General features: G+C 55.1%; 44 protein-coding genes (2 of these 44 cut by a window edge). 20 read left to right on the forward strand and 24 right to left on the reverse strand.

The features are described from left to right. From E1J53_RS04645 to E1J53_RS04660, 4 genes are all read right to left on the reverse strand, one after another. A protein-coding gene (locus E1J53_RS04645) for a TonB-dependent receptor (protein ID WP_134271787.1) crosses the window boundary here: on the reverse strand, positions 1-196 show its 5' end (the start). Its footprint begins 2,306 nt before the window's first position; 196 of the gene's 2,502 nt are visible here — the first part of the coding sequence; its start codon is at positions 194-196; its stop codon lies beyond the left edge, outside the window. Next, complete coding sequence (locus E1J53_RS04650) at positions 186-1,514, reverse strand: HTTM domain-containing protein (RefSeq protein WP_134271788.1); 1,329 nt, start codon at positions 1,512-1,514, stop codon at positions 186-188. Before E1J53_RS04650 ends, E1J53_RS04645 begins: the two co-directional genes overlap by 11 nt. Before the next feature lie 35 nt (positions 1,515-1,549). Next, positions 1,550-2,632 (reverse strand): imelysin family protein, encoded by a 1,083-nt coding sequence (locus E1J53_RS04655; protein ID WP_173021361.1) that lies wholly within the window; start codon positions 2,630-2,632, stop codon positions 1,550-1,552. Positions 2,633-2,731: 99 nt separating this feature from the next. Further along, positions 2,732-3,952, reverse strand: a complete 1,221-nt coding sequence (locus E1J53_RS04660; protein WP_134271790.1) for a DUF4856 domain-containing protein — start codon at positions 3,950-3,952, stop codon at positions 2,732-2,734. A gap of 222 nt (positions 3,953-4,174) precedes the next feature. On the opposite strand from E1J53_RS04660, the gene E1J53_RS04665 reads away from it, so the two are divergent. The 4 genes from E1J53_RS04665 (at position 4,175) to E1J53_RS04680 (ending at position 6,940) form a co-directional block, all read left to right on the forward strand. Continuing rightward, complete coding sequence (locus tag E1J53_RS04665; protein ID WP_134271791.1) at positions 4,175-4,951, forward strand: hypothetical protein; 777 nt, start codon at positions 4,175-4,177, stop codon at positions 4,949-4,951. 12 nt (positions 4,952-4,963) lie between these two features. After that, positions 4,964-5,383, forward strand: coding sequence for a hypothetical protein (locus E1J53_RS04670; protein WP_134271792.1), 420 nt, complete (start codon positions 4,964-4,966; stop codon positions 5,381-5,383). Positions 5,384-5,460: 77 nt separating this feature from the next. After that, positions 5,461-6,042 (forward strand): SRPBCC family protein, encoded by a 582-nt coding sequence (locus E1J53_RS04675; protein ID WP_134271793.1) that lies wholly within the window; start codon positions 5,461-5,463, stop codon positions 6,040-6,042. Between the two features lie 28 nt (positions 6,043-6,070). Then, entirely contained in the window at positions 6,071-6,940 is an 870-nt protein-coding gene (locus tag E1J53_RS04680) for an RluA family pseudouridine synthase (RefSeq protein WP_134271794.1), read from the forward strand. 32 nt (positions 6,941-6,972) lie between these two features. Here E1J53_RS04680 and E1J53_RS04685 read toward each other — a convergent pair whose 3' ends face one another. The 4 genes from E1J53_RS04685 to E1J53_RS04700 form a co-directional block, all read right to left on the reverse strand. Then, positions 6,973-8,031: a trans-acting enoyl reductase family protein gene (locus E1J53_RS04685; RefSeq protein WP_134271795.1), complete on the reverse strand. Its 1,059-nt coding sequence runs from the start codon at positions 8,029-8,031 to the stop codon at positions 6,973-6,975. A gap of 172 nt (positions 8,032-8,203) precedes the next feature. Then, the gene (locus E1J53_RS04690) at positions 8,204-8,758 is read right to left on the reverse strand and encodes a YqgE/AlgH family protein (protein ID WP_134271796.1); all 555 of its coding nucleotides are present in this window, start codon (positions 8,756-8,758) and stop codon (positions 8,204-8,206) included. A gap of 800 nt (positions 8,759-9,558) precedes the next feature. Further along, on the reverse strand, positions 9,559-10,371 hold the full coding sequence (locus E1J53_RS04695) for a hypothetical protein (protein ID WP_134271797.1): 813 nt from the start codon (positions 10,369-10,371) through the stop codon (positions 9,559-9,561). After that, a complete protein-coding gene (locus tag E1J53_RS04700) occupies positions 10,362-13,751 on the reverse strand; it encodes a hypothetical protein (protein ID WP_134271798.1) in 3,390 nt (1,129 codons plus the stop codon). Before E1J53_RS04700 ends, E1J53_RS04695 begins: the two co-directional genes overlap by 10 nt. Before the next feature lie 333 nt (positions 13,752-14,084). On the opposite strand from E1J53_RS04700, the gene E1J53_RS04705 reads away from it, so the two are divergent. The 3 genes from E1J53_RS04705 (at position 14,085) to E1J53_RS04715 (ending at position 18,867) form a co-directional block, all read left to right on the forward strand. Then, complete coding sequence (locus E1J53_RS04705; protein WP_134271799.1) at positions 14,085-16,466, forward strand: endonuclease MutS2; 2,382 nt, start codon at positions 14,085-14,087, stop codon at positions 16,464-16,466. A gap of 227 nt (positions 16,467-16,693) precedes the next feature. Continuing rightward, entirely contained in the window at positions 16,694-17,857 is a 1,164-nt protein-coding gene (locus E1J53_RS04710; protein ID WP_134271800.1) for a hypothetical protein, read from the forward strand. 137 nt (positions 17,858-17,994) lie between these two features. Continuing rightward, positions 17,995-18,867, forward strand: coding sequence for an alpha/beta fold hydrolase (locus E1J53_RS04715; RefSeq protein WP_134271801.1), 873 nt, complete (start codon positions 17,995-17,997; stop codon positions 18,865-18,867). 67 nt (positions 18,868-18,934) lie between these two features. Here the strand turns inward: E1J53_RS04715 and E1J53_RS04720 are convergent, their stop codons facing one another. The 3 genes from E1J53_RS04720 to E1J53_RS04730 form a co-directional block, all read right to left on the reverse strand. Further along, positions 18,935-19,621: a hypothetical protein gene (locus tag E1J53_RS04720; RefSeq protein WP_134271802.1), complete on the reverse strand. Its 687-nt coding sequence runs from the start codon at positions 19,619-19,621 to the stop codon at positions 18,935-18,937. Between the two features lie 10 nt (positions 19,622-19,631). Continuing rightward, positions 19,632-19,859 carry a hypothetical protein gene (locus E1J53_RS04725; protein ID WP_134271803.1) on the reverse strand — a complete coding sequence of 76 codons (228 nt, stop codon included), beginning with the start codon at positions 19,857-19,859 and terminating at the stop codon, positions 19,632-19,634. Between the two features lie 149 nt (positions 19,860-20,008). Beyond that, positions 20,009-20,164, reverse strand: coding sequence for a hypothetical protein (locus E1J53_RS04730; RefSeq protein ID WP_154640136.1), 156 nt, complete (start codon positions 20,162-20,164; stop codon positions 20,009-20,011). A gap of 105 nt (positions 20,165-20,269) precedes the next feature. Here E1J53_RS04730 and E1J53_RS04735 point away from each other — a divergent pair, with 105 nt between their 5' ends. Together E1J53_RS04735 and E1J53_RS04740 are read left to right on the forward strand one after the other, a co-directional pair. After that, positions 20,270-21,175 carry a nucleoside hydrolase gene (locus E1J53_RS04735; RefSeq protein WP_134271804.1) on the forward strand — a complete coding sequence of 302 codons (906 nt, stop codon included), beginning with the start codon at positions 20,270-20,272 and terminating at the stop codon, positions 21,173-21,175. A gap of 77 nt (positions 21,176-21,252) precedes the next feature. Further along, on the forward strand, positions 21,253-22,059 hold the full coding sequence (locus tag E1J53_RS04740; RefSeq protein ID WP_134271805.1) for a hypothetical protein: 807 nt from the start codon (positions 21,253-21,255) through the stop codon (positions 22,057-22,059). Here the strand turns inward: E1J53_RS04740 and E1J53_RS04745 are convergent. Then, positions 22,056-23,078 (reverse strand): low specificity L-threonine aldolase, encoded by a 1,023-nt coding sequence (locus E1J53_RS04745; RefSeq protein WP_134271806.1) that lies wholly within the window; start codon positions 23,076-23,078, stop codon positions 22,056-22,058. The genes E1J53_RS04740 and E1J53_RS04745 overlap by 4 nt on opposite strands. Positions 23,079-23,115: 37 nt before the next feature. After that, entirely contained in the window at positions 23,116-23,697 is a 582-nt protein-coding gene (gene msrA, locus E1J53_RS04750; protein WP_134271807.1) for a peptide-methionine (S)-S-oxide reductase MsrA, read from the reverse strand. Positions 23,698-23,909: 212 nt separating this feature from the next. Between msrA and E1J53_RS04755 the strand changes: the two genes are divergently transcribed. After that, complete coding sequence (locus E1J53_RS04755) at positions 23,910-26,762, forward strand: Npt1/Npt2 family nucleotide transporter (RefSeq protein ID WP_173021362.1); 2,853 nt, start codon at positions 23,910-23,912, stop codon at positions 26,760-26,762. 11 nt (positions 26,763-26,773) lie between these two features. On the opposite strand, the gene E1J53_RS04760 is transcribed toward E1J53_RS04755, so the two are convergent. The 7 genes from E1J53_RS04760 to E1J53_RS04790 all read right to left on the reverse strand — a co-directional run bounded on the left by E1J53_RS04760 (position 26,774) and on the right by E1J53_RS04790 (position 40,547). Then, a complete protein-coding gene (locus tag E1J53_RS04760) occupies positions 26,774-27,670 on the reverse strand; it encodes a hydroxypyruvate isomerase family protein (protein WP_134271809.1) in 897 nt (298 codons plus the stop codon). A 183-nt stretch (positions 27,671-27,853) separates the two neighbouring features. Then, entirely contained in the window at positions 27,854-33,685 is a 5,832-nt protein-coding gene (locus E1J53_RS24530; protein ID WP_134271810.1) for a carboxypeptidase-like regulatory domain-containing protein, read from the reverse strand. Positions 33,686-33,743: 58 nt separating this feature from the next. Beyond that, positions 33,744-34,688, reverse strand: coding sequence for a MoxR family ATPase (locus tag E1J53_RS04770; RefSeq protein ID WP_134271811.1), 945 nt, complete (start codon positions 34,686-34,688; stop codon positions 33,744-33,746). Then, a complete protein-coding gene (locus E1J53_RS04775; RefSeq protein WP_134271812.1) occupies positions 34,685-35,779 on the reverse strand; it encodes a hypothetical protein in 1,095 nt (364 codons plus the stop codon). Before E1J53_RS04775 ends, E1J53_RS04770 begins: the two co-directional genes overlap by 4 nt. 364 nt (positions 35,780-36,143) lie before the next feature. Next, positions 36,144-38,813: a TonB-dependent receptor gene (locus tag E1J53_RS04780; protein ID WP_134271813.1), complete on the reverse strand. Its 2,670-nt coding sequence runs from the start codon at positions 38,811-38,813 to the stop codon at positions 36,144-36,146. Between the two features lie 101 nt (positions 38,814-38,914). After that, entirely contained in the window at positions 38,915-39,670 is a 756-nt protein-coding gene (locus E1J53_RS04785; protein ID WP_134271814.1) for a GLPGLI family protein, read from the reverse strand. A gap of 100 nt (positions 39,671-39,770) precedes the next feature. Continuing rightward, positions 39,771-40,547 carry a GLPGLI family protein gene (locus E1J53_RS04790; protein ID WP_134271815.1) on the reverse strand — a complete coding sequence of 259 codons (777 nt, stop codon included), beginning with the start codon at positions 40,545-40,547 and terminating at the stop codon, positions 39,771-39,773. A 306-nt stretch (positions 40,548-40,853) separates the two neighbouring features. Between E1J53_RS04790 and E1J53_RS04795 the strand changes: the two genes are divergently transcribed. From E1J53_RS04795 to E1J53_RS04815, 5 genes are all read left to right on the forward strand, one after another. Further along, on the forward strand, positions 40,854-42,245 hold the full coding sequence (locus E1J53_RS04795) for a sensor histidine kinase KdpD (protein ID WP_134271816.1): 1,392 nt from the start codon (positions 40,854-40,856) through the stop codon (positions 42,243-42,245). After that, entirely contained in the window at positions 42,232-42,999 is a 768-nt protein-coding gene (locus E1J53_RS04800; RefSeq protein ID WP_134271817.1) for a response regulator transcription factor, read from the forward strand. The genes E1J53_RS04795 and E1J53_RS04800 overlap by 14 nt, the downstream gene beginning before the upstream one ends. 438 nt (positions 43,000-43,437) lie before the next feature. Further along, on the forward strand, positions 43,438-43,686 hold the full coding sequence (locus E1J53_RS04805; protein ID WP_134271818.1) for a NifU family protein: 249 nt from the start codon (positions 43,438-43,440) through the stop codon (positions 43,684-43,686). 9 nt (positions 43,687-43,695) lie between these two features. Beyond that, positions 43,696-44,400 (forward strand): RsmE family RNA methyltransferase, encoded by a 705-nt coding sequence (locus tag E1J53_RS04810; RefSeq protein ID WP_134271819.1) that lies wholly within the window; start codon positions 43,696-43,698, stop codon positions 44,398-44,400. A gap of 54 nt (positions 44,401-44,454) precedes the next feature. Further along, the gene (locus E1J53_RS04815; protein ID WP_368671731.1) at positions 44,455-45,084 is read left to right on the forward strand and encodes a DUF4159 domain-containing protein; all 630 of its coding nucleotides are present in this window, start codon (positions 44,455-44,457) and stop codon (positions 45,082-45,084) included. A gap of 9 nt (positions 45,085-45,093) precedes the next feature. Here E1J53_RS04815 and E1J53_RS04820 read toward each other — a convergent pair whose 3' ends face one another. Continuing rightward, positions 45,094-46,125: a hypothetical protein gene (locus tag E1J53_RS04820; protein WP_134271821.1), complete on the reverse strand. Its 1,032-nt coding sequence runs from the start codon at positions 46,123-46,125 to the stop codon at positions 45,094-45,096. Between the two features lie 170 nt (positions 46,126-46,295). Between E1J53_RS04820 and E1J53_RS04825 the strand changes: the two genes are divergently transcribed. Together E1J53_RS04825 and E1J53_RS04830 are read left to right on the forward strand one after the other, a co-directional pair. After that, positions 46,296-48,773 (forward strand): hypothetical protein, encoded by a 2,478-nt coding sequence (locus tag E1J53_RS04825; RefSeq protein WP_134271822.1) that lies wholly within the window; start codon positions 46,296-46,298, stop codon positions 48,771-48,773. 77 nt (positions 48,774-48,850) lie between these two features. Next, on the forward strand, positions 48,851-51,433 hold the full coding sequence (locus E1J53_RS04830; protein WP_134271823.1) for a hypothetical protein: 2,583 nt from the start codon (positions 48,851-48,853) through the stop codon (positions 51,431-51,433). A gap of 5 nt (positions 51,434-51,438) precedes the next feature. Here the strand turns inward: E1J53_RS04830 and E1J53_RS04835 are convergent, their stop codons facing one another. After that, positions 51,439-52,551: a metallophosphoesterase gene (locus tag E1J53_RS04835; protein ID WP_154640137.1), complete on the reverse strand. Its 1,113-nt coding sequence runs from the start codon at positions 52,549-52,551 to the stop codon at positions 51,439-51,441. A 201-nt stretch (positions 52,552-52,752) separates the two neighbouring features. On the opposite strand from E1J53_RS04835, the gene E1J53_RS04840 reads away from it, so the two are divergent. The 3 genes from E1J53_RS04840 (at position 52,753) to E1J53_RS04850 (ending at position 55,785) form a co-directional block, all read left to right on the forward strand. After that, positions 52,753-53,181 (forward strand): 6-carboxytetrahydropterin synthase, encoded by a 429-nt coding sequence (locus E1J53_RS04840; protein WP_134271825.1) that lies wholly within the window; start codon positions 52,753-52,755, stop codon positions 53,179-53,181. Between the two features lie 3 nt (positions 53,182-53,184). Beyond that, positions 53,185-53,781: a GTP cyclohydrolase I FolE gene (folE, locus tag E1J53_RS04845; protein ID WP_134271826.1), complete on the forward strand. Its 597-nt coding sequence runs from the start codon at positions 53,185-53,187 to the stop codon at positions 53,779-53,781. Positions 53,782-54,117: 336 nt separating this feature from the next. Then, on the forward strand, positions 54,118-55,785 hold the full coding sequence (locus tag E1J53_RS04850) for a formate--tetrahydrofolate ligase (RefSeq protein WP_134272032.1): 1,668 nt from the start codon (positions 54,118-54,120) through the stop codon (positions 55,783-55,785). A 656-nt stretch (positions 55,786-56,441) separates the two neighbouring features. On the opposite strand, the gene E1J53_RS04855 is transcribed toward E1J53_RS04850, so the two are convergent. Both E1J53_RS04855 and E1J53_RS04860 read right to left on the reverse strand, forming a co-directional pair. Continuing rightward, positions 56,442-57,101, reverse strand: a complete 660-nt coding sequence (locus E1J53_RS04855) for a Crp/Fnr family transcriptional regulator (RefSeq protein ID WP_134271827.1) — start codon at positions 57,099-57,101, stop codon at positions 56,442-56,444. Between the two features lie 106 nt (positions 57,102-57,207). Further along, a protein-coding gene (locus E1J53_RS04860; RefSeq protein ID WP_134271828.1) for a dynamin family protein crosses the window boundary here: on the reverse strand, positions 57,208-57,671 show its final stretch. The gene runs 1,261 nt beyond the window's last position; the window shows 464 of its 1,725 coding nt (coding positions 1,262-1,725); the start codon falls outside the window, past its right edge; it ends in the stop codon at positions 57,208-57,210.

Genomic DNA, 57,671 nt, shown 5'->3' on the forward strand with positions numbered 1-57,671 from the left:
CGCTCCGGTCAGCAGCGTAAAGGGCGGCCGTTTCGTCCACGTACACCTCCGCCGTAGCCACGGGCGCGCCCTGGTCTCCGTCCGTCAGGCGCAGCAGGAGGGAGGATGGCTGGGGGGCGGATTGTCCGAACAGTGGGCCCGGAGGGCAGGTGCCAAGCACCACCGTGAGCGCAAGGGATAGCAGTTTATAAGCCATGGATCGGGTCGGTAAATTCAGTGAGCCACTCCGTGCGTGGGGTGTTTTGGGTAATCGTCGTCAGGTCCAGATCGGGCCGGACGTAGGGCCGGCTTCCCCGGCCGTTGAGGGCAACGTAGCTCTCTACGTACACCGCCGGAGGCGGCTGCCCCTCCCGTTGGTGGGTGCGGGACAAGAAATGGGCGAACTCCAGGATGAAGTCCGGCTGCGTACTCATTTGTTTTTCCTGAAAGCCGTTCAGGTACTGGCGGTTATCAACGCTGAACCGCCGTCCGGTTTCGGGGTCCTCAATGAGGAAGTTGGCGTAGCCGGCCTTTTCCATCAGCATCACCCGCCAGCTGAAGCGGTAGCCGCTCTCGGTCCAGAACAATTCTCCTGGGTAGGCCAGGTACCGCCAGGGAAACAGTAGGTGGAAAACCAGTACTGCCCCAACCACCCAGGGACCTACCTTTGAGAAGGTGCTACCGGAAGCCTTTGCTCTTTTGGGGGTGCTTTGCACCTGCGGTCCCTCGCCCAAACCTATTTTTTGTCCCAGCATTTTTATCCAGCTGATGATCTTCTGATGAACCGATTCGTCGAGGAAAATGGTGGCACTCACAATCATGACGTAGGGGAACATGCCGATCGGGAACAGGACCCGGGTCAGGACGTGGAAGACGACCACCAGGCCAAAGGCGAGCCAGCGGGTGGGGCGCCAGAGGAGCAAAAAGGGAATGGTCAGATCGTAGAGGGCGCCGCTCCAGGCGAAGGCGTAATGCACCCAGGTCCGTTGCAGCAGATCACCGAGCAGAGGGACATCATATTTGGCGGGAAGCCAGATGGCCAGGGGTTGGGCGTGCAGTAGCCAGTCGGAATTTAATTTTGCCAGTCCCGCGTAGAAGTACACCACACCCACAAATATTTTGAGGGCGTTGACGGCCCAGGCGGGCGTGGGCGGTTTGGATTTCCCGCGGGCGTCCAGCGAAAAATGATCGGCCGCCGGGAGCCAGATCATCACGAAGGCCAGCAGACTGATGAAGTAATAGTGATTGAGGTAGGTGGTCTTGTCCATCAGTTCCACGTAGGTGAAACTCAGGAAAAAGGTGAGTGTGGCCAGTCGGTACTGCCAACCGAGGGCAATGAGCAGTGCCGACAGCCCCACAACGATGAACAAGGCGTAGGTCCAGTTTCCCAGTGGTTTTACCCATGCGAAATACTGGTAAGAAAAGAAGAATTTAGGCTCCAGGTACAGCTGCTCAATCCATCCGTTCCACCAAAATCGAACGACACTCAGGCACATCATGAGGCCAAAACCCATCCGGAAAACGGCTAATTTCATGCGGAAGTGGCTGGTTGCTAGTTCCTGGTTGCTGGTTAGTCGCCGTCGGCGTCGACGAAATCGACGTTGATGTTGAGGGCCTGGAGCATGTCCACCTTGAGCAGGATGACGGCCTTCTGGAGTTCATCGTACAGCCGAAGCATCTCGGTATTGTCGTCGATGACCTGGTTGCGGAAGTCGTCGCCCACGTTGGCCAGTTGTTGCTCAATTTGGGTGAACTGATCGTTGATAACTCCGCTGAGCAGTTCGCCATCCCGCTCTACCTCCAGAGCATCGAGGTAGTCAATCAGGCCGATGCCGCCACCGAAGCGACCGTTGAAGAAATTACGGACGTTGGTAAAAGAGGCCGTAAACAGAGTCTTGGCAAAATCCCCGGAGTACGGTGCCTCGGCGTTGTCGGGTAGGGGTGCATTGCTGAAGACGCCCGCGGGGATGCCGACCTTACCCGCGCGAAGATGCTTTTCGTAGTAGAAGATGAAGTCGTTCACCATCCGGTCTACCGAGGCCGTCGCGCTGTTGCCGGAATTGCTGATGAACTGCTCGCGGAATCCGTTGTCGGTCCAGTCCGTCAGCACTTGCCCGGTGAGCGTATGGATGCGGGTGGCCAGCACGATGAGGTAGTTTCGGTAAGCTGCGGCGTTGCTGCCGTTGAGGAGCTCCTCCTCGCTGATGCCGTAGAGGAGGTAGTCCAGGGCGGGGAAGCCCTGTTCGTCTACGGCGCTGGGGAGGTCCAGATTATGGGTGCCCGTCGTGGCATTTTCCTCGATCTGAGCGACGTCAGAGGGATAGATGCTCAATTGTTCGAGGTAGCGGATTTCTTCGGCCTTGCCGATGATGAAGGGGGCCGCCGCCTGATAATCCACGTAGGCTTCCCGGTAGGCCTGGCGGAGGGATTCCAGGCTAGTGGCATCAGGGTTGGCGTTGAAGTCACTGGCCGCCGTGGCCAGCGTTTCGCTGCTGGCTTCCAGGGTGGTGTAGGCGGGGATGATGGCGCCGTCGGCCCAACTTTCCAGCATGGCCGCGCGGTCAAAATTGACGGTGTTGGGGCCACCACCGGGCTCCTCGTCGTCGCAGGCGAGGAAGAACAGCAGGGGAAGGAGATAAAGAAAACGATTCATAACCAATCGGGTGTGATACGGGAGAAAGGGATAGTTCATTATGCACAAAAAAGATATCCGCAAGCGAGGCTCGTTCTTCTCGCTTGCGGATCGAGGTTGTTAGCTACCGGCTTCGTCGAGCGAGAGGCCAAAGCGCGTAGTGATCTGATTGGCCATGCTTTCGAGCGTTCCGGGAGTTACTTCCCAGAGTCCGTTGGTGGGGGTGGTCAATTCTGCGAGCAGGGTAGCGACTTCTTCCCGGCTGAAGTAGGGTGCGTCCGTTCCCGGGCGACGGGTAAACTGCAGGCTGTAGATAAAGCCGTAGCCTTCACTGAGGTCGTGGAAGGCCGCGCCGTAGGCTGCGGGCGTAGCCTCGAGGTTAAACTTACCTTGCATCAGATAGTAAACTGCCCGAATGGCGATTACTTTGGAAACCTCTTCCCGGATAATGTCGGCCTGGGCGTCACGTTCTTCGTATTCGCCGGCCACGATGGCGGCGCGGCCACGCTTGAAGGCATCGAAAATACGCTGGGCGATCCCGGCGTAATCCTCGTCATTTTCTACCCGACCAAGGTATTTGTTCAGGAAGTCATCATCATTACCCAGGGTGTTCAGCGGGCTGGCGGCATCGGGAGAAAGGCCGAACAGGTAGCCATAGGCTTCGTCCCATTTGTGCTCCATGGTGGTGTAGGGCTTGCCGTCGGCCACCGTACCGGCATCGTTGTCGGCAACGTTGCTGGCTTCGTCCAGTACGGAAGTTCCCAGGTAGTTGTTCAACATCTGATCGGTCATGAGTGCTCCGATAAGGCCCTTGATGATCAGTTGATCGTACTCGAGACCCTGTGCATTGACGTAACGCACGGCGCTACCGTCGGCAATCTGACCGGCCTGCCCCGGCTCGGCGGCCACATTGGCGGCGGGGAAAACCTCGTATACTTGCCCGGAGATCCAGCCGTCGAATTCTGCGCGGATTTCTGCGGCGGTAGCCGTATTGGTGGAAAAGTAATCCCGGCTGGCCGCAGTTTTACCACGAACGGATTTAGTGGATTCGTTCAGGCTGGCCTGGGTGTAGGGGGCAACGTCTTCGCCGTTCGGCCCGGCGTTGGCGTACATCGCGGCTAAATCTGCCTCGGTTTTGGTGAAGTCCTTAAGGGCATCGCCAATTTCGTTCCCCATGGCGAGGCGGTCGGTCTGTCCGGTAAAGGAAACGGTAGACGTTCCTTCTCTTTCAAAGGCGTAAGTGGTGGGGACCTCCAGCATAATGGAGGGCTCTTCGTCGTCACAGGCGGTGATGAAAGTGACACAAAATAGTAGCAGGGCAAAGAGCTGGCTGAATTTCATTTTTTGGATTTTGGGTCCTTAAGTTTATTTGAATTAATTCCAGATAGCGCAAAGGTACCCTTGTCCTTCCTCCCCGGACAAGCTTTTGGGGTGTTATTTTTACTTTGTCTAAATAAATCATTTCTTAACCTGATTTTAATCATGGTCGTGAAATGCTCGCGATTGATCGATTAATGGTCCCTGATTCGCGGGAGCACCGTACTTTGGCGAAAAACTCGCCCTATGCGTCGTCTCTTTCTCTTCATGCTGGCCATTACGGCCTCTCTCTACACCACTTCCTGCCTCGTCATTGAGGATACCTTAAACCTCAACGCCGATGGTTCCGGCACCAAAGTGACCATGATCGACCTCAGTGATATGCTGAGTAACCCCATGATGGGTATGGCACTACAGGAAAATATGAAAGACGGGGAGAGCGAAGTAAAGGACTCCTCCTTTCTCCTCGTGGATGAACTCGCTCCTCTGAACCCCCAGTGGACGGCCGAAGAACTTGAGTTGGTCAGCCGGATCAAGGGGCGGATTTTCGTCGATGGTGAAGCCGGGGAAGGTATGGTGACGTCTACTTTCCGTTTTGACGACCTTTCCGAGATCGCTCGGGTTGGCGACATCATTGCGGCGGCCAATCAACCGGAAGAATCGGAGGGTGGTCCGCAGGGTATGGCCAGCGGCCTTTCCGGTGCCGGCGGAATTTTCAAAACCAGTTTCGACTTGAAGAAGGGCCTTTTATCCATGAACAGCTCCGTCCCCGAAGACTTCAAGAACCCACTGGTTAATGAAGAACTGGGAGAAGAAGCTATGGGGATGATGAAGATGATGTTTGAGGATGCGGCCTTTGTTTACACGATTAATCTACCCGGCAAGGTGAAAAAGGTCAAGGGCTTTGAGGGCCACGAGGTAGAAGGCCAAAGCATCGTTCAGGTCTTTGACCTGCTGGAAATGATCGAAAAACCGGAGATGATGACGCCCGCCCTCACCGGTGAGATAAAATTCAAGAAATAACCGATCAGCGTGATGTTGGAGGACCTATGGAATTCTGCCCGCAAGGGCCTTGGCGACCTCGCCGGATCGGTGGGGGAGGGTGCCCGGGAAAAATCACTGCAGGTGATTGAAGACTGGCTCCAGATTTTTCCTCAGCTGCAGGAATACGGCCTGGAGGTAACGAGTTTCGCGATGGGACTGGCGATTAGCCCCTCCATCAACGTGGAGTTGGTCGGCCGACACGAAGACTGGACCGACGAAGCCATCGCCGAACGCCTCCAGGCACACAAGGGAGAAACGGCCATCACCATGGTGTTTACCACCATCCGTACGGCCTACCGTCTGCACCGGCAGACCAAGGCTCCGCTCCGGGATCCCCTCATTCTTAAAATCATCGTCCGGATATCTCCGGAAGTGCGGGTGGTGCTGGGCGAGCCGGTGTTGGAAGATTAGAGAGGACTGAAGGATCGAATGATTGACGGAAGGAATGGCGGAAGGATTATCTTAGGGGTAGTCAAAAGAGTCTTGCAATGAAGATTTTGAAGTACGTTATTGTAGCCCTTGCTGTTTTGATTGCTGGCTTTTTCCTGCTGGGAGTTATCACTCCTCGGGTAAGCTATGATGCCGAAATCATGGTCGATAAGCCCCTGGCGGAAGCCTGGGCGGTGTCCCAGGACGAGGATAAGATGGCCGACTGGCTGGAAGGGTTCCAGAAAATTGAAGCGGTGAGTGGCACCCCCGGGACGGTCGGCGCCGTTTCCGATATTCACTTCAATACGGGTGGGGAAGCGGTCGTTATCCGGGAAACGATCAAGGAAGTTAAACCCAATGAATCGGTGTCCATGTACTTCGAAACGGAATTCATGGACATGGATTACCGACTCTCCATGACCCCCATGGGGGAGCAAACCAAAATCACCACTTCCACGACGGCAGAAGGAAACGGCGCCTTCGCCAAATCCGTGATGTCGCTGATCAGCAGTTCCCTCAAGGGCCAGGAGGACGGTAACCTGGCCAACCTTAAGCAGGTGATCGAGAGCAACACCACGGATTACTTTCCCGTGGAAGAGGCAACCATGGAGGCGACGGCTGAGGAAACTGAAGGAGAATAATTCAGGTGCACTCACTATACCCCCTGCTATGCAGCAAGAAATCAACGAACAACATACGGTTCCTCCTTTATCGGAGCGGGCGCGGCTGCAGGACTATGGCGTAGGAATTTTCGTTTCGGCGGCCACCAAGTCTGCCCTGAAAAAGGTCATAAAAAAGGGGTACGTTCGGGTTAACGGGAACGAAGCCACTACCGCAACTTTCCTGCAGGGTGGGGAGCGCATCACACTCACCATTCCCGCAGATACAACACCTAGGAGGATATTTAATTTTTCCCTCGGGGTGCTATATGAAGATGAGCACCTGGCGGTGATCAACAAGCCTCCCGGCATTCAGGTGACGGGCAACCGCTTCCGGACCATTGTTAATGCCTTACCGCAAAATCTTCAGTGGAGTAGCATGCCGGATGCCGTTAAGCCGCACCCGGCGCACCGCCTGGATTTCGGCACCACGGGTATCCTCCTGGTGGGAAAAACCAGCCGCTGCACCCGGGCGCTCAATCAGCTTTTCAAAGAAAAGCGGGTAGAGAAAACCTACTTCGCCGTCACCATCGGGGAAATGTCCGGGAACGGGACCATCAATACACCGGTAGACGACCGAGCATCGGTTTCCCACTATGCGGTGACGCATTCGGTGCCTTCCAGCAGGTTCGGTCAGTTGAATCTGGTCAGGTTGACCCCCGAAACGGGGCGTCGCCACCAGCTGCGGAAACACCTGTCCGGACTCGGTCACCCCATCCTCGGCGACCAGGACTACGGAACTGATGGCCTGATCCTGATGGGCAAGGGGATATACCTCCACGCACATGCGCTTCGCTTCGTGCACCCACACTCCCGGGAAGAAGTTTCGTTTACCTCACCACTCCCCGAGAAATTCAAAAAGATCTTCCACCTGGACTAACCCTGCCCACTACCCGATACTCACTACCCATTTCACTCTAACACCTCCCGTTCCTTTCCCGCGACTTCGAGGATAAAGTCGGCGCCGTACACACTGGCCGGGGTCTGGTAGCCGGTGCGAAAATGCTGGTTCAGTACCCGTTGGGTGATCATCAGTGCCGTGATGGCGGTCAGGGTGTAACCCTCCGGGGTTTTGAGGCGGGCCCGAACGGTTTGCTCGTTATTAGTGGCTTCCCCGTATACGTAGGCTTCCCCTTGCTCCCGGCGTTGATCACTGGGACCGGCGGGCCGGGCGGCAACTTGTCGGCGGAGGAGGTTTTTCACCAGCGACAGGCGGAGTAGCGGACCGATCCAACGGCTCCACTTCATGAATTTCTGCTGGGTGGGCGGAGCGGCGAAGTAAGTTTCAATGTTGCCGATGCCGGTGGTGTGGAAAGCGGTGAAAACGTCGCCCCAGGGGATGGTGACGGCCCGCAGGCTTTTCTGGGCGGTGAAGGGGAACTCCGCCGTTTTGTAGGCCGGGGGCACGGGGGTAATCTTTCCCTGCCGGCGCACGGCGCCGGGTTGCCCGAGGCTTTCCAGCATGGTCATGGCCGTTCCGTGGCTCACGCCACCGCCCTTCCAGGCGAAGGCCAGCTTCAGGTCCGTGGCGGTGGGCAGCTGCTGTTTGAGGAAGGCGGCCAGGCAATCGGTGGGAACTACGTCAAAACCCACCCCGGGCATCATCATGATGTGGCGTTCCTTGGCCTCCTGGTCAAGGCTTTGTGCCGCGGCAAAGGCCTCGATTTCCCCGGTAATGTCCAGGTAGTGCGTTTCGGTATGCAGGCAGGCCCGGTGCATGGCGGCGGCGGTGAATTTGAAGGGCCCCGCGGCGTGCAGTACTACGGGGTAGGGAGCCAGGAGTTCCCGTAACCCGGATTCATCCTCCAGACTGACGGCGCAGTAGTCGTATCCGTAGGGTTCCGCCAGTTCCCGGAGTTTGTCGGCATTTCTACCCGCCAGGAGGGGGCGTAATCCGTAATCGGCCACAAACCGGGTGATGAGTTCTCCGGTATAACCGTAGGCTCCGTAAAGGACAAAATCGGCGGACATAGCGTAAACAAGCTCTAAGTGGACAGAAGGTTGGCGGGCGGTGGCAACCGGTAATCTTTGCCCTACTGGTCAGCTCGGCACCTGCCTCCGGCCAAAATACGATTTATGACCGAGGCCAAGCGCATTGGCTGATTAACTACAATCCTATATCCTTAGACCTAAATCCTTAATCCTAATTATAATTAGGTTCCTCGTTCATGTCCGCGATCACGGAAAAGGCATTGCCCTTGTGGTCCATCACCTGCGACCACAATTTCTGCGGATCGCTTTTGAAGACGTAGTTGGCGTAGGTGGGGGCGGTTACCCAGCTACCGAGAGAGAGTTCTTCTTCCAGCTGGTTTTCGCTCCAGCCGCTGTAGCCGACAAAAAAGCGAATGTCGCGGGGTTTGATGAGTTCCTGACGGATCAGGAATCGCAGTTGATTGTAGTCACCGCCCCAGTAAACCCCCTTGGCTACCTCGTCGCTGCCCTCGAGCAGATCGCCCTTGGCGTGCAGGTAATGAACGGTATCGGTGCCAACGGGCCCTCCGTAATAGATCGGGGCGTCGAACTCGGGAAAATCGTCCACCAGTTCGTCCACGCGCATGTCTACCTCACGGTTCAGAATGAAACCGATGCTGCCTTCCTTGCCGTGGTCTACCAGTAGCACGGCGGTGCGCTTGAAATTTTGGTCCAGCATGAAGGGTTCAGCCAACAGGATGGTACCACTTTTGATCAGTTTACTCATGGCCCGGTGGGTTTGATTACGGGAGAAACGCTCATCACTCGCCTAAAGTTACCATTTTTGCTTTTCCTTAAGGCAATGCCGGGTTTGATGACCGGAGGCAGACAGTTTTGGGCGCGGGGCGCAGGTGCAAAGTGGTTGGGCTGAGGCTGAGGAGAAGGCGGAGGCTGAGGCTAAGACTGAGGAGAAGGATTAAGCGTAAACCCCGGAGTAGGCTTGCTCTGCAAGCTGGTCGTTTAATGTTAAATAAGTAAAGCCGGAGGGGACACACAAAGGAGCAACTCACTGCGTTCGTTGCACACTTCGTGGTCCGAGGGGAGACCCCAAACCTGGTCGAGACGTTCCACGTCGAGCCAATCCTGAAGCCGAAGTAGGCTAGCGCTGGGAAAGAAGGTTAAGAAGAAGAGACTGGAAAAGGTCTGCTCCGCAGGCCGGTCGTAGGAGCTAAGGCTCGAAACAATTCTCCGGAGTAGGTCTGCCCCCCGCCCAGTGGGAGATTGGTCGGGCAGGCGCAATCCGGTTGTTTGGTGAAAGGGAAATAAAGCCGGAGGGGACACACAAAGGAGCAACTCACTGCGTTCGTTGCACACTTCGTGGTCCGAGGGGAGGCCCCAAAACTGGTCGAGACGTTTCACGCCGTGCCAATCCCAGAACCGGATGTCTCCCCGGAAAAAGCCTGCTTCCTCCAGCTAAAGGGGCAAGGGCAAGCCGGGCTTCGATTTTTTTTTACGGGGTGCCGTTCTTGGTGAAATGCCCCCAGGGCTCCGCCGAAATCTTAAGATCAAATGATCGGGGAATGGCGATTAACTTTCGTCGTCGCCATAGTCATCATCATCTTCCTCATCAATCATGTCGGGGTCGTCACCGTCGGAATAATGTTGCAGCAACTTGCTCAGTGGGTCTTTCAACAGGGCGGCACCTACGCCTCCAATAAATAGGCCGACTGATCCAGCAGAGAGGATGGTATTCCACTGTTTCTTGTTCGTCCTGATTACTTCTTCTACCTTTCCGGCGTAGCGCTGTCGATAATCGTGATATTCTAGCCAGCCTTTCGCGAAATAAGGGTTGGCTTGTTGGCCGTTATGTACAATGGACCGCCACTCATGTCCGCTTAATCGATGGTTGGGATGAAGGCGGGAAAGTGCTTCGAAATCGGTATGGTCAAGGATGTCCTGGAAAAGTTGATTTCCGGCCGGAGAGCCTTCCTGTTGTAATAGTTGATGAAAGGTGGATGGTCTTGCCTCAATTAGCGCATCAAAAAAGATATCGATGGGATTTCTTTTGGTTATTTGTCCAAGGGCCTCATATGATCTCATCAGTTGATGCTCCTTCCGGGCCAGTAGGGCGGCTTTTTTAACCACCTGCTTGTCTTCGGCTATACGTTCTTCCCACTGTGAAAGCAGGGTGAGAAAGCCGTACAGAATGCGGTTGCGTTCAACGTTGTCGCGCCTCATGCCGCGGATGAATTGCTTTTCCTCCGCGCGGTACTGATTGGAAAGGAGAAGGAAATCATCCTGCATATCTGCCGGGAGATCTCCGCCGGAAAAGATGGCTGAAAAAGCCTCGTCAATATTGTCTTCAGCAACGTATTCCCGAATGGACTGGATTATCCGCAAGGGTTTTGATTTTGTGGGTCCATGATGCCGCAAGCTTCGTAGAAGTCCCGCAGATTTTTGGCGTCTCGTTCGTCCTCAGTGATCAGGGGCAGGTATTCCTCCATCTCTCGAGGGGAGAGGTATCCATTGTATCGTGGGGTGAGTTGCCACTGAACGCTATTCTGGCAGTCTGCCGCCATGTTGCTTAATTCTTCCAGGGGGAATTCAGTTCCCAGGTCACCGCTCAGTGCCGCTCGGAAAAGCCGTTGGGCAAGGGTGAAAGATTGCATTCTTTGTAAGACAGTCCGGTCTTTACTGTTCCCATTTTTTATCCCAAGTTGGACTTCTCTGGCCAGAATACCGCTGGCCTCGAGTGCCGGGAATTCCCAGGGTTGGTAGTTGGAGTCCGGGTCATTCAAAGGAATGTAGGCAATCTGTTCCATGAACCGCAACGGAGCTAAAGTATTTGGTGCCGGACGCAAAAATGATAAAGAGGCATCCACGGAATAAGGCATCTCGCGCACCCCGGACCAGGTGGCTACGTCGGTTCTAAGCAGGGTGTTGGGGTCATACACGGTCATCGGATTGGCCTCCATTCGATCACTGAAGTTGGTGAAACTCCCCTGACTGGCCAGGAAGGCGCTTTTTACTTCTGTCCACAGTTTTTCGTTATAAAACTCAGGATAGGCTTCGATGAAGTTGTAATCGGGGTCGGAAATCCGACCATCCTTGGCGTAATACCGGTAAAAGACAGGATAATAATTTTCAATCTGTGCTGCCAGTTTACCCGCAAACATGGTGTATCGCAAACTTTCCAAGGCATCCAGCCCCGATTGATTCGCAATGGTTACTATTGCCGAGTAGCGATACAAAAGATCCAGAATCTGGGCACTTTGTAAGGCCTCAGCCACTACGGGGTGGCCGGCTGCAAACTTGTCAACAAACCGGTCCAGGGCGATTACCTCGCACCCTACTTCCGTATCAATTAAGGCAGGGTGGGCTAAAATTTTCAATCCCGGTAATTCTTGCATGCTAAGCTTGATCATGGTGGCCGCCACGGGGCGGCCATCGGCGGCGTAGGCCAACGCCTGGTAGACAATATCTGCATCGTAACTACCGGCGTCGTGCTGGGTTCCGGAAGCGTCGGTAAGCTTGATCTCGATCCTTTTTCCCCGTCGCTCCCAGCTTATTTCCCGGATATCCACGTCGGTTTCCCCGGCGTTTTGGGCTTCTTGCCCAATGAGTACACCCCCGATGCGACGAAAGCCGCGCAAGGAAGTGAAGCTCCGGGCCCGGGAAGCAATCGAACTGGAACCCATTCGGGCATTGGGGCGTACGCGCCGTGGTTTAGGTTTTCTGTTGGTATTATTGGAGGCGGACGGACCTCCTCCCAGACTACCGCCGCCACCACCACCACCGCCAGAGGGACTTACCGCTTCTTCCAGGAAACTCGGATTGTAAGCCACTTCATTGCTAATGCTGCCACTTACCGTATTCAGTTCGGCCCCCGGGCTGCCGGGGAACAACGATTTGTAAGAGTTTGCGTTATCCGCTAATGCTGCCATGGGCTCTCCTTGGCGTACGGCCATATTACGTAAGCTGTTATTCATGGTCCGGAGGTTGTCCGGGTGACGATCAATCCGATCCAAAAAGGGAGGGTTCTCCGCGATGTGGGCATTGAGTGCACTGGGTTCTGGAACCAGGCCAGAGCGATTAACTTCATATTGCATGAAGCGTTTAGGAGTACTGGTCGCGGAAGTGAATTTTTCTCTTGCGGTGGAAATCTTGGGTTCCGTCACCAAATCCCGCGTGTACTGCTCCATGTTGAGTTCCACCCAACTCTTGACGGTGCCGGCGCTCATACGTTTTGCCAGTCGTTTAGAGAGTTCACTACCCAAATCATTGGAGGAACTACGGAAGACTTCATTTGCGAAACCGTCAATCGTTTCAGAAATTGCCATGCCAAATACTTCCTTGGGGCTGGCGGGCCGACTGAAGGAAGCAACCTCTGCCCGGTATTTAGATTTAAGATCACTCCAAACACCTTTGGGGTACTGTTTCGCCTGGTTGCTTAAATAATCCCGATAGCGTTGTCCAGCCGTGGTTTTTGGTTGTGGTTTTCCGTTTCCCTGAAGCGAATTGCGCTCAATGCTTTCGGTAAATAGGTCCGCCTGACTGCGATTGGTACTGGAGTGACCATGAAAATCTACGCTGCTTTCGTATACGGCAGCACGGGCGTTTTTGGCCTGGCTGGTTCGTCCACCCACCTTTTTGGCAGTTGGTGCATTCTGGTTGGCATGTGCCTGGTAAGACGATAAAATGTTGGTACGAACTGCATGGGCCCGCACCCGAAAATCAGCCAGCCGGTCAGTGGTTTGGAGGGCGGTACTTACGAGCTGTCGTGCGTAGGTTAATTCAAAGTCACGCGCCAGCGCATTAACGACTTCGTCGTCTTCTTCCGTCCATTCTTCCTCCGCAGGAATTTGGGCCACCATTGTTTTTTGCCAGTTGTCAATCTCATTACGTTCCGATTGGATCTGGAGATCTACCAACTGCCGCGCAGCATTACTTGCGGTGGTGCTCAGCGGTGTATGGGCTGCACCCAAAAAGGAAATCAACAGTAGGGCAATACCGATCCGGCGGAGGACTTTGTTGGAGCGATTGACCATTTTTACCATTCCCTCACTACCAATGATGCCTAGAATAGTGTTCCACCAACCGGAACTGCTCCCTTCATCGGGTTGATCACCGAGTTCATCCAGTACCCGGCGGTCAACATCCGCCAGGACGTAGCTTCTTTGTAGGTCTTCGTCCGCTTTCCGCAGGTTCTTTAGGTACGCTGCTTTGCGCCGTATGTCCATCGCGCTTAGTTCACTATCTGAGATATTACCCACTCGAGAACCTTCCATTCGAACTTCCTGAATTGCCCTGCCGATCCTATCCATCTTGTCAGAAGGAGGCATGGGGGTTAGGCTTCCCTCCTTATATCGGTCAAGTAACTTGTCGTAAATACCTTTGGCCGTATGCTTACCCTGTCGGTAGAAGACTACAATAAGGATAACCGCCAGGATGCCCATCATCCAAAGGAAACGCTCGCCTCTTATGGCATTTGACCATTCACTGAAATTGGTTAGCGCAACCAGTAAGCTGTCCACAAGTGTAGTGCTGTCAAACATTCTGGCCATCAGGTTCGTAACCTTAAAAGCTAAGCCGACGAGGAAGAACGTCCATGCGCCAACTAGGGTAGCGGATCGAAGAAAACTAAGGGCGCTGATCCAACCCAACCTGGCCATTTCCGGTAATTGATGTTTGAATTCTCTTCTCTTGAAGAACGGAATCAACAATTTACCAACTGCAAGCGAAGAGATAAAGCAGAGCAGAGCGATAATGAAGATGGACATTGGGAGTGAGTTCTAAGCAGTGAGGCGTTCTCAAAAAGTCGGCTAAGGTTCAGGTTGACGTAATCGCAGTAAACCTGAAGAATTAGTCCATCAAGTTAGTAGGGTTTACGGATACTTCAAAGCGCATAAAGCACGTATTTCTACGCTATTCAGCTGATTTTTAAAGGTGTATGGTGCGATTTGGATACTATGCATCGGGGATATTGTAAAATATATCATTCACGCATCCATCTCCATGACAGACCTATTTCCCTCATTTTCGCCTATTCATCCTCCCATCCCGGGAACCTTGGCCACCCCTTCCTTGTTTATGCCCCGTATTCTCCCGAGAACATGAATTTATTACCCAAAGACGCTTACGAAAAATTAGAGTTTGACAAGGTGCTGGCCTTGCTCAGGGAACGCTGTAGTGGCGATATGGGCCGTGCGATGGCCGCCGAACTCCGCCCCTCCACCAAGGTTAAGGAAATTAACCGCTGGCTGGACGAAGTCATGGAATTCAAGCAGGGCACCGACGACCGGAATATGTTTACGGTGGGGGCCTACGACGACGTCAGCGAGGAGTTGAGAATGCTGGAAATTGAGGGGTACGTCCTCAGTGAGTCCGGCCTGGCCAAGCTGAATGTCTTGCTGCTGCAGGCCAAGGAAATATTTAATTTCTTTGGCAGCGAAGGTCGGCAAAAGACCTACGAAGCCCTTTTTGCCCTCGTAAGGCAGCTGCACTACGAGCAGGAGTTGTCGGCGGCCATCGAGCGGGTGATCGATAAGGACGGAGTCATTCGTTCCGACGCATCGGACGAACTGGCCAGGATTCGCCGGCTCATCGGGAGTAAGCAACGGGAGGTAGAAAAGACTTTCCGTCAGGTAATTGAGAAGTACCGGCGGGCGGGTTATCTGTCGGATACGGTGGAGAGCTTTCGGAACGGCCGACGGGTGTTGTCCGTGCCCAGCGAACACAAACGCAAGATTCGGGGAATCATCCACGATGAGTCGGCCACCGGTAAGACGGCCTTCATCGAACCCGATGCCGTCATCGGCATCAATAATGATATTTTCGACTTCCAACAGGAAGAAAAGCGGGAGATATACCGCATCCTGCGGGAGCTTTCCGCCACGCTGCGGCCCTACGTTTCCCACATCACCGGCTACCGAGACCTGATTGCCTACCTGGATCTGGTGCAGGCCAAGGCCGTGCTGGCGCGACAGATGAAGGCCGAGCGCCCTAAGGTGGACCACCGGCCCACCATCGGGATCAAGGACGGGCGCCACCCCCTGCTCTTCCTGAAGAACAAGCAGTTCGGGCGTAAAACGGTCCCCTTTGACCTGAAGCTCACCGGAAAGAACCGGATTTTGATGCTTAGTGGGCCAAATGCGGGGGGTAAGTCCATTGCCATGAAATCCGTGGGCCTCCTGCAACTGATGGTCCAGTGTGGTATGCTGGTGAGCGTGGACGCAGAGTCGGAGATGGGGGTCTTCAAACAAGTCTTCGCCGATATTGGTGACCAGCAAAGCATCGAAGACGACCTTTCCACCTACAGCAGCCGACTCAAGAACGCCCGGGAATTCCTGGAAGCCGCCGATGATCGCACCCTCGTACTGATTGACGAGTTTGGTTCCGGCACCGACCCGGCCAGCGGGGGAGCGATCGCCGAGGGTATTCTGGATGGACTCAATTACCGCAAGGTATACGGGGTCATCACCACCCACTACTCTAACCTGAAAATCTACGCTTACAAGACCAAGGGCATTGTCAACGGCGGAATGCATTTTGATAAGGATACCCTCAGCCCGACCTACGAACTGAAAGTAGGCCGACCGGGGTCCAGCTACGCCTTCGAGATTGCGGGTAAGTCCGGTCTGCCCAAGCGGGTGCTGGAATACGCGCGGAAGCGGGCGGGAAAAAATGAGCGTGCCGTGGACCAACTGCTGGTTGACCTGCAGCGCGAAAAGCAGGAGAGTGAGGAGCAGATCCAAAACCTGGAGCAGAAGCAAAAGACCCTTGATGCCCTGACCCGCACCTACGAAGAGCTCCACCGGGAGATGGAAGTGCGGCGGAAACGCATGAAGTTGGAGGCCAAGGAACAGGCGCTCCAGGAGACGGCGAAGTACAATAAGGAGATGGAAAACCTGATCCGAAAACTTCGCGAAGAGAAGAAAATTGAAGAGGCCAAGGAGGAAGCCAAGCGTCTGCGGCAAAAGCGGGAGAAAATCGGTGACCAGGTCACCGAACTGCGGGAGAATATCTACTACGCCCCAAGCCACAAGGACGAGGAACCGATTCAGCCCGGAGATTTCGTGCGTCTCCGTGCGGGTGGTGCCACCGGAGAGGTAGAGAGCGTTAACAAGAAAAAGGCCGTCGTCATCGTCGGTGACCTGCGGCTTACCGTGAAACTACGGGACCTGGAAAAAACGAAGGATCAACTCACCCTACAGCGCAACAAGAGTGTGAGTAGTGACGTAGTTGGAGTGGCCACCTTCCAGAATAAGTTGGACGTCCGCGGCATGCGCTACGAGGAGGTACTGGCCACCACCGAGGCCTTCGTGGATCGTGCCCTGATGGCTAACGCCAGTCAGTTGCGGATCGTCCACGGCAAGGGATCCGGTACGCTTAAACGGGCGGTCCGGCAAAAGTTATCCGAGTACAACCACGACTTCACCCTCAGCCACCCGCCCCGGGAAATGGGAGGAGACGGCGTGACGATTGTGGAATTGTAGGGTAATTGTATTTTTACCAAAGTTGATGCTATCCACCTCCCGGTTGCGAATCAGTGGCCATTCAGCTCTGTTCATTTTTGTTCATGGGCTGGCAAATAATTCATGCACAATCACTTATGCAGTCCTCCCGAAGCCGTGTGGTAAATACCTTGATTTCCAGGATTGAAGTCAAATTGGGTTGGGGACGAAGTACTGAATGGAGTAGTAGGGATTTTGAAAAGCTCAGTTTGCTGATCTTGGAAGAAACCGGTGAGCGGTTGAGTGTTTCCACACTGAAGCGGACCTGGGGACGTACGACTGGCGATAATCAACCAAGCGTTACCACCCTGAACATTCTCGCCCAGTTTGTCGGATACGACCACTGGAGAACCGTTCCCCTTGAAGAAGAGGAAGCACCCACGAAGAGGCAAATCATTGGGCTTTCCCGAATACCCTTGCTCCTTGGCGGAGGAATTATTTTTTGCTTGATTATTGGTGTTCTTTTGGGGAGCGGCTTTGGCGTTTCCGAAATCCCCAAACCCGATATCGACCCCGATCAAATTGAATTTTCGGTCAGTAAAGTTGCCTACGGTATTCCCAATACGGTTGTTTTCCGGTATGACCTGGGGGGGCAGCAGGTGGACACCCTAGAGCTCCAGCAATCCTGGGACGATAGCAGAAGGAAGGTGCTCAGTATTACCGATAGTCTGGTAACCGCCACTTACCTGAGTCCCGGTTATTTCAACGCCAAATTAATTGCGGATGGAAGGGTAGTCAAGCGGTATAATCTGTATTTGCCCAGCGAGGGGTTTCAGGTATACGCTTTAGCGGACGGACAGGATGAATTCTATCGTCTTCCGGGAGAGTATTGGCATATTGACGACAATCGGTTTGATTTTTCCCCGTCTTACTTCGCCTACCGAGAGGAAGCCTCCGTCGTGTATACTGAATTATTGAATTTACTGCCGAGTCCTCCCGTATCTCGGGATACCTTTTCCTTTATGGCCCGAATCAAACTGTCCAAAGCCCGCGTAGAATCTCCTTGTCACGGTATCGGGATCGCCATTGTAGGAAGTGAAGACGTGTACCGCTTCCAATCAGGCCAACTTGGCTGTTCTGGATACTTCAGCATGTATTTGGGGGGAGAGGTTGTGAACGGAGAGACGGAGGATTTATCCTATTTGGCGTTTCCCGCTGATGTATGGGTAGACATTTCCATCCAAAAACGGGGAAAACAGCTGGTGGTGAATTACCATGATCAGCGCCGGACGCTGAGCCATGAACTTCCGGACATTGGAAAGATTGGAGGGGTTCGTCTTTACACCCAAGACCATATTTCCCTCAGGGTGCTGCGTTTCGAGGATAGTTCTGGCATCGTTGATTTATTGAAAAGAAGTCGGGCAGTACGATGAAATCGAGTCGAATAAATGGATATATGGTTGGATCAACTGACCGGACAAAGCCTCCATCTGCGGAAAAATGAGGAGTTTTCCGTTCCAATTGTCCACTAACCATAGCTTAACCAGCCAGATTCCCCTACTTTACCCGGATGGAAGAATACGTGGCGCCGGAACTGGAAGAATGGTACCGACAGGGACATGAGACCGAAATTCTGAACCATCGGGTTTTCTATCGACGAGAGGGTGCAGGAATCCCCTTACTCTGCATCCACGGCTTCCCTACTTCCTCCTGGGATTTCGCCCCTCTGTGGCGGGAATTGACCGCAACGCACGACGTAATTGCTGCCGATTTGCTGGGACTGGGACGGTCAGAAAAGCCCGGAACCATCACCGTGATGCTGCAGGCAGATGTTCTGGTAGGCTTGTGCGAATCGCTGGGAATCAAAGAGTTTCGGATCCTGGCCCACGATTTGGGGGACACGGTGGCCCAGGAATTACTGGCGCGCTTTGAGGAGGGAAGTCTGGGGATGACCATCCGCAGTTGCGTTTTTCTCAACGGTGGCATCTTTCCCGAAACCCACCGTCCGCGGCTGATTCAACAATTACTCCTGTCTCCACTGGGGCCATGGGTAGCCCAGCTGAGTACGGAACGAACCTTCCGTCGGAATATGAAAAACGTTTTCGGACGGCAAACCCCGCCGGGGGAAAGTTTTCTCCGGGGAAGCTGGCAACTACTGATCGAGAATAACGGACGACGAATGCTCCCCAAACTGATTCACTACATGAGGGAAAGAGTCACGCACCGGGAGCGATGGGTGGGGCCACTCCGGCGGCACATCGTGCCGCACTGTCTCATCAACGGGGTGCTCGATCCGGTTTCCGGAGGACACGCTGCGGATCGCTACGAGGAGCTCATTCCAGACGCAAAGGTTTTTCGACTGCCGGTGGGGCATTACCCCCACGTTGAGCGACCCGAAGCGGTAGGCCAACTCATTAAGGGTTTTCATGAGACAATAAGCTAACGAAACATAAAAAGGGCCCTGACAACGATTGCCAGAGCCCTTTTTACCGAATGGAGCGCTTAAAGGATTATCCTTCTTTTGTTTCGGTGGCTTCCACGCTCTTTTTCAGGGCCTCCAACCGGGCTTCCACCTTTTTGATGGCGGCCTCTCTTTTGGCAATGGCCTCTTCGGAAAGCTTACCTTCTTCTTTCTCCTTTTGGAGTTGCTCCTTAGCTTGGGCGAGGGCTACCTCGGCACGGCTCTGGGCGGCTTCACCTTCCCTTACCTTATCCTTGACGACCTCTTTTTTCTCCTGTACCTGCATTTTTGCGGCAGCGGCCCGTTCGGCTCCGAATTCACGGCCACTCAGCTCCCCCTTGTTTTTGCCGTAGGCATTTCCTTTCTGGCGGGCTTCTTCGGCTACTGCTTCAGCTTCCGACCTTGCTTCTTCGGCTTCTGACCTTGCTTCCTCGGCCTTGTCCTGTCCCTTTTGACGGGCTTCTTCGGCTTTGTCTTCTGCCTTCTGACGCTGTTCTTCCGCCTTGGCCTTAGCTTCTTCAGCTTTATCCTGTCCCTTCTGACGGGCTTCCTCGGCTTTGTCTTTTCCTTTCTGGCGGGCTTCTGCGGCTCGCTCAGCGCCTACCTGGGCGCGTTCTTCGGTGCGCTCAGCCTTTTTTTCTTTTCCTTTTCCCTGGCCCTGGGCCATGAGGGGAGAGCTGAAAACGGCCAACAGAAGAAATAGTGCCGTAAGCTTGATTTGATGCGTAAGTTTCATGATGCTTGATTTATTGATTTTCCTGATCGGAGAATAGGCCTTCGAGCTCCTTGAGGGCCATCTCGAGGGAATCCACGTCGGCGTCCAGGGTGGCCGCGGTGCTGTCGAGAGACGTGGCCATGGACTCCAGTTCGGTGATCTCCTCCTGAAGCTGGGCTTCTTCGGCGGAGGTGCCTCCGCCGCAGCCTACCCACAGCAGGGCAAAAACCACGAGGGAAAAGAGTGAGTGAAACTTCATTGTTGGTTGAATTAGTGAGTTTTTCTGTTCAAAAGCGTGAAGGAAAGTTAATCCTATCCAAACTAGCTTTGCAAAAGCTAAGCCTATTGTGGCGAGCGAAATGGACGTTGGGGTGGTACTACATTTGAAAAATGACGAGGTCGATTGACCTAGAATTCAAGGTCAAGGGTGGCGTCCTCCTGAGGGGAAGTCTGCTCCATCAATTCCTGCTTGGGCGTGGTGTCCAATTCCACCTCCGGATTGTCGCTCTGGGCGATGCCGATGGCCACGAGGATTATCCACAAAGAAAAGAAGGCGGCTTTCATGGTTATACGTTGAAGTACACCCTTTTGACGTGCAAATGGGGGAGAAGTCACTTTTTCGTGCGTCCATAGGAGTGTACACCTCATTTATTGCGCTAATCAGTAGCCATGCAGCATCGATTTATACTTCTCTTCCTTTTCCTTACCGGACAATTATTTGCCCAGGGAAACCCAAAGTTCATTCTGGATGCGGACACCGGTAACGAAGTAGACGACCTTTACGCCATCGTCAGGGTCCTGATTGAGCCTGGCTGGGACCTACTTGGCGTCAATGCGACCCAGTGGCAAATCACCCACTGGCGGGAGGTGCCCAATTCGATGGAAAACAGTCATCGACTGAATCAGGTACTGATGGCTTACGTCCAGGAGAAGGATCGGGTGCCGACGTACCGCGGAGCGACCGCCCGGCTATTCGACTGGGGAAACAAATCCCAAACCTCACCGGCCTCCAACTTTATCGTGGAGGAGGCCCGGAAGATGCCCGAAGGAGAAAAATTAAACGTGGTGGCCCTGGGTGCGCTGACCAACGTGGCTTCGGCCCTCCTCGATGCGCCGGATATTGCTCCTAAGGTTCGCCTGTACTGGCTGGGATCGTCTTACGATTTCGGGGAGGGGACCATGAAAAATACCGATTTTAACAGCGTAATGGACATCCAGGCGGTGGACATAATCCTGCATACCCCCGTTGAGACGCACATCATCCCCAATAACGTGGCGGTAGCCTTTGATATGACCTACGCGGAGACGAAGGAAAGACTTGCCGGTAAACACGAGGTGTTTGATTATCTACTGTATCGATGGTTCCAGCACCTGGGGGGAGGGCGGCTGTCCCGTATTTTGTGGGACGTTGCCCTGGTGGAAGCCATTATTCATCCGGAATGGGCGGAGAAAGTCAAAATCACCACCTCCAAGGAGCGGGGGAGCCGGGAGGTACATTATTACCGAAGCATTCAGGACGACCGCATGCGGGAAGATTTCTTTCGTACGCTACTGGCCTATTTTGCGAATGAATAATCAATTGTACCCGGGGATATTTTGTTCCTAATCAGCGGAATGCCTTAATTTCCTACCCGAATTGATGCGCAGTATTCATGGATAAGCAACTGAAAAGGGAACTCTTTGACCTCATCGCCGACGACAAGCTGGACGAGGCAATTGAGAAATTGCAGGACACCCTTCCCATGGATCATCCTTCCTTCATGCAGGTGATCAAACTGGCCCGTCGATTCCGGGAACTGGAAAGGAACACCCAGGACGCCATCATTGCGCTGGACGATGCCAGTCTGGCGAAGAACCAGATTTCCCATTCGCTGATCGGTATCCTTCAGGGAGTAGAAAATCGCCGTACGGATTCGTCTGCTGCCACGCCTGCGCCGCAGGCGCAGGAGAACCCGGCACCTGCGCATCGTCGCATTCTACCAAGAATCGACGATCCCGACGAGCCTAGCGGAACTCGGGAGCGTCGCCCCCCACCAACTGCTGCCGACCCCAGTGATGATGCTGCGGAAACGGAGCCAAACTTCTCTACGGCTTCCGCCGCCGCAGAGGGCAAGCTCGGATTTTTTGGGGACGTGACCTACGGTGGCTCCCCCAGTAAAAAAGAAACCGTGATCGAACTGCGGCACGGCTACGGGAAAACCTACCAGATGTGCCTGGAAGCCACCAAACAGGCCGGCTTCAAGATGGAAACGGCCGACCGGACGGGGGGACAACTTACCGCCAGTTCCCCGGCTAATTTCATTACTTCCTTCGGCGAAAAACTACTGTTCTTTCTTACCCCCATTGACCGGGCGCGCACCCGAATACACATCATCGTGGACGCCCAGCTGCCGACGACCGTATTTGACTGGGGCCGGAACAAGAACAAGCTGAATGCCGTCCTGAGCCACCTCCGTTAATCTTCAAGTGAGGTCAGGGTTTCGAGCACGTAATCAATCATGGGTTCGGTGACGTCGAGGTGGGTGGTGAAGCGGACGGTCTGCGGTCCGAAGGGGACGGCCTGAATGCCCCGTTCCGCCAGTTGGTCCAGGAAATCGCTGGCCTGACGATCACCGGCCAGGTGGAAGATACAGATGTTGGTCTCGGCCCGCTCTACGGCCTTGACGTAGGGCATCCGTTCGAGGGTGGCGGCCAGTCGTCTGGCGCGCGCATTGTCTTCGGCCAGCCGGTCTACGTGGTGCTGCAGGGCGAAGTGCCCGGCCGCGGCGAGGTAACCCGCCTGCCGCATGCCGCCGCCGATCACCTTGCGGTAGCGACGGGCCCGATCAATCAACTCCTGGGGCCCCAACAGCAGACTCCCCACGGGAGCCCCGAGGCCCTTGCTCAGGCAGATGGAAATGGTGTCGAAGGTTGCCCCCCAGTCGGCGGGACTTTCACCGGTTTCCACCAGCGCATTGAACAGCCGGGCACCATCCAGGTGGGCGGCCAGGCCATGCTCCCTGGCTTCTTTTACGAGTTCCCGGGCCTCCGGGAGCCGATAAATACTGCCACCGCCTTTGTTACAGGTGTTCTCAAGGACCAGCAACCGACTGATCGGAAGCCAGTCGTAGCGGGGTTTCACCGCCGCGGCTACCTGACCGGGAAGAATTTTTCCGCGTTCCCCCTGGATCAGATTGAGCGATACGCTGGAAATCATGCTGTACACCCCGCCTTCGTACTGGAAAATGTGACTCTTTTCTTCACAAATTACCTCGTCGAGGGCCTGGGTATGGCACTTAATGGCCAATTGATTGGTCATGGTGCCGGAGGGACAAAACAGGGCGGCTTCCATACCAAAGAGGTTGGCGGCAAACTCTTCCAGGGTATTCACGGTGGGATCCTGGCGGAAGACGTCATCGCCGACGGTGGCGGCGAACATGGCCTGGAGCATTTCGGGCGTAGGCCGGGTGGCCGTATCGGAAGTCAGGTTTACTTGCATGCTTGAGTTTGAATCAACGGTAAGGTAGTAAAGCTGATCAAGCCTGCTTCAATTTGCCGGAAAACTGCTTACGAAATTTGCTCACCTTCGGGGTGATGACGAAGGTACAGTAGGAGTTGCGGTTGCCCACCTTGTTGTAGTAATCCTGATGGTAGTCTTCGGCGGCGTAGAAAACCTCGTGCGGATGCAACTCCGTCACCGCCGGAGCATCGTAGAGGTTCGGTACGATATTGGCCATAACGTCTTCGGCAATTTCCTTTTGTGCTTCCGTCGTGTAGAAGATGGCGCTCCGATACTGTGGCCCCTTATCGTTGCCCTGTCGGTTGGGCGTAGTCGGATCGTGGGTGGCGAAGAACACCTCGATGACTTCCCGGGTTGAAATGACGGAAGGATCGAATTCCACCAGAACAACTTCTACGTGATCGGTGGTTTTGGAGCAGACGGCCTCGTAGTTTGCGGTCGCCTCGTCTCCACCGGAATAGCCACTGACCACTCGTTTGATGCCCTGGAGCTCAACGTAAACCGCCTCAACGCACCAAAAACACCCTCCACCGAGGATGATGGTTTCGTGGTTTGGGGTATTGTCAACTGCTTTTACAACTTCTGCAAAATGTGCCATGATCGGGGAGTTTTTATTGATGTGTTGCTTCCCGGAAAGGGGAGAACACGGGAGCTCTTGGTAAATCCCCCGAGGGCGAGAATAGTTTTATGCGGAGCCCCAGAGTTTTGGTTCAACTACGGTTTTTGTCGCCCAATGTTGCCTACCTTTATTCTTCCCATTTACTCCGGTTTCCTGATCCGGGGCCATAACTGCCTTCTAACCAGCCCCAGGTGCAAAAAATCTTGACGCATATCTTTCGAGCTCGTCCCGGAGAATGGGGGGCGATCTTGTTTTTGCAGGCGCTGATTTTCCTGATCATTGCCGTACTGCTGATCGTTAAGCCGACGGCCAGTGCGTTGTTCCTGTCGGAATATACTGCCGCGGGCTTACCCTATATGTTCATCCTTACGGGACTGGTGGCCGCCGTGGTCGCCACCGGGTATTCCTACGCCCTGCGGTACTATAGCCTGCTGCGGGTCATGGTAGCCAGTCTGGTGCTTTGCCAGCTCGTGCTAATCATCTGCGTATACCTGATGCAGTATCCGGTCTTCCGGCCGGGAGTAGCGATTACCCTGTACTTATGGGTCGGAATTTTCGGGGTTCTGGCGGCCAGCCAATTCTGGACGATGGCCAATTTCGTGTTTGACGTCCGTCAGGCCAAGCGTTTGTTTGGCCTCGTGGGGGCGGGCGCCATCGCCGGCGGAATTACGGGCGGCTACCTGACGACCCTGCTGGCCCGGCCCATCGGGGCCCGTTATCTGGTCCTGCTGGCTGCACTCCTCCTGATTTTGTGCCTCGTGCTGACCATCGTGATCTGGCAACGCTTTGTTAAGGTGCGCCGTAGTAAGCTGAGCCGGAGGAAAACCACCGCCGAGGAAAAGGCGGCACCCCACAAACTGATTTTCCAGAGCCGCTACCTGATGCTCCTCTGTGGAATCGTGGCCATGAGCGTGATCGTAGCCAAAATGGTCGACTATCAGTTCAGTGCCCTTGCCTCCCAACGGTTTGGCGACGAAGACCGGCTGGCGGCCTTCTTCGGCTTCTGGTATTCGGGTTTCAACATCATTGCTCTCGTCATCCAGTTGACGCTCACCCACCGGGTGGTGAATCTGGTGGGCGTAAGCGGCGCACTGTTGTTTCTGCCGGGTGGACTGGGACTCGGTGCGCTGGTCATGCTGTTTGTGCCGGGACTGGGTGCCGCCACCTTCAGCCGCGCCGTGGACGGGAGCCTGAAACAAAGCCTGAGCCGTGCCAGTGCCGAAATGCTGTTCCTGCCCATTGACGAGGAAACGAAAAAGCGGGTGAAAACCTACATCGATGTTTTCGTGGATACCGTTGCCGGTGGCATCGGTGGCCTTTCCCTGATTTTCCTGACCAAAGCCCTTGGCGTTTCGGCCACTATGATCAGCTGGTTTGTTTTGATCATCGTAATCATCTGGCTGGTGCTCGTGTTGCTCATCCGGGAAGAATACATGGATGCTTTTCGGGAGCAGTTGGCGCATCTGCAACCCAAAAAAGAGCGCAGCAGAATGCGTAGCCGACACCGGAAGATTATGGCCAGTTTCCTCAAGGTACTGGAAGAGGGAAAGCTGAGCGCCCACGAAAAAGAGCTGCTTTACGTACTCGACCGATCCGATGCCCTGCCGGAAAAGGCCATCGAAGCCCCCATTCGCCAATTGCTGCAGCACCCTTCGGCGAACATCCGCACCCGCGTCATCCGGAACCTGTACCTGCAGCCCCACACCGATTTTCTGAGCGAAATTTTGTGGCTGACCGAGGACGAAGACCCCAGCGTCCGGGCCGCGGCCTTCGAGTACCTGTTTTCCCGCACGGACCCCGGCGTGGCGGCACTGGGTGCCCCTTTTCTAATGATGCCCGATCCCCACATCGCCGGCAGTGCACTGGTCGCGCTGGTCACCGAAGCGGCCATCAATCCCAAGATTTTCGAAGACTGGCAGGTCGAGCAGAAACTTCGGGAAAAGATCAACCAGCTCGATGAAATGGACCCACCGGAACGGGAACAATGGTATCCCTATCTGCTGAGGGCCAGCAGTTGGTCCAAGTTTGAGTTGGGGCGGAACTTCATTGAGCGGAGCCTGGAACACGAGGATCCGGACCTGGTCCGGATGGCCATCGTAGCGGCCGGAGAGGCCAACCACGAAGATCTGATTCCTCCGCTGTTGCACCTTATCGTTCGGCCCAAACTGCGCAAAAACGTGATCGGGGCGCTGGAGCAATACGGAGCCGGATTTACGGGCGTGCTTCCGGATATGATCAGGTCGGGCAAGCTATCCATTGAACAAATCCGCCGGTTACCCTCGATTCTTTGTCGGATGGATAGCCGGGCAGCCGTTGAATTGCTGCTCGACCTTCCCCGGCGTTACGTTCCCCTGGACATCGAAACCCGCTGGGAATCAATTCGTGGACTGAACATCATCCAACGGGATTTCCCCAATCGGAACATTCCCAACTGGAAAGTGCAGTACCTGCTTACTACGGAGGTCCGTCGCTATGACCGTCTGCAACAAGCCCTGTCCCTGCATCTGGATTTGCTCTCCTTCGGGCACTCGGAGGCCGAAATCGGATCCCGCCGGGGTATGATCAACCTGCTGAACCAACGTCTATCGGGAGGTTTTGACCGCATTATGCGTCTGCTCGGGATGCTCTATCCGCCCATCGACATCATTCCCGTACAACGCGCTCTGCAAGACGAGACCAGAAAGATCCAATTAAATGGTCTGGAGTTTTTGGACAATCTGCTCAATATTAACCACAAAAGGCTGTTGATGCCCACGCTGGAAATGCGGCAGCAACTCGCCCTGAAGACGGGTAATGAAGTAGTCGCAACCGACGAACGGACCTTGCGCAAAGAGGAGTTTCGGGTATTGCGGCAATCACTACAGGGTAACGACGAACGCATCATTTTGGCCAGCCTGCACCTCATCGTGCAGTTGGCAGACACCAACTATCTGCCGCTGCTTCGGGCGAAAAGCCAGGAAAGCAAATTGTCTCCTCGCATCACCAGTGCCAGTCGGGAATCACTGATCAAGCTTCGGGAGGCGCTGTTGATGCGCCAGCACTAGCCCCGGTGAGGCTACTGTACGTCCACCATGCGGTAGGCTTCGATCACTTTCATTTCTCCGGACTTTCCACCCTCACTATTCCCGTGTTCCATGCCCAGAATGCCGCGGAAACCCTTGTCGTGAATGTGCTGCAACACGTTACCGTAGTTGATTTCCCCCGTGGTGGGTTCTTTCCGCCCCGGATTGTCCCCGATCTGGTAGTAGGCGATTTCATCCCAGGCTAGATCGATGTTCGGGATCAGGTTCCCTTCCTGGATTTGCTGGTGGTAGATGTCGAAGAGAATTTTGCAGGCCGGGCTGTCCACGGCCTTACAGATTTCGTAGGCCTGAGCGGCCTTGGTCAGGAAGAGGCCGGGGTGGTCCCGGTAGTTGAGGGGCTCCAACACCATCACCAGCCCGTGGGGCTCCAGAATGGCGGCCCCCTGCTTGAGGGTCTCCACTACGTTGGCCGTCTGGTAGCCCATTTCCAGGCGCATATTGACGAAGCCGGGCACCACCGTCATCCAGGTCGCATGGCAGCGTTTGGCTACCTCCACGGACTCCCTGATGCTTTGCAGAAAAGCGTCCCGGTGTTCTCCCGCACCGAGGGTGAGGGTGGGCTGGGTCCAGTTAATTTTGTTGGCCACAAATACCCCCATACGCATGTCGCGTTTGGCCAGCAGCTCGCCGATTTTCTTCTGCACGTCGACGTCCCGGTTGGGCATGCCGTTATCCTCCCAGGCGGTGAAGCCCATGTCCGCCGACCAGCGGATTTGATCCAGGATATCATCTCCGGCGTGATGCTTGAACATATTATGGTGGGGGGCAAAGGCAGCGGTAAATTTTTCGGCCTTCACGGAGGCGATGGAGGGGGAGGCGGCCACAAAGGGCAGGCCAGCGGTTAGCTTGAGCGCATCACGGCGTTGCATAATCGAAGAGTTTGGATGAAGGTAGAGTAGAAGAAGAATATGAAGCTGGCTATGTTACCACGGGCGTTGCCCCCGGCAGAGCATAAGGGGGCCGACCTTTTGTCGCGGACGCAGGTGCCGGCTTTAGGCCAGGACGCCAGCCAGGTTGAGGTACCCTGAAATACTGGTTGGGCTACCTGCAGGCTACCGGTTATCGATCAGGCTTCCCGCTTTTCCGTTATATCCCCGTCCTCCCGTGTTGCCTTCCCGGCCCGGTGCCCCCGGTTTCTGGAAATTAGTGGGGCAGGGGGGGAGCACCCTGGGCTCCGCGGCGTTGCCACCGCGACCACCCTGGCCACCCTGTCCGCCCCGGCCACTGATGCCGGGGTTGGCGCTGAACTTGATCAGTTGATTAAGGTTGGTCGCCCCCGAATATTTTAGCGGGAAGCCAAAGCGCTCAATGACCAGGTTACCACCGTTTCCACCGTTACCACCGCGGCCACCCTGGCCCCCTGCGCCACCGGATCCGGCGGGGCAAAGCAGCGCACAGCTGCCGTTACCTCCCCGGCCACCCTGACCTCCATCTCCACCCTGACCACCGTTCTGGCCATCCAGGGTTACGACCATTCCGTCGAGGCGGAGAATCGTGGCAAAATTAATGCGCAGGTTGGGCCCGGACTGTCCGTCCACGCCGTCCCGGCCGGCCTGGCCCGGGCGCCCCTGAGCGCAGTCCGCGCCGGCGTTAGCACCATTACTGCCGGGAGAGGCTTGACGCGCAACGGATTTTTCACTTGTGATCTGCAGCACGCCGTCAATGTCTACACTTTCGGCAATGATGATGAATTCCCGCACGTCAGCGGCCAGTTCGATCACGGCGTCACCCTCCACAATGAAGCGGTCCACCCGCAGGGGAGAGGCCGCCTGGGTTAATCGACGGCGTTCGCCGGAACGTAAAATAAACGTACTGGCGTTGGCTTCCCGCGGTAGGCGGATGGTGAGGTAACCTGCGTCCGCGGAGGGCGGCCCCTGTTGGGTCTGTGGCGTCCGCTGCACGGGGTCGCGAAGATTGACCGTACGGTCCTGATATCCGGAATAGGAGGCGGTCACGAGGAGGTCTTCTTCCCCTGCTTCGGGGACGCTCAGCTGGTAAATTCCCGTAATCTCATCGGTATTCACCACTTCCTGCGAGTTCCCCCGCTCCACCACCAGGCGGGCACCGGTAATCACACTACCGTCGGCATCATCCACCACCTGGATGATGATATTATTGGCGGAGGGATTGTCAATGGGGGGCGAGGTCGACTGGAAATACAGGGGAACGGTGCTCGAGGAAAGATCCTCTGCCGCAATTAACTGGAAGCCATATCCGGCAGGAGAAATCAAATAGCCCGAGACTTCTTCGGGGGTTGGGGCCAATTCAATTACCCCGCTGGGGGTCGTGATGAGAGAAATGGCGGGAAGCGGGTTCTGTCGATTTCTCAGGAATGAAGCCAGTCGGGTTCTGAGATTGGGAGCCGTTTCTCCCCGACGGATGGGATACACAACCACTCCGGCTCCGGCAATGGGCTGTCGGGTGGTTTCGTCCAGGAGTTTTATCAGGAGCCTGGTCTCCTCGGTCGTGGTTTGCGGGGGCTGCTGTACGGGAACCTGCTGGGTGGGTGCCCAGACGTGACGGAAGGCAATGGTCTTTGCGGCTTCGGTCACCCAGTCCCCCGCCTTAAATTCCTCGATGATCACCCGCAAAGAATCAGAAGTTCCCTCAAAATCACCGCCTTCCAAATCGATGGACGCCGTGGTGAGGTCCGGGTCAATTTCGATGGGAAATAAGTCAGGACTTTCCCCACTGGCAATTACCGCCAGAATACCCCTTCGCTGTGAGGTGGAAGACTGGAGGTAATAGCTGGTGGTAATTCTTAACCCTCCGTCCGCTAATTCGGCTCCGTTGATGTCCACTACCCGGGTGGCCTCCCGGTCCAGCAAGGTGGCGAGGTTTGGCCGGTAAGACAGGGTGTCGAAGTATTGATCCCACATACCTCCGGAATAATCTTCCCGCAACCGGTTCTTGGCCACGTTGGAACCTTCCTCCGCCCGGATGGCGTAATACCGCATCAGTCCGCCCAAATGCCCGAAATTAAGCTGCATGCCAAGTAATTCTGCATTGGTGGAATCGATACTGAAGTTGATCTGCCGTTCGTACCAGTGCAGGAGCAGCCCCCAGAAATTATCGTCATCCCCCAGCGTATCCAGTCCGGGAAGATGCTCGGTATTGAAGAATTCGGCGCACTCGTTGTAGATGCCGATGAGCTGGTTGATCTCGGCCAGGGTGTATCGGCCATCAGGGTAGGCCTCCTGGGCCTCCACGATCTTGTCCTTGAAGGTGGCGTACTCTCCGTTGTCGTAGGCCGTCAGGGCCTGTACGTGCGCTCGGGCGTAATCACTGGTCGGCCCCCGGTCTTCGGCAATCAAATCCAGTACCGGATAGTCCTCCATGGCCGAATACAAATCCTGAGTATTGTGCCACCGGTACAGCGCGAAGAGCAGGAAAAGCACAATCCAGAAGCTCACCCCGATCATCATCGGAAACCACTTCGGTTTGTCAAAGGTAATTTCTTCTTCTTCCTCTTCCGGAGCGTCTTTTTCACCCAGATTCGTAGGCTCGGGACGGAAATATTCCTCGAGGGTGGGGGGCTCCGAAAGGGTTTGCTCGGGGGAAATGTTGGAGGATTGCGCGCGCTCGGAAACGTAATCGTCCAGCTTTGCGGCCAGGGCCAGCAGCCCGTCGGCGAGATTTTGTTCCCCGAAGCGGAAGGGGGTTGATTTGGTGGTCGCTCGTTGCTTGGTCTGCTTGAGCGGCGGCGGACTGCTCATCTTCAGGATGGACAGGTTCTGGTCCCTTAAACGCTCATGTTCTTCGGCGTACTGCGGCGCACGTTCATTGATGAATCCCGCCAGGTAGCCCAGCGCCTGGGTGTACTGTTTTCTCTCTACAAAGGCTTCCACGATTACGCTGGGGAGCTCTTCGCTGGCCGGCTCTTGCCCGGCCGTCGCCTGGCCGGCCTCCGCCTGGCGAAGCAGTTCCAGCAGGCCCATCGCGGCTCGGTTCCGTTCTATTTCCTTTTCCTGGTAGGCGATCATCCCGGAGCGCCAGCGTTTCTCCAGGTCTGCTGCCTGGTTCTGTAACATTGCCAACTCGTTCAGGGAAAGTCTTTCCTGGGACTCTCCAACGGCCAGCGCTCCTTCAATGGCGGGAAGAAGTTCCCCCCTGGCCAGGGTTTCCCGCACGCGAACGAATTCACTTTCCTCTGCGGGGGCGGCTCCATAATTGTCGGGGGCTTCCTTTTCGATCAACGATAACCATTCCAGTATCGCCAATGTGACCCGATTGGTGGCGATGCTGGACTCTTCTGGGCTTAACACCCCCCGCCGGTTATCGTACTCAATGCCAGAAACGCGGAACCGATAGAAGTAGCATTCGTCCAGATAAGCCGAAAAATCACTAGTCAAAATGGGCTGGATCACTTCCAGGGCGGCTCTGGGCTCACCTTTCACCAGCGCTTTCCTGCTACGCTTCAGTCCATCTTCCAGGGCCTCCATGGCGGCACCTTTCAGCGAAGCTTGCTCAGCACCCTTTCCGGAAGTATCCTGGTATTCCCGTTCAATTTCTCGTTCCAGATCATCGAGTAGGGCGTCGTCCAGGACGTCGGCATCAATGAGGTAGTGAAGTTCCTTCTTAAGTTGATTATCCCCCTTGTTGAGGAGGTAGCGCTGAACGACCAGGATGTTGTCCAGCTGCTGTTCGGCGTACCCTCCCGCCGCGGCGGGCCGGGCCCGCCGTAATTCCTCGGCTACGGTTTCCCGGGCTAGCCGTTCGACCTCCGGGTCGATGCCCTCCAACAGGTCTTCCCGGACCCCGCTACTGATGTAACCCTCGTCCAGGGCGGGCCAACGACTGATTTTTAGTAGGTTATCGTAGTTGACCTCTACGTCCTGCGAAGACAAGCTGTGTCCGATGGCCACCGTCAGGTCAAGGTTGGGGTTGGGGTACACGGCCAGCGCCCGGGCCCAGGTTTGTAGTGCCGGATCGGTGGCGAAATAATCCATCACGTCCTCTCCGTCCCGCCACCGGAAGTCTTTGATGGATTCGTCAATCCGCTTTTCCCGCATCTTCTCCCGGAAGTGGTCAAAGTTTCCACCGAGCTCTAGTTGATGGTTTTCCAGCTTTTCGGCGGCCAGGAAGATGCCCTCGCTGTCGCTCGGAAACAGCCCGAAGTGTTGGAAAAGGAGTTTTTCCTGAAACCCCCAGTCTACGGGCGCGATGGGCGTAAGGATCAGCCGTTGGGGGAAGGCCGAAATCCACTGCAGGTGATGGGGGGCAATGCTGGGCACCCCCTTGGCGGCATGATCGAGTAACTCGTGGGCGTCGCCGAGAATGAGCAACCGCTGCCCCCCGAACCTCTGGGCGAGTTCTTCGATGGCTAACCCGTCCGGTTCCCGCTCGTTCCAGCACCGGTTCAGCTGGTGCTGGTAGTAGTAGACCTCCGCGTAGACGTCCCGCCGGGTAAGCTCGGCGGAAAGGCGCCGAAAGAGCCGACCCCGGTGACTTTTCGGGTCCACCTCGTCGATCAGCAGGACGTATTCACTGGCAAAACTCTTGGCGGAGAAGCGGGCGTTGGGAAAACCACCACTGTTGATGGTTGCTTTAAGCGTGGCGGGCACGTTCAGTACCCTGGCGCCTTCCTCACTGGCCCGCTCCCGCATGGCCCGGGCCAGCCGCAGATGGCTGGTCTCCAGGGGGATGTTTTTTGTCTGACTTACCCAGGGAATCTTGTAGGGTGGCCGGTCGGGGGCCACGGCAAGCACCCGTTCTTCGGCTCGCTTGCGCAATTCGGCTTCTTCCCGGGCAGCCTGCTCCAGTTCTTTGACTTGCTTCCACCACCGACGAAAACCCCAAACAAATAGCAGTAGCCATAGTCCGCCAAGTGTCCACGGCAGCCAGGAACGGATGCCGGCGTTGCGGTCGTGGGTAACGGGAAGGAAGGCATAGGTGGGCACCGTCACCTTTTCGATTCCGGTGAGTACGTCCGTGAGGTGGGTAATCTCACAGGGAGCTACCGCCCGCCGAAGGGATACCGTCACCGCAATTTCATATCGTTTCTCGGCGGGGAGCTTAATCGCCAGGGTACGGTCTCGTCCCTGACTTTCCCCGTCCACGGTCCATTTGTATTCGTAATCCTCGGGGCGGTAGCCCAGGGTGGCGAGTAGCTCATCGTCGAAAAGCGCCGTAAAATCGTATTCGTTTTCGGGGGAGTAATCGGCCAGACTTTCCGGTAGTTCGATGCCGATCAGGGGGGGAGGGTTGCTGCACCGGACGTCGAGATACTTGATGGTCCGACCATTACTGCTGGTCTGGGGCGCCCACACCTCCAGGGTGATTAACTGCTGGGCCGCTTCGTCCACAATCGGGGCGACCCGGTAGGGTAGGTCCCAGTTGGTGCTGTCCACGAGGATCGTGTCTCCCGTCGGGCCACTGGTGACGGTCCAGGTCCACCGCAGGTCCGTGCTGTCCAGTCCCGGAAAGTAGGAACTGTTGGTAAAGACGATGGCTTCGTCGATCCGGGCCGTGTTCGGCCCGGTAATGCTTACCGTAGTTTCGCCCGTGGTCCGTAAATAATCCCGGATGAGGAAGAAGGAGATGGCGGCCAGGGCAAAAGACGCCAGCATGACGTAGGGCCAGGCCCGGTCGAACCACCGCCGGACTTTCTTATCCGTCGTCTGCTCTCCTGCCGCTTGCGGATGTCCGATAACCGGACGGGTTTCCTTCAGCTCCTCGAGGTAGGTCGCGAAAATTCGGGCAAAAACGGCCTGTTCCCCACCATTCTTGCACAACGCCGGCCCCAGAATCAACCCCAGCTCCTCGGGCTTTTTCAGCCGGTCAGGACCAAAGGCCCGCAATAGCCGGTACACCCGCAGCCGGTCGGCGGGGGTGATCTCGAAGCCAGCGGCTTCGAGCCGGAGGAACAATCCCTCCAGGGGCAATATGTGGGTTGGTTCTGCGATGACGATGGTCGTTGTTCAGCAATCCGTGTGGTCGGCCTTAGCCGTAAAGCTCCCGGAGTTTCTGGCGGTCTTCTTCGGTTTTGACGAGGATGGACAGCTGGTGAATGCCGGGTTGAACGTTGTCAATCTTGCCGTCGGGATTCATCACCGCCAGCATCCGCAACCAGGCGATCAGTTCGGCCGTGGACGGTTTCTTTCGCAAGTCCTGGGCCTGCAGATCCTGAAAATACTTGATCAGGTCCTTGAGGGCAGACTCGGTGTACCGATTGTGCTCCCCCAGCTGGGCCTTGGCGATTCGCAGGAGGGTTTCGGCGTCGGGGCGCTCGATGTGGTGGAATACGCAACGCCGCAGAAAGGCGTTGGGGAGGTTCTTTTCCGAGTTGGACGTCATGATGATGACGATCCGCCGCTCGGGATTGGCCGTAATCCGGCGGTTGCCCTGTTCCCGAACCTCAAAGGTGTAATGCTTGATCTCGTTGAGCAGGTCATTGGGCAGATCCCTTGGGGCCTTATCGATCTCGTCAATGAGCACAACGCTGCTCTGATCTAGATGCTCCTCTCCGCGTAAGGGAAAATCTGGAGCAGCGTCGCTCCGGGAGCGGGCGATGGCCAGCCCCAGGGCCTGGAGCTTCAAAAAGTGACGAACCTGTGCGGATTCGGCGTCCCCTTCCTTGAGGTTGGCGGCCCGGAAGTGCCCGAGGGCATCGTAAGTATAAAACAGGTCCCGGGCCTCCACGGTCGTTTTCGTATTAAAGATGTGGGGGGTGGGCGCAAAATTAAGCCCGTGCGCATCGTTGGCGGCCGCCAGGTCCGCGGCCACTTTGTAGGCCAGCTCCGTCTTTCCGGTGCCAGGGGCGCCGGTCACCAGCAGCGGCTGCCCGAGGGCAATGGCCGTCTCCACGGCAAGCCGCAATTCGTCGGTCAGGATGTATTTGGCCGGCTCGAAGGCCGGCGGCCGGGCGTCGCGGATGGTGAAGCTCATGATATTAGCTTTTCGTTGTAATCGTTGATGAGGCGCTGGATCTCGGGGTTGATCACGGCCATGTAATGGGGGGTATCCGGGTCGAAGATGCTTTCTCCGAAAATGCGGGGGTTGTCTCCCTCGGTGAGGACCTTCCGGTAGCGTTTCAACCAGTTGACGACGTCGTCGCACCAGACCTTCTCAAATTCCGAAATGACGCAGGCCCCCGCAATGTCCTGGACGGCTTGCCGGACGGATTCGGCGCGTTCCGCCCGCCTTTCGTTGAACTCAAAGGAGAAGAAAAACAGAAACTGGGGCGCGGATTCTGGAAGGGGATGACTGCGGATATGTTCGATGAACCAGGTGACGGTTTCGGCAGCCAGCTCCGGCTTTCGGTCCTGGTCTTCCAGCCGGAAGAAAACGGTAACGATATCCCCCTTCTCCAGCGCGTTCACGCGGGGAGAGTTTTCCCAGAAATACTGAAGGGTTTTATCCATCAGTGGCCCGTGGGCGTCCGCGTTAAGTCCGGCCTTATCGTAAAGTCTTACCAGAATTTCCTGGCGATACTCTTCGGGTTTTCGGCGGCGGGAAACCACGTAGGGAGTCAGCCGTTCCACGGAAACGGGGTTGAGGAGATCCGGGTTATCGATGTCCCGGAAGTGTCCCATCAGATCGTGGGCCACCCGCTCGAAAAAGTGTTCGTGCTCGTGGCGATCGTCTCCCTGGAGGATGAAGAATTGACACTGCTCGTCACTACAGCGGAAATCCAGCAAATCATCCATCTGGTCTTCCCGGTTGATGGTGTAGGCATGAAAGATGTCCACCGGATGTCTTTCCGGCAGTCCGGCGGGGTCCTCCTGGCGATTTTCGATGGAGCTAACCAGTCGTAACAGATCGCCGGCTACCTGAGCCCGGTAGGTGCTCACGTGAAACTCCAGGATCTCTCCGTTCGTGATTCGCCGCTCCTGGTCGTTGTGGCGGGAGGTCAGCTGCACCACCGCATCTTCCCTTTCCGGAGCCACTTGCTGCACCACGGACCGTAGCTGCACCAGGGCAGCATCGATATCGGGTAAAGCAACGAGGTCTCGAATCTCCTTAAACGCGGAGGACATAGTATGGGTAGGCTGTGATGTAGTCGGAAAAATACAATGTTTTCCGTCAATTGCAACGGCGTGCGGGTGCCGGGAATTTTGGCAAGGAGCAAAAATGATGGGGCGGGCAGCCCAAGGGTCGCTTAATTCCCACTAACCTGGCCATCCGGGCAACCCTGGCACCTGCCCCTCGGGCCCACTAAATGGACGACTTTGCTCGGCTTCTTCTCGCTTGGTTTCAAGCGCTTCAATGCTGGAATCGCTGTGTCCAAAAAGAACAGCCGGACGATGGGAAGACGTGCTCCAGATAATGAAATGGCCCGGAAAGTGAGTAGGATATTCCAACTTCTTTCCGGGCCATCGTCACCTTACGATCTTCTCGGCCTTAGAGACGGTAGAAGAAGGTGCAGAGGAAGTAGCGACCGAGGGCGTCGCTGGTCGTTTCGGAGTTCACGAAGGCCTGGGCCGTCCGGTTGATGACGGTGTTCTGATCGAGGAGGTCGAAGGCGGCAATCCGGAAGTAGTGACGCGCCTTCTTGAAGGGCCGTACCTCCAGGGCGGCACGGAGATCAGGAATGTCGGTGCTTCCGGTGAAGCCCGCATCTTCGAAGAAGCGGTACAGGAAGCGGGTTTCCAGACGCCAGCGGGGATTGACCTCCAGCTCAAATTGCGCCAGTAGGTCGTGGGTCACGGTTTCAATGACGGGCGAAGTATCATCACTGAAGGCGTTGCGGTTGGTGGTGTAGGTGTAGCCCAGTTTGATGAAGCTGTCCTCGTTCAGCTCCGAGGTGATGTTACCCCCGAGGGAGGCCGTGGTGGAGATGTTCGTTTGGCTTTCTCCGTCGACAAAGCCCTGGCCCCGGCTGCCGATAATGCTGGCGTCCACCCGGAATTCCCCGTTGATGAAGTTCATGCCGATGGTCGAGCCGAAGAAGGCGTTACCCGTCCAGGCGTGGCTGACGTTTACCGTTTGGTAAATCTGCTGCCCGCGGGTGAAGGTCACGGAGTTACCGAAGGCATTGTCCGTGTAGGTGGCCGAGAGGTTGGCGTTGGCGCTGATGGCGCGGTACTGATCGTTGAACCAGAGGAAGGTCCGGAAGGAGTGGCGTACGGCGGGTTCCAGATCGGCGTTACCGATGGTGACCCGACCGGTGCTTCCGGGTTGAGCGATGGTCTGCAGCTGGTTAACGGAGGGTGCGCTTACGCTGGTGTTGAAGCTGGAACTGAAGAAGCCCTTCTTCAGGCGCAGGCGGAGTCGTGCGTTGGGCAGAATGTAGTTGAAGCGTTCGCTGCGCATGACGTCGCCCTCCAGGCCCAGCTCTTTGCTCTGGTATCCCGTGCCGAAAGAGAAGTTATTGCCCCGGCCGAAGGGGTGGACCAGCGAGACGGTACCCGTGTATCCGTTCCAGGTTCTGGTCAGGAGGTTCTCGGTTTCGTCCTCGTCGAGGCGGAAGTCATAATCTCCTTCGTTCTGATCAAATTCGTAGTTGGTCGTCAATGACAGGCGCCACTTTTCCGAGAGGGGTTCGGTGAAGTTCAGTCGCCCGCCGTAGGAAGTGTTGACGGTCAGCTGGTCCTGGAATTGCTGGCCGTTGGCCAGCGCACCGGGGATGGCGAGTTCTTCGCCCAGTCCGGCGGTGGTCAGGATCAGGTCGTTGGTCGTTTCGTTGTAGCTACCGTCCACGGAAGCCTGGAAGGTCCGGCCTTCCTCTTTGCCGATCCGGGTGTTGTAGCTGGCTCGAATGTCACCTCCGGGGCGTTCGTTGGTCGTCCGCTGATCAACGCTGTAGTCTTCGGTGAAATCTTCGCCTTCAATGATGGTGTTGGCCAGGCTGTTGTTGGCCCCGCCGGTGATGAAACCGGAACCGTTTACCCGCAGCCGGCCCACGCTGTCCACTTTTTGCCGGTATTCAAAACCGATGCGGTGGCTGTAGCTGTCGCTGGCGTTGGTCTGTACGGTTTCGGTGTTTCGTTTGTCGTCGGCCCGGGTAAAGGCTTCCCGGGTGGTGGCCTGCTGGGCCTGGGTGCGGTCGAAGAGGGCGTAGTCGGCGGTCAGCTGACCGTTCTTGCCGATCGAGCGGCCGAAGTTGACGCCGGCAGCCAGGCTTCGGTTTTGTCCAGCGGCATCGCCGCCGCTGACGGGCAGGTTGCCGTCGTCACCGAAGCGGGTGAAGCGGCCGCGGCCGGAATTGCCGTTAAATTCGGCGATCTCGTCTCCGGAGAAACCTACCCGGTTGATGTTGTTGATGGTTCCGAGAATACCGAGCTGGGAAACGTCGCTGATGCGGAAACCCTTACCCCCGGCCTGGTATCGCTCCTCCGTACCGTAACCGGCGTAGAGGTCACCAAATACTTTGGCCTTGAATTCGTCCTTCATCTCCAGGTTGATGGTGGTGTTGTCCTGTCCGTCGTCTACCCCCGAGACTTCCTCGGCGTCCGTCTGCTGGTCAAAGACTTCGACGTTCTGAACGGCCTTGGCGTCAAGGTTTTGCGTAAGCAGGGTAGAGTTACCGGCGAAGAAGGGCTTACCGTTGATCAGCACTTCGTTGACGGGTCTTCCCCGCCAGGTGATTTGCCCGTTGGCGTCCACGCTCATTCCGGGAAGTCGACGCAGGAGGTCTTCCACCACGGCATTTTCGCCCACGGCGAACGCATCGGCGTCGTACATCATCGTGTCGCCCTTCATCCGGATTGGAATGCGGTCGGCGGTTACTTCCACGCCGTTGAGGAAGAAGCCGGCGGGGTACATTTTGAGTTCACCGAGACCGAGAAACTGGTCATCTTCGGTGATGTTGAGTTTTTGGTCGGGGCGCTCATAACCGAGGAAAGTCACGCGGAGCAGGTACTCTCCGGGTTTTACGTTCTGCATCAGAAATTCTCCCTTGCCGTCGGTAGTACCGAAGGCGGTCAGGAGGCTGTCGGTGCTGCGCAGCAGTACGGCGTTGGCACCCGGAAGGGTCATGCCGGTGGTATCCACCACGGTGGCACTGATTTCAGTCTGGGCCACTGCAAACAAGGACGAAAAGACTAAAAGCAGGGTAAAAAGGTTTCTCATAAGGCTGGGGTTATTGGAAGGAAAGTGAACGTGGCGATGGGGGAGCAGGCATGCCCGGAAGCATCGGTGCGGCGGGAATGTCTGCTCCTCCAGCGCAAAAATTAATTTCTACCTCTTTGCCAACTGCGGCGACGGCGTTCCATCATTTCGCGGGCACGGGCCATTTCTTTTTCGAATTTCTCGCGGGTAATGACCTGCTCGTCGGCGGGGCGCTCGATGGTCAGGGCTTCTCCGCTGGGTTGCATGGTCAGCATTTTGTACTCGGTGTAGCGGCCCTCATTTTGCACTTTGAGGTACACAATGGCGCCGGGCAGACCACCGTAGCCGCGGGGACCGACGCTTACGGGAATGCTGGGGGTGTAGTAGGCGGTGAGCGTGTCTCCCTCAATGCTTACGGCCGTGGCCAGCTTGGTGGGCAGGGGGATTTCCCGCATACCGATGTCGGCCTTGGCGATGTTCCACTTCGGGGCGACCCACTCGTCCTCCATAATGAAGGCGCGATCCATCACCCGACGGCGGTCGGTAACCGTGGAGTCTTTCAGGTTGGTGTAGTAGATGTCGGGGTTCTCCTGGTTGCGCATCCACCAGCCGCCACGACCACCTCCGCCGGTGTTTTCGGCCGGCAACTGCTGATAACTGAAGGCTTCTTCGTTGAAGGTCACCCGGCCCACCCGGTCAAATTCACCGTCGGCCATCCGCTTCATGATTTCGTCCTTGCGGTCTTTGGGCATCCAGTCGCCCATCTCAAAGTAGTAGCGTTCGTTGTAGTCAATGGTGCCACTGGAGATTTGCGCCCGAAGGGCGGGGGCAAAAAACAACATTAGCAGGGCGATCAGGGGTAATTTCGTGTACTTCATACAGCCTTAAATGATTCTTCTTTAAAAAAGATGCGCAAAACTGCGGCAAACAGTATGCTCATTGGCCGTTTTAACCGAAGAAATCGACGAACGACACTTTTTACTGGACACCCCGTATCATCATCCGTTTAACCGACCCCTGTCGTTTCTTCCATTCTTTACGAAATTTCTCCTGTCCGATCGCTTTTCCCTCGCTCGGAGGGGTAATGGACAGCGGCTCTCCGCTCAGGGAAATCCCGGTGGCCTGATAGCGATAATTCCGACTGCCATTTTTCACTTCCAGGGTAATGATGGCCCCGGGCAGACCAAAGTAGTTTTTCGGCCCTACCTGCACGGGAAGGGAGGGGGCGTAACCGGCCCGCAGCGTGTCACCGGTAGTGGCGGAAATGCCCGTGGCGACCAGGAGATCCAGGCCGGCGGTGGCTTCGCTGGGAGAAATTTTCTCCTTGGTGAGGGTCCAGTCAATGGTTTCCGTTTCGCCGGATACGAGAAATTGTTTGTCGAAGATGTAGTCGGTGTTGGTCACGGTACCGGCCTTGACGTCGGTGTGGTGATGGGTAAGGTTGGCCGGACCGGTTTCGACCACAATCGTCATGCCGCCAGCGGTTTCCATTTGGTTGCGACTGTGCTCTTTTTCCTGTTCCACGAAGTTAAATCCGTCGGGCGTAAAGGTGGCCAGATAGGTGTCCGTAAAGGCACCACTGGCGGCCATTTTGGCCATCATTTCTTTCAGCTCCTTGTTGACCGTTTCGCCCTGTCCGGCATCCACGTTAACCTGACTGGTCCGGATGTAGGTAATCGTGCCGTATTCTACCTGGGCGCTGAGGTGAAGGCCGAAAAGAAAGAATACCAGAAAGATGAGGAAGTATTTATGCATTTTGCCAAGCGTTGAATGAGTGTTTAAGGTTGTGGTTAGACAAATCGTGAAGGACTCTCAGCAGATGGCGCAAGCGCAGGTGCAATGTCCCTGGGAAATGCCGCGTATCCCGTCAGTTGACCGGAGGATTACGCCATTCGTCGTCGGGGTGGGGTGAATAACCGGCGAGCCAGAATGGATTCACCTCACCGCCAACGATTACAAAAGTAATCACGGACAACCCGCGCCAGGGTTAGCGATTCCCAAACAAGGTTAATTAAGGTTAATTTGCTTGTTTTCAGTGGTTTAGGGCATTTTCTTTGCTGTATGCAACGACAGAAAATTTCCTTCTCGCTCATCATGATGCTCCTGGCCTCCCTTTTGGTTGTGTGGTGGTATCAGTCCTTTGCCAGTGACCGCGACCAGCTGCGGGACGCCGTGGAAACGGAGGTGAACCGCATCATCAGTGAAGACTTTGTGGTCCACGGACTGCGGGCCATGATCATTAATCAGGTGGATATCGATCAGCCCAATGTGAAATTTGAGGTTCAACCGGACAGATTACCCGCCGAACTGCGAAAGCGGAAGGCGGCGGCTACCGGACTCCGGTTCCCCGACGTTAAGGTGGAGCAATTTGAAAAAAGTGAAGATGGACTGCCCAAACTGGTCACCATCTCCGTGGACCAGCTAGGGGAGCAGGTGACCTCCAGGTTTTTCTTCCGGGAAGATGGTGTTTCGCTGGATGAACTGCCCGAAATGGTAGAGAAGAAAATCCAGGAAAAATTTGGGGTGCTTTTATTCGCCATTAAAGACGGGGAGGCACCGGATAATGTGGTGGTTACCGCCCGAAGTATCAATTCTCAATTTTCGAATAATGCCCGGCAGTACGAGATGCTCGGTTACGCTCGCCAGCTAATGCTGGGTATGTTGCCGGAGTTTCTCTTTGGTTTTTTTCTCTTTGGTGCAACGGGATTTTCGTTCGCCACGGCCTACCGCAACCTTCGGGACCAGGAGATTCAGCTCCGGCAGAAGGACGCTCTGGTGGCCAACGTGGCGCACGAACTCAAAACACCGATTGCCACGGTTGGCGTGGCCCTGGAGGCGCTGAACCTCTTTGGCGCCGATGACGACCCCGTGCGGAGAGCAGATTACCTTTCGATTGGTCAATCGGAACTCAAGCGGTTGGACCAAATGGCGGATCGCGCCATCGATGCGTTGCAGGCCGGTGCGCTGGACGCCCGGCTGGAGAAGGAGGAAGTAGACCTGGAAAAGGTGATCCAGGAGTCCTGGCGGGGACTGCGGCTGCGCTACGAATTGGAAGACCACCAGTTGCAGCTGGACGTACATACCAACCCCGTACTGTGGGCGGACCCCAACTATCTTTTCCACCTCGTGTACAACCTCCTGGATAACGCCTGCAAGTACGGAGGAGACCCCCGGGATATTCGGGTGGTCCTGACCGGTGGGGAGGCTTCGCTGAGTCTGTCCGTAGCGGATAATGGCCCGGGTATTCCGCTGGCTGAACGGAGCAGGGTCTTTGAGCGTTTTTACCGCATTGTCCGTCCCGATGAGGGGCACCGGACCAAGGGACACGGCCTGGGACTTAGTTTTGTCCGGCAGATTGTCGAAGCCCACCGTGGATGGATCAGTCTGGAAAATGCCAGCTCCGTTGGCGGCGCCTTATTTACCGTAGAACTACCCCGTTTTGACCGACCTTAAGGTACTGTACGTAGAGGATGAAGCCCTGTTAGGGCGCATTGTAAAGGAAAGCCTGGAGAGCCGGGGCCTGAGTATCGACTGGTTCGTTGACCGGAAAGCGGCCAGTAAGGCCCTGGATGCCCTGGACCGCTACGATATTGCCGTTCTGGACGTACAGTTGCCGGGAGACGATGGTTTCGCCATCGGTCGGCACATTCGCGAGCAGCGGCAGGATTTACCCATTCTGTACTTGACGGCGCGAGTGGCGGCCAAGGACGCCCTGGAAGGCTTTGCCGCCGGAGGTAACGATTACGTACGTAAGCCCTTCAGTATGGAAGAACTGCTGGTAAGGATGCAGAACCTCGTGGACATGAATCGGTCAAAGTCACAGAAGAATGGCCTTGCCCCCGCAAAGCCGCGGGAAGCCAAAGCCGCTTCGGGCTCGGAAGAGGTGTATCGCTTTTCCAGTTTCCTGTTTGATTACCGTTCCCTGAAACTGCTCAGGTACGTGGGAGATGAAGTGGCCGAAGAGTTTTTGCTCACCCACCGGGAGGCGGAACTCCTCCGCTTTTTCCTGCGCTCGCGGGGGCAAGCCGTCATTGAGCGGAAACGCATCCTGCTTGACCTGTGGCAGGACGACGGTTTCTTCAATTCCCGAACCCTGGACGTTTACGTGCGCAAATTGCGCTCGATGCTCATGAAGGACACGGCGGTCAAGATTCTCACCCTCCGGGGAGTGGGCTACCGCTTCGTGGTGGAAAAGGGGAAGGATTGAAGGAGGGAGGGATTGAAGGATTGAAGAATTGCTTGGTCGAGCACTTCCAGAGCGAGTGCCGAAGGATGGAAGGATTGCCCCGGTCGAGCACTTCCAGTGCGAGTACCGAAGGATGGAAGGATTGCCCCGCCGAGTACTCCCCGTGCGAGTGTCGATGCTGACCCCCGAACCAGTTAACCCCTGCCATACCCAAATACTCTGCACCTGCGCTCCGCGCCAAAAGATGGAAGGATTGCCCGGTCGTGCACTTCCAGTGCGAGTGGGGAACGACACAACCAGTGATTTAGGGAGCTATTGGCCAAAAAGAGAATTTGACCCTTCGATTCAATCTACAGATATTGGGATTACCGTCGATGCCGAAGTATTCTTCGGCGGGACAACCAGGAGGAACGCAAAAACGTTCTACCTTTAGCCTGCAAACAAAATACTTCCCGCCATATGACGGCAACCGAACGAGAAGACTGGATTAGCCGCGTTGATAAAGCCCTGGATGACGTGCGCCCCCACCTGGCGATCGATGGTGGAAACATTGAGGTGGTGAGCATTTCGGATGCTAAGATTGTGGAAATCAAGTGGTTGGGTGCCTGTAATGGCTGTAGTATGACCGCGATGACCATGAAGGCGGGCGTAGAAGAAACCCTGAAGCGAAGTCTCCCCGAAATCGCCGGCGTAGTGGCGGTAAACTGATCGACGCCCGTGCAATTATTTTATGACCCCGACATCCGGCCGGGAATTTTTGAGTTGCGTGAGGCGGAAGCCCGTCACGTCACCCAGGTGCTGCGTAAGCGGGTGGGAGACGAGCTTACCCTGGTGGACGGGAAGGGAAGTTGGTTCCGGGCGGTGATTTCCGATTTAGGGAAGCGGCGCTGCGTCCTGGAAGTAGAACCCGCCTTCGATTATGCCCCACGGGCCAGTCACCGACTTTCCCTTTACGTGGCTCCGACAAAAAACATTGACCGTTTTGAGTGGATGCTGGAAAAGGCCACCGAAATCGGGGTAGACGAGATTTTCCCCATCATTAGTGATCACAGCGAACGCAGCCGGTTGCGTCCGGACCGGCTCGAACGGGTGCTGGAGTCGGCCATGAAGCAAAGCCTGCGCGCCTGGCTTCCGGTGCTGCATCCCGCTGGGAAATTCGCCGAGGTGATGCCGGAGTTGCCGGCAGAAACGGCTGGTTTTTTCGCCTACCTTGGTGACCGTGAAGTTCCGCTGCTGCGGGATACCTGCCCGACCGGTCAGGACGTTAGAGTATTCATTGGCCCGGAAGGCGGGTTCAGTCCCTCCGAAGCGGAGCTGGCGAAATCCCGGGGATACGCGTGGGTAAGTCTGGGGCCCAACCGCTTGCGGACCGAAACCGCCGCCATCACCGCCGTTTTGACCGTTGAACAAAAGAATTGGTAAACTATGTTGCAAAAGATGCTGCTCGTTTTTCTCCTTCCACTTTGCTTGCTGGGAATGTCTTCCTGGACGGATGCTCCCCGGGTAGAGACGGCCAATTTGCGGCTGGGGCTTTTGAAATACAACGGAGGAGGGGACTGGTATTCCAATCCCACGGCCCTGCCAAATCTGGCCGCCTTCTGCAACGACCAACTGGGCACCAGGTTCGCCACCGATTACGGTACGGTGGAGGTGGGCAGTGCCGAACTGTTTAATTATCCCTGGATTCACATGACGGGCCACGGTAACGTGGTGTTCAACGCCGGGGAAGCGGAAAACCTGCGCAATTATCTCATCGCCGGAGGGTTTCTGCACATCGACGACAATTACGGTATGGATCCCTACGTGCGGGTGGCCCTTCAGCAGGTTTTCCCGGAATTAAGCCTGGTGGAACTTCCGTTTGATCATCCGGTCTATCATCAGACCTTTGACTTCAATAACGGGCTGCCAAAAATCCACGAGCACGATGGGGAATCTCCTCAGGGCTACGGTCTTTTCTACGAAGATCGGCTGGTGGTGTTCTATTCCTTTCAGTGCGATCTTGGGGATGGTTGGGAAGACGAATCGGTGCATAAAGATCCACCGGAAATTCGGCGGGCCGCCCTGGAGATGGGGGCCAACCTGATCGAGTTTGCCTTTGAGCAATAGCCCACGGGACTATTTCCTGGACCTGGCCAACCGGGCAAGTTTCTTGTCGTTTTCTACAATCTTGTAAAAGGCATTAAATCGGTTTAGAAACCGTTTACGGTGTCGTTTGCTCAGGTCGGGATGGTTTTCCACCAGGGCAATCAGCTCTCCCTTTTTTTCCCGGAACACCTTTCCCGCTTTCATAATCTCTTCTTCGGTGACGTCCCGCCCCAAATAGATCGGTTCCTGCACGGACTCGATATCGAGGGATTCGTGGGGCACGGCATAGCTGGTGCCCACCAGTCCGCAGTAGTCAAAATCGTAGGGAATGGGAATGATGTCCAGCGACCCCTTGGGGTTGATGAATTCCACGTTGTGGAGATTGTAGACGTTCCAGTCCGTGTTTAAGATCATGTAGTTAAAGAGGGTCATGTTTACGTAGGCCTCCCGTTGCAGTCCTGCCGTACTGGCGCGTTTGGATTTCAATTCCCGGCCTTCGTACCGGGCACAGAGTTGTTCTTCATCTTCAATCAGGAAGCCCGTAATCAGTTCAGTCTGGTTGCGTTTGCCTTCGCCGGCCTGGGTGTCTCCACCATTGATGACGAGATTCAGCGGCACGATGCGATGGGTATGAGGACTAACGATACGGTGCAGGTCGTACACGAGTTTTTCGCGGCGTAGGTATCCCAGTCCCAATTCTGAATTACTGCACTGAAGCACCATTTTCAGATCGTTGATGTCGCTAAAGCCGGCCAGGCGGAGATCGGCTTTTTTCAGCTTGATCTTCAGGGAGGGGTTCTGACATACTTCCAGGCGCATATTGCCACGAGACCGGATTTTGCCACGAATTTGCACCGGGTCGCCGATCCCCATGACGGTGATGGTTACGGGTTGATAGATTTTCTTTTTCTTGTTTCGCATGAGTTGCTTCCAGTCCGTGTTCATCATAAACTGGATGTCTTCACCCTCCGCGTGCAATTTGTCGAACAGCGAGGACTGGGCGGCCAGCAGGCCGCTCATTACGAAAAGCAGGAAGAGTAGGGTAGACTTGAGGGATTTCATAAGGCGAATTTAGGCTGAGAGCCGAGGGAAAGGAGAAAAACAATGGGTAAACGTAGGGAAAACTACGACAAACGGGTGGTTTATGGTATCCCTTTACGGTGGGCGGGGATGAACATAACGGTTGATTCCTAATTATTCCCCTTAGTTCGACGCGATTAAAACACCGCCTTATGCATTTGAAAAACCGTCACATATTCCGGTTGTGGCTCATAATTTTTGGGATAGTCGGGAGCTTTACGTCCCTTCTTTGCCAGCCGAGTCTGGATACAACTGATCTGGAAGCCTTTTTGGGAGCCTATCAGGTAGAAAAGATATACGTTGCTCACGATAAACCCAGTTACGCTCCGGGGGAAACCATCTGGTGTAAAGTGTATCTGGTGGACGGCCAGCGACACCAGAGCTTTTCGGGGACTCCGGTGGTCTACGTAGACTGGATTTCCCCTGCGGGGAAGGCCATCAAAAGTTATACTTTGCAGGTGGTAAAGGGTTATGCCCTGCTCGACATTCCGACGGAAGACCGGGATACCACCGGCGCTTACACTTTGAGGGCCTACACTCAATTTCAGCGCAACTTCGGACCACAATTTTATTTCCAAAAGGAAATTGACTTACTGGATTTCCGAAGCACCAAAGAGGAGGAGCGAGCCACTGATAGCACTTCCCTGGCGGTGAGCTTTTTCCCCGAAGGTGGACATCTGGTGGAAGGACTGGAATCTACGGTGGCGTTCCGGGCGGAGAACGCCGACCGGGAGGGCGTCAATATCGAAGGTGTTCTGGTCAATCAGGCGGGTGCGAAGGTTGGTGAGGTGTTTGGCCTCCACGAGGGCATTGGTCTGATCAAACTCATTCCGCAAGCCAACGAACGATACTTCATTCGGACTACCTATGGTGGACAGGCTCATGAATTTACCTTACCCCCAGCGCTGCCCGAGGGCTTCGTGCTGAAGGTGAGCACCCGATCCAGTAAGGAGGTCCGGTTGTCCATCAAAGCCAACTTGGTGGAGGGAACTAAGGGCTGTTTGCTCGTCGGGCATCTGCGGGGAGAGGTGTTTTTGGTGCAGGAGCTGGACGGGAGCCCCGCCATGACGCTGACCCTTGCGAAGGAAGAAGTCCCCAGTGGTTTGATGCACTTTACCCTGTTTGACGGACAGGGCAGACCGGTAGCCGAACGGCTGGCCTTTAATAAAAATCCCACCGAAAGCGTATCTCTTTCCCCGGAAACCGATGAGGAGTTTTATGGTACCCGCCGGCCAGTAAGGCTGAAGCTAGAGGGCTTGTCGCCACAATTGGACTCTGCGACCACGGTAAGCCTCAGCGTGTACTACGATGAAGCCGCAACGGCCGGCATCCGGGGATTGGACATTAAAAATTACCTGTGGCTACAGTCAGAACTTCGAGGCAACATCAACAATATCGGACAGTACTTTACGGAAGATAGTCCCCGCATCAATACGTTGTTGGACCTGATTTTAATGACGCACGGATGGCGCAAATTCAACTGGCAGGACATTCTCCAGCGAAAGAAACCAAGGATTGTCCTTCCGCCCGAAGAACACCTAACGATTGCCGGAAAGGTAACCCGGCTGGAACGGGACAAACCCGTACGGGCCGAGGTGCAGCTGAGTGTTTTGTCACCCGCCTACTTTTCCGCCCTGAACGTAACTACGGAGGAGGACGGCATTTTTGCCTTCCGGGGATTTGATTTCCGCGACACCGTAGACGTTCTCCTGCAGGCCAACGTTTACAACGAGCGGCAGGTGGAAAAACTACGGGAGGGGGAATTTCGCAGAACGGGAAGTCGCTTCGTCGATATTGCCCTGCTGGATGTTGACCAGCCGGAAATCCAATTGGAGTACAACATCTCCGCTAAAATCTACTTCCCGGAAACCCTCAAGCGATATGCCTACCTGGTGGCACAGGAGCGGGCTTCGGTGCAGGATCCTACCTCGGCTTTTTCGGTCAACCTTGACGAGGTTACCGTTAGCTCCGGCCGCAACCGGGCCCAGATCAGGGAACAGGAAATCGAAAACCTCTACGACGAAAAGGGCCTTTTCTACTTCGGTACGACCCAAAAGTTCCGGGCCGACGACCCGCAATTTGCTGACTTTAAGTACCGCACGGTTTTTGATCAGATCGGCCACATTGTCCCCCGAGCCTACATGGTCACCGCTGGCGGGCGCCCGAGAGTATTATACGGTTCTCCCGTGAATGGAGTTGAGCCAACCTTAGTGGTGGACGGTACCATTGCGTCGGCTTCTTCTCTACTGAACCTTAATCCGAATGATATTGCGGTCATTGACGTACTGGAAGGGGATTACGCCAAATTATACGACGACGATGGCGTCGTGATCTCTCTGGTAACCAAGCGCCCCGAAAACATCAAGCGGCCCAACCCCGGAATCAAAACACTGACTCATCCCGGCTTTTATCGGGCACGGACTTTCTTCAGTCCGGATTACGCCACCTTTACGTCCGAAGACGCAGATTATCGTACTACTCTCTACTGGGAGCCGGAACTTAACCCCGAAGCCCAGGCTGAAGTGGAATTTTATACGGGTGATCGCCCGGGGAGATATACCGTTTGGGTAGAAGGAATCACCGCCGCGGGACTGCCGTTTACGGGGAGAACTTCATTTGTAATCAGGTAGCTGACTTCTCCGTCAAGGATTGAACTCGCTGCCTGGAATTGGGCTTTTATTTATTCTGAACATCAAACCCGGACCTTATGAAAGCTGCAGCACCTCGGGCAGTCCTCTTCCTCCTTCTATGGCATTTTGCCTTTACCAGTGCTTTACCCCTGAACGGGCAGATTACCTTCATCACCCCGGATGATATTGAGGAATACATCAGCACCTATCAGGCCGAAAAAGTCTACGTCGCCCACGATAAACCAAATTATGCTCCCGGAGAAACAATTTGGTCTAAGGTTTATCTCGTGGATGGTCAGCTGCATCAGCGCTTTGGCGGCACTCCGGTGGTCTACGTCGACTGGATCTCGCCGGAAGGCCAGGTGAAAACCAGCTATACACTCCAACTGAATGATGGATATGCGTTGCTGGATATTCCTACCGATGAACGGGACCCCACCGGGGTGTATATCCTGAGGGCCTACACCCAGTTTCAACGCAACTTTGGTCCCGAAGCCTTCTTTCAAAAGGAAATCAGGTTACTTGACTTTCGGGAGGATGCTACGGAAGCGTCCACGGCCCGCAAGTCAAAGTTTGAGGTACGATTTTTTCCCGAGGGTGGACACCTGTTGGAAGGTCTACCGTCAAAAGTAGCTTTCCTCGCGACCGACGAGCGCGGAAATGTCGTAAACCTGGAGGGCGTGCTCATCAATCAGGATGGAGAAGAAATTCTGCGGACTGCTTCCATCCACGAAGGCATCGGGCTCCTGAAGTTTGCACCCCTGCCCGCAACGAGCTATACGTTCAAAACCCGTTACGGGGGCAAGGATCAACAGTTTAAGTTACCAGATGTCCTCGGAGAGGGAGCCGTCTTGTCGATCAATTCACGCTCTTCGGAAGCCATTCAGATCAGAACGGCCGCCACAGGTGAGGAGGGCTTGTCAAAGTATTTGCTGGTGGGGCATCTGAGGGGTAGGGTTTTTCTGCAGCACGAATTTTCCGCCGGATCGTCCTTCGAGTTTTCGATTGACAAATCTGAAGTACCCAGTGGATTGCTCCATTTTACCCTATTCGACCCGAAATTTCGTCCCGTAGCGGAACGACTGACGTTTAACAAGAACCCGGCAGAGCAAGTGTTTCTGAACCTGAAGCCCAAGCACGAAGAGTACGGCCTTCGGAAAGAAGTAGTCCTAGATTTTCCCTCTGAATTTCTCCGCGAGGATACCGAGGGAAATGCCTCGGTCAGCGTCTATCTGGACGAAGCCGGAATGGAAAGCATCCGGGGACTGGACATCAGAAACTACTTGTGGCTTCAGTCGGAGCTGCGGGGAAACATCAACAACATTGGCCAGTATTTTCGGGAGGATAGTCCGCGGATAAATGAGTTGCTGGATTTGGTGCTCCTTACCCACGGGTGGCGAAAGTTTGACTGGCAGGACGTCCTCGCCGGCTATATGCCTTCGATTGAATTCTTACCGGAGGAGCATCTCACATTTTCGGGACAGGTAACGAAGCAGGGGAGAAATAAACCGGTGCAGTCCGAAGTCCTTTTCAACGTTTTGGACACGGAGTATTTCACTTCCCTATCCGTTGCGACCGAGGAGGACGGACAGTTTTCCTTCACGGGCTTTAACTTCAGGGACACCGTAGAAATTCGCCTGCAGGCCAATGTTTTGGGTAAGCGGAAAGCAGCCAAAAGATCGGAGAGTGAATTCAGCAAGTCCGGCAACAGCAACGTTGACGTGGAAGTAACCCGAAAAACCCATCCGGAAGTCTTACCCGCCCTGGCCTACCCGAACGAAGTGTATTACCCGGAAGCCCTCCAGCGGTATGCCTATGAGGTAGCAAAGGACCAGGCCTACTTACGAGATTCTTCGACGGCTTTCTCCGTTGATCTGGAAGAAGTAGTCGTCAATAGCGGACGTTCACCGGGAGAAATTCGGGAGAATAAAATCAAAAACCTCTACGAGAAACTGGAGTATAATTATTTCTCCAGATCAACCAAGGTCCTACTGGAGGAACCCCAGTGGAAGGGATTCAAATACCAGACGGTATTTGATCTGATTGCCCACGTAGTCCCCTCCGTAATCATGGACAATACCGGTGGCCGAACCACGCTAAAGCGTTTTTACCGGGTGGATCGGGGACAGGACCAATTAAGCTCTGCGTCCGGAGGAATGAATCCAAACGATATTGCTGCTTCTTCGGCGGCAAATCTATTGTCGGGAGCTGACGAGGGCTTAGTGCCCATTTTCCTGAATGGATCCCTGACGCCAATTACTTACAATTACGCCCTGCAAATCGACCCGGAGCAAGTGGCGGTAGTGGAATCATGGCTACCGCAGGGCCTGATGAATCCCGAGGACCGCCGTCCCTTTGGGGTTTACCTCTTCATGAAGGACCCCAACAATATATCGATTAAGACACCGGGAGTACTGGCCTTCAGTCACCCCGGTTTCTACCAGTCGCGTACCTTTTTCAGCCCTGATTACGCCAGCTTTTCTTCCGATCAGGCCGACGTTCGTACCACCCTGCACTGGGATCCTGAATTCACGCTAAAGGAAAAGGGGCAACTAAGATTTTACACGGGAGATCGTCCCGGACAATACACCGTGTGGGTGGAAGGCATCACCACTACGGGGATTCCCTTTACGGGAAAAACGGTTTTCAACGTTCGTTAAGCGGACTAATCTCCCGCAATCCGGTTGAAGATGGCCTCCTTGTCCCCCAGAAGCCCGCCACCGTAAAACTTGTTGTCCTGGATGAGGAGGACTTCTCCCATGTTGCCGAACTTGATCGAACTGTCAATGGCAATTACCCGTCCGTCAAAATAGGAGCGGATGGCTTCGAAGGAAGTGTGTCCCACAATTATTCTGGAGGCTCCCATGCGCTTCAGAATCCAGTTGAGGTCTTTTTCAGTGGTTTCCTCTTCCATGAAGTAACCCCGGTACCATAACGGACCTTCCCGCTGGTAGAGTAGCGCAAGCTTTCCGGATCTACCGGTGGCTTCCACAATGTTACCGTCAATAAGGTACTTATGGTAAAGGTGGTTCAGGTTGTCCAGATCATCGTCAATGGCCTTGACCACTTCCTTACTCAGGCCTCCATGTACGAAGACGAGATCGTTGATCTTTACCGCGAGCGGCAGGCTCCGTAACCACTTTCCCAGGTAGGTATCGGGACCGTACAACTGCTGGTAGGTACGCGTCATCAGCGCACTCGTGATCCGGTAGTTGCGGTGAACGTAGCGGTCATCACCCTCCAGGATCATGGTTTCGTGGTTGCCCAGCAGAAAATGGAGCTTACCCCCGGCTGCTTCGGCCTGAAGCTGCAGATTGTGCAGCAACCAAAGTGTCTGGTTCACCTGATCCCCCCGATCAAAAACGTCTCCTACCACCACAAGGTGGCCTTCTCCAAAGGCCCAGTTTTGGTTTTCGTCAATGATGCCGTGGGTTTCCAGCAGCTTTCGTGCTACCGGGTACTGACCGTGAATGTCGCTGATGGCCGCAATCTTTTTCACTCCCTTGTAAACCACGGATTCGGGCAGTTTAAACTCCCGTTCGGGGTCCACCAATTCCGGACGAAACGAAGCAAAATCGGGTAGTGCTGCCTCCGTAATCTCCGCCCAACTAACGCTTTCCTTCGTTTTCTCGTCAATATTCGCCCAGTAAGCCGTCAGTCCCTCTTCTCCGTAGATAAGGTACGGGCCGTCAGGACCGGTTGCCTCCTCCTGAGCGGACAAGGAAAAGGCGGACAACAGGGCCCAGAACAAAAGGAAGGATAATTTTGGGTAGCGCAAAATATAATCGGTAGGTTAGGAGGAGTAACGTAACAAACATTGTGACGGTTCTCTCCCTTAACCGTCACTTAACAATATGTGAAAGTCACTTCATCCCTTTTTGGGCCTACCTCCCCTTACCGAAAACAATCTGTTCCGTTGGGATAATCCGGTCATTTTGGCGGGACAAATCCGTATCTTTGCGCCCTAAAATTGAGGTTCATGCTGTATCTGACCCGAAGAGAGACCTTCAATGCTGCCCATAAACTTCACATTCCGGAGTGGTCTGACCAGAAAAACCGGGAAGTTTTTGGCAAATGTTCCAATCCCAACTGGCATGGCCATAACTACCAGTTGTTCGTAACCGTTGCCGGAGAACCCGACCCGCAACTGGGGTTCGTGATGGACGCCAAGAAGCTATCCGTGATCATCAAGGAAGAAATTATTGACGACGTTGATCACGCCAACTTTAACCTCGACGTGAGCTGGTTTCCGAAGAACCTGCAGCCCACCACCGAGAATATGGTCTTCATTTTTTGGCAAAGGATTGAGCAGCGCGTCAACGAAGCGGGCGCTCGTTTGTATTCTATCCGACTTCAGGAAACTGAGAATATTTACGCCGAGTATTTCGGCCCCGAAGGAAGAAAATAAGTTATGTCCTTTTCCCACTTGCTGCAATACGACGAAGAGACCACGGATCAACTTTCCGAAAACTTTACCCACATCATTTCGGGCATCGGCGAAGAAGTGGAACGGGAGGGTTTGATCAAAACCCCCGTACGCGCAGCAAAAGCTATGCAGTTTCTGACGCAGGGCTACGGTCTCGATGCCCGCGAAATTCTGCGTTCGGCCATGTTCGCCGAAGATTACTCAGAAATGGTCATCGTTAAGGACATCGAACTTTACAGCCTCTGCGAACACCATATGTTGCCCTTCTTCGGCAAGGCTCACGTGGCCTATATCCCCGATGGTTACATCGTTGGTCTGTCAAAAATCCCGCGGGTCATTGACGTTTTTGCCCGTCGTTTGCAGGTGCAGGAACGGCTGACCGACCAGGTGCTGCAGGCCATCCAGGAAACCCTGCAACCCCTCGGGGTAGCCGTGGTGATTGAGGCCCACCACATGTGCATGATGATGCGTGGGGTCCAGAAGCAGAATTCCGTCACCACCACCAGTGCCTTTACCGGTGCCTTCAAATCGGAGCGGACCCGCAACGAGTTCCTCAAGTTGATTACCAGCGATTTGTCCTGATCCGGGGCCAGAAGTTTCTGGTCTAAAATTGGTCGTTGACCGGGAAAATCAATCTGAATTATCCCAGAGAAATTGGGGATAATGACGGTCCCGAGTTTTGCTTCGCAGCTACCTGCGGTGGTCGCTAAGCTCGTCGGGATCATCTATTGTTATAGCATGCGGCGTCCCGAGTTCCGTTTTGCTCCTCGGGATCGCCGATTCTTATAGCATGCGGCGGAGCGCGGGTGCCGGCGTCGCCGGTAGGGCCATGGTACTGGGTAAGCACTTACGGACAGCATTTTCCGTCAGGGGTACTATCTTGACCGCCAAATGCGGTATCCCGCCAAAAAGCCCACCATGACCGACCTGTCCATCGCCAATTCCGTTACTCCCTTGCACATTCGTGACGTCGCGGAAAAACTATCCCTACCGGAAGAAGACCTTGAGCTCTACGGTCGGCATAAGGCCAAAATCCCGCTTTCCTTCATCGATCACGGAAAGATCACCAACAGCAGGCTCATCCTCGTTTCGGCCATTTCCCCTACGCCCGCCGGAGAAGGGAAAACCACGATGTCCATCGGCTTAAATGAAGGACTGAACCGGTTGGGAAAGAAGTCCGTAGTGGTGCTCCGGGAACCGTCACTGGGTCCCGTCTTCGGCATCAAGGGCGGTGCCACGGGCGGTGGTTACGCCCAGGTGCTGCCCATGGAGGACATCAACCTTCACTTTACCGGAGACTTTTCGGCCATTGAGAAGGCGCATAATCTGCTGGCCGCCATCATTGACAATAACCTGCAATCAAAAACCAATTCCCTCAACCTCGACCCTCGCACCATCTCCTGGAAACGGGTAATGGACATGAACGACCGCGCACTACGCCACACCATCGTCGGCCTGGGCGGCACCAGTTCGGGCATCCCGCGGGAGACGGGCTTTGACATTACGGCCGCTTCCGAAATCATGGCCATTCTCTGTCTGGCCGACGATTTGGAAGACCTCAAATTCCGGATCGGTAACATCTTTGTGGGCTACACCTTCGACAAAAAGCCCATCTACGCCCGGGACCTGAAGGCTGAAGGCGCCATGACCACTCTCCTCAAGGATGCCATCAAACCAAATCTGGTCCAGACCATCGAAGGCAACCCCGCCATCATCCACGGTGGGCCCTTCGCTAATATCGCTCAGGGTACCAATTCCGTTATTGCCACCAGGATGGGAATGTCGCTCGCGGATTACACCGTTACCGAAGCCGGTTTCGGATTTGATCTGGGTGCGGAAAAATTCTTCGACATCAAGTGCCAGGCAGCGGGCTTACGGCCGCGGGCCGTTGTGCTGACGGCCACCATCCGGGCACTGAAATATCACGGGGGTGCCGCCCTTTCTGACCTCACGACACCCGATCTCGAAGCACTGAAAAAGGGCCTGCCTAATCTGGAAAAACACCTGGAAAATATTCGCCTGTTCAACCTAACGCCGGTCGTCGCCATCAATCGCTTTACCTCGGATACGGACGAGGAAATCGCCCTGGTCCGGGAAGCCGTTACGGCACTGGACGTACACGTTGCGGTGGCTGAAGTTTGGGCCAAGGGTGGGGAAGGTGCCCTGGACCTGGCCGAACGGGTCCTGGAGGTCATCAAGGAAGACGCAGACTCCTTTACTCCACTCTACGACTGGAACATGAGCGTTAAGGATAAAATCGAAACGATCGCCACTAAGATTTACGGCGCCAAATACGTCGATTACGCCGCTAAGGCGAAAAGAGATTTACGCACCATCGCCGATCTCGGCCTGGACCATTTGGCCGTTTGCGTCGCGAAAACCCAAAAATCCTTATCGGACAACCCCAAACTACTGGGGCGCCCCAAAGATTTTGTCATCACCGTTCGCGAAATTGAAATTGCCGCCGGTGCCGGATTCCTGATCCCCATCACCGGTAACATCATGCGGATGCCCGGACTGCCGGCTCATCCGGCCTCCGAGAATATTGACATCGATAACGAAGGTAACATCACGGGACTGTTCTGAATTCAGGTTGTTCCGTGAGGTTTCATCTGCGATTCCTGCGGAATCGCGGCAGTTCGGGGAGACGCACGGTAGCGGCAGGGATTTTGTGGGATGGCATAGAGTTATACCCCTTCTAGAAGCTATAGTTTGTCCCGTAATATTTTAGTCCAAATTTTCTGGGTTCTGGAGTTCTTGAAAATCTTGATCACCTGAAAGTCGAAATCATCCACCCTAGGGGTAAATGCCTGGTGTCGCCTTTCCCCGAAAGGCGACCACTCCATCAAAGAAGGAAGAATTGTACAAGATCGATTGGCCACATTCTTTCGCGGAAGGTCCTTTAGTTATCCCAGTCTGATTCGGTTTCCTTTCGGGGAAAGGAAACACCACCTGCCTCCAATCATTTGATATTTCCTTAAGTGGGAGTCAAGATAAGTCTGTAGTCTGTCAGACTACTGGCCACAAACCTAAAGGTGAAAAAAGTATTCGTGGGGCACAGAGTACAAAGCATACTACGGTCGTAGCTCTACGCCACGGTAAGGGTTATAACTTTGCGCTAACCCACAATTTTCCTGCCGCTACTAGAAAATTCAAGGGCTTGGTTGCCGAATGATTCATTCACGGAGCAGCCTAGTTCTAAAAGGTAGAGACCAAATTCTCCCCGGACGGCACTCGGAGCGTCAGCTCGTTTGCCCCAAATGCTGGATTTCAATACGGTTCCTCCCCAGCTTGATCATTTCTCGCTTTTCCATGGTTTTGAGCAAGCGCGAGATGGCTTCCCGACTGACGTGTAGATCGTCAGCAATCTGCTGGTGGGTAGTGGAAATGGTCGTCCCGTCCGTCAGGGAGGCCTTTTTAGTCAGGTAGTCCAGTAATCGGGAATCCAGCTGGTTGAAGGTGACCTGATCGATGGTCGTTACCAGTTCGTTCATCCGCTGGTCGTAGGCCAGCAGGACAAAATTCTTCCAGCTTTTGTACTTCATCATCCACTCATCCAGCACCCGTTGGGGCAGAGCAAGTATCGTGGTGTCTTCTTCGGCTACCGCCCGGATCTCACTTTGCTTGTCCATCATGCAGCACGAAAAGGTCATCGTACAACTGTCCCCCCGGGTTAAGTAGTAGAGGAACAGCTCAGTTCCGTCTTCGTACTGTCGGCTGATTTTGATGGTCCCACTCAAGATCAACGGAAGCATCCGTACGTAAACCCCGTAATCCATAATTACCTGGCCCTCCCGGAAGCGGTGAATTTTTCCCATTTCTGCGATGGCGTCTTGCAGTTCAGGTTCACTGAAGTCAGGAAAATACTGACGGACCTGGTCGGGAGTAAGCTGGTCTTGCATTTGATAAATTTTGGGAGAATAACGCATGAACATATGAAGGAGTTTTCATGTATTGGCTCCAAACGGAAGATTTTTGCACCCTGCACTCCGTGCCCAAAACACGGCCTTACTCACTCGCCAAACTCTGCTCCATGTTGTTGAGTTCTTCCTTGATTTCGGCGTAAGTTCCCTCAAGAATGGCGAGGTTCTTTTCTTCCCGGGCGAGCATCTCGTCGAAGCGGCCAAAGTTCCCCTCAATCCGCCGACTCAGGGTGCTGATGTAGCTTTTCAACTTCTCCTCCAGTTCACTGGCCAGTCGCCCGCGACCTTCCTGGATTTCCTGTTCGAAACCCTCCACGATTTTTCGCCGCTTTCCCCGGGTACTGAACCCGGCAAACAGCACGCCGATCGTGGTCAGGATCCCCCCGGTAATGTCCAGTACCGGCAGACTGCCTACGGCCATCAGGATTACCCCCAGGGCCGCAACGCCACTACCGGCGGCGAGGTTAGGCGCCAGATTTTCCTTGCCGGCGAAGATGGACTCGTCGGTGAAGTTTTCCGTTTTGGAGACAAAGCGGTTGAACTGATCCT

Source organism: Lewinella sp. W8 (assembly GCF_004375085.3).
In the GTDB taxonomy this organism is placed as follows: Bacteria; Bacteroidota; Bacteroidia; order Chitinophagales; family Saprospiraceae; genus Neolewinella.

Excerpts from the sequence above, each read along its gene's own strand:
- E1J53_RS04735 (WP_134271804.1), top strand. The coding sequence starts at position 20,270 with ATGCAGCATCGATTTATACTTCTCTTCCTTTTCCTTACCGGACAATTA.
- E1J53_RS04665 (WP_134271791.1), top strand. The coding sequence starts at position 4,175 with ATGCGTCGTCTCTTTCTCTTCATGCTGGCCATTACGGCCTCTCTCTAC.
- E1J53_RS04790 (WP_134271815.1), bottom strand. The coding sequence starts at position 40,547 with ATGCATAAATACTTCCTCATCTTTCTGGTATTCTTTCTTTTCGGCCTT.
- E1J53_RS04775 (WP_134271812.1), bottom strand. The coding sequence starts at position 35,779 with ATGTCCTCCGCGTTTAAGGAGATTCGAGACCTCGTTGCTTTACCCGAT.
- E1J53_RS04795 (WP_134271816.1), top strand. The coding sequence starts at position 40,854 with ATGCAACGACAGAAAATTTCCTTCTCGCTCATCATGATGCTCCTGGCC.
- E1J53_RS04685 (WP_134271795.1), bottom strand. The coding sequence starts at position 8,031 with ATGTCCGCCGATTTTGTCCTTTACGGAGCCTACGGTTATACCGGAGAA.
- E1J53_RS04725 (WP_134271803.1), bottom strand. The coding sequence starts at position 19,859 with ATGAAGTTTCACTCACTCTTTTCCCTCGTGGTTTTTGCCCTGCTGTGG.
- E1J53_RS04650 (WP_134271788.1), bottom strand. The coding sequence starts at position 1,514 with ATGAAATTAGCCGTTTTCCGGATGGGTTTTGGCCTCATGATGTGCCTG.
- E1J53_RS04815 (WP_368671731.1), top strand. The coding sequence starts at position 44,455 with ATGTCTTCCTGGACGGATGCTCCCCGGGTAGAGACGGCCAATTTGCGG.
- E1J53_RS04825 (WP_134271822.1), top strand. The coding sequence starts at position 46,296 with ATGCATTTGAAAAACCGTCACATATTCCGGTTGTGGCTCATAATTTTT.
- E1J53_RS04770 (WP_134271811.1), bottom strand. The coding sequence starts at position 34,688 with ATGAGCTTCACCATCCGCGACGCCCGGCCGCCGGCCTTCGAGCCGGCC.
- E1J53_RS04730 (WP_154640136.1), bottom strand. The coding sequence starts at position 20,164 with ATGAAAGCCGCCTTCTTTTCTTTGTGGATAATCCTCGTGGCCATCGGC.
- E1J53_RS04680 (WP_134271794.1), top strand. The coding sequence starts at position 6,071 with ATGCAGCAAGAAATCAACGAACAACATACGGTTCCTCCTTTATCGGAG.
- E1J53_RS04720 (WP_134271802.1), bottom strand. The coding sequence starts at position 19,621 with ATGAAACTTACGCATCAAATCAAGCTTACGGCACTATTTCTTCTGTTG.
- E1J53_RS04745 (WP_134271806.1), bottom strand. The coding sequence starts at position 23,078 with ATGCAAGTAAACCTGACTTCCGATACGGCCACCCGGCCTACGCCCGAA.
- E1J53_RS04740 (WP_134271805.1), top strand. The coding sequence starts at position 21,253 with ATGGATAAGCAACTGAAAAGGGAACTCTTTGACCTCATCGCCGACGAC.
- E1J53_RS04840 (WP_134271825.1), top strand. The coding sequence starts at position 52,753 with ATGCTGTATCTGACCCGAAGAGAGACCTTCAATGCTGCCCATAAACTT.
- E1J53_RS04760 (WP_134271809.1), bottom strand. The coding sequence starts at position 27,670 with ATGCAACGCCGTGATGCGCTCAAGCTAACCGCTGGCCTGCCCTTTGTG.
- E1J53_RS04655 (WP_173021361.1), bottom strand. The coding sequence starts at position 2,632 with ATGAATCGTTTTCTTTATCTCCTTCCCCTGCTGTTCTTCCTCGCCTGC.
- E1J53_RS04675 (WP_134271793.1), top strand. The coding sequence starts at position 5,461 with ATGAAGATTTTGAAGTACGTTATTGTAGCCCTTGCTGTTTTGATTGCT.
- E1J53_RS04715 (WP_134271801.1), top strand. The coding sequence starts at position 17,995 with ATGGAAGAATACGTGGCGCCGGAACTGGAAGAATGGTACCGACAGGGA.
- E1J53_RS04855 (WP_134271827.1), bottom strand. The coding sequence starts at position 57,101 with ATGCAAGACCAGCTTACTCCCGACCAGGTCCGTCAGTATTTTCCTGAC.
- E1J53_RS04780 (WP_134271813.1), bottom strand. The coding sequence starts at position 38,813 with ATGAGAAACCTTTTTACCCTGCTTTTAGTCTTTTCGTCCTTGTTTGCA.
- E1J53_RS04660 (WP_134271790.1), bottom strand. The coding sequence starts at position 3,952 with ATGAAATTCAGCCAGCTCTTTGCCCTGCTACTATTTTGTGTCACTTTC.
- E1J53_RS04670 (WP_134271792.1), top strand. The coding sequence starts at position 4,964 with ATGTTGGAGGACCTATGGAATTCTGCCCGCAAGGGCCTTGGCGACCTC.
- E1J53_RS04690 (WP_134271796.1), bottom strand. The coding sequence starts at position 8,758 with ATGAGTAAACTGATCAAAAGTGGTACCATCCTGTTGGCTGAACCCTTC.
- E1J53_RS04830 (WP_134271823.1), top strand. The coding sequence starts at position 48,851 with ATGAAAGCTGCAGCACCTCGGGCAGTCCTCTTCCTCCTTCTATGGCAT.
- E1J53_RS04785 (WP_134271814.1), bottom strand. The coding sequence starts at position 39,670 with ATGAAGTACACGAAATTACCCCTGATCGCCCTGCTAATGTTGTTTTTT.
- msrA (WP_134271807.1), bottom strand. The coding sequence starts at position 23,697 with ATGGCACATTTTGCAGAAGTTGTAAAAGCAGTTGACAATACCCCAAAC.
- E1J53_RS04820 (WP_134271821.1), bottom strand. The coding sequence starts at position 46,125 with ATGAAATCCCTCAAGTCTACCCTACTCTTCCTGCTTTTCGTAATGAGC.
- E1J53_RS04850 (WP_134272032.1), top strand. The coding sequence starts at position 54,118 with ATGACCGACCTGTCCATCGCCAATTCCGTTACTCCCTTGCACATTCGT.
- E1J53_RS04805 (WP_134271818.1), top strand. The coding sequence starts at position 43,438 with ATGACGGCAACCGAACGAGAAGACTGGATTAGCCGCGTTGATAAAGCC.
- folE (WP_134271826.1), top strand. The coding sequence starts at position 53,185 with ATGTCCTTTTCCCACTTGCTGCAATACGACGAAGAGACCACGGATCAA.
- E1J53_RS04705 (WP_134271799.1), top strand. The coding sequence starts at position 14,085 with ATGAATTTATTACCCAAAGACGCTTACGAAAAATTAGAGTTTGACAAG.
- E1J53_RS04700 (WP_134271798.1), bottom strand. The coding sequence starts at position 13,751 with ATGTCCATCTTCATTATCGCTCTGCTCTGCTTTATCTCTTCGCTTGCA.